Genomic DNA, 57671 nt, shown 5'->3' with positions numbered 1-57671 from the left:
CACGATGCGTACCAAAGATGTCGTAATCAATGAACAAACGCCTGAAGCAGAAATGGAAAGAGAAGATGGCAGTCGAATCACGATGCTTCAAAATCCAAGAGCAAAAGAAAACTACATTATGTTCCGTCGCTTCATCGTAAAGGATATTAGTCTCGTAGAACAAGCGAAACTCTCCACAATTAAAGAAGAGGATATCCCTATTTTTAAATCATTATCACGGACAATGTGTAACACCATATTCGCGGGCCGTGTTAGATCCGCTAAGTCTACATTTATGAAAAGCATGCTTCGTGAGAGAGACAGCAATTTCGTCGTAGCCGTTATGGAGAAGCACTTTGAGCTTGGATTAAGTGAACAGCTTCCTGACAGACTTTGCTTTGAAATACAGGCGAAGGAAGGGGATTTGCACCAGGCCGTTCCGAGACTTCTCAGAATGGAGCATGACTACATCGTCGTTGGTGAAATTCGAAGTCTTGAGACAGAGGGTTATCTGATGGCGTGTGAACGTGGTGAGCGTGGAGCGACCTCGACTTATCACTTAACGGATGTTGAGAATGTCGTTCCTCAGATTACCCGTCACTTACTGGATGAATTTCCGAACCGGAACTTCGAAAATGAGTTAGAGCGTGTGGCAAGAAACATCGACATCATCATCACCATGAGCGCGGAACGGGATCGCCGTCGTAAGAGAGTTGTCGGGGTCACAGAAATCATCTGGGATGCGGATACCCGAAAGCAAACAACAAATGAAATCATCCGTTATAGCAAAGTCACAGGAGAATACTATTACTCTTCTGCTATTTCACCAAAATTGCTCCATTTAATGGCCGAAGAAAACCTAGAAGAAACCAGGAACCTTGTTCGTCTCCTAAAATCGCGGGAGAAAACATCACCTATGAGCGAGTACAACAAGATTGCTGATCAGCTCTTACTCGATATTGTAGGAGACCTGTAATATGGATGAACTTCTACATTGGATATGGACCAATGGGGTGTTCTACACCCTGTATCTCTTGTTGATATTAATCGGTCTTTGGACGACCAAGACTATTATCGAAACTCCATTAAAAGAACGATACAGCCAGTGGCAATATCTGAACAGATTACGAAAAATCCGCTCAACTGAAAAGACAGCAAGCTCAGTTGAGTATGATAACAAGTTTCTAAAGCATTTATATCTCTTAATTAAAACGACTAGCAAGCAGAATACAGAGTTAAACGTTGTCTCCTTCCTGGTCACGACAATTTTGTTATTCATCTTCACGTTTATTATCGTCGTCATGAAATACCAGGATGGGTTTCTAGCATTAACACTTGGTGCTTTGATAAGCGCGATCCCTTATATGATGTTACATATCAAACTGCGTAAACTCCGCTATCTAATGGGAAATGAATTTCTCCCAATTGTTCACGCGTTAACGCAAAACTACAATGCAAACCACTACGATATGTATTACGCACTTAGAGAAACACAAAAGGGGATTGAAGACCCTAACCTTCGAAAAGTGTTGTTGAAGTTGGTATCTGATCTACAGGTTTCTCGTAATGAATCTGAGTTAAGAATGAGTGTTCAAGTCTTCGTATATACAGCGGGAACCAGCTGGGCTAAACGACTCGGTAACATTATCATCAAAGCCTATTTATTTGATGAAAACGTATTGAAGACGCTGCTGATCTTAACGAAGCAGATTGAAGATACAGAAGAAATGTTGGAGCAAGAAAAGTCTAATACTCTCGATACGGTATACAACGGCTACTTTACTCTCATCATTCTCTTTGCCTCACTCGTTCTTGGATTTTATGTATCGGGTGCTCAGGATTGGGTCGCCCTTCAATTTGAAAACAAGTGGAGCTTGCTCACTTTAACCTTGTCGAGCACAGGAGTAGTCTTCTCATTGATTATCTCTTCTATTATTAAACGACCTAAAAACGACTTGTAAGGAGGTGGGATATTGACAGAGTCATTGCTATTTAAATTCATGCCATATGTTTTATATGGGCTCACCTTTATCCTAGCCCTAACGTCAGGAAGACTAGTATATAGTGGTCTTTCCTCACAAACAGAGCGAATTCAAACACGGCTGCGAATCAAACAATCTGTTCGAGACAATCGAGAAAGAGTCATCGAATCCGTAAATCAATCCTCCTTAGAGGATCGACTACGCATCGCAGGGTATCCGCTCGGCATTAATGCTTTCAAATATTATATCTTTTTCACCATCGTCATCCTGTTCTTGCTTGGGAATTACATTTTCGTGCCCCTGATTATAACCGGCACGTACAAGCTCTTTGGAGCGCTGATCGTAACAGGGGTATTCATTGCTCTTCAACCCTGGCATCCATTACTCGTTGGGTATCTCTTGAAGCGAGTAACAGATTTTAAGCAAACGAAAAGGAATGCTGAGGTCTTTATGCTTTATGACTTATTGATGAACGAGCTAGACATGATGGAGCATACGAGAATCAATGCCTACAACGTGTTGCGTAATATTCAACCCTACTTCGAAACAATCAGTACACCGTTCAATAAGCTCCTCACTGGATGGAGTAGTGATGAAGGGCCTAGTAAGGCGCTCGATACTTTTTCAAAAGAACTAGGTACAAAAGAAGCGCGAACGCTTGTTAGTGTCTTAAAGACATTGGATGAAGTAGAACGCTCGACAGCACTCCAATCACTTCGAGGGATGAATGATATGTTTGCCAGAAACCAGATCGAGAACTACAGAAGACGTCGGAAAGTGACGACCGATTTTGCGTCACTTCCTATTAAAATCACACATTTCTTAATCATCCTCAACTTCCTTATCGTTATCGTCGTGATGGTAGATGTGATTATGAGCAAAACAAGCACGTATTAAGCTTCTTATTCAAGGGGGTGGAAAGATGAACACAACATTGTCTACGTTTATGAAAATGGCGGTTACCGTTGTTGTGATCGGCTTGTTGGTGTACGGTGCATTTTATGAAAAAATGGGCGGCGTTTCGGACGGTATAAATACGTATATCGAAAGCAATTAAGTCAATTACTCGGAGGGGGGTCATAAGTGAATAAATCACTTTCTACCTTTATGATGATCGCAGCCATTGCGGTTATATTATCTATTCTTGTCAGCAGTACGTATAACAGCTTATTCAATAAAAATGATGACCACCAAGAAATCATTGAAGACAATTACAATCTAAAAATCAAAACTTAAAACGGGGGAATTAATCATGAATCAAACGCTAAGTACATTTTTAAAATTCGGAGTTACAGCACTAGCAATTGGCATTATGCTTTTCGGAGTCGCTTTTACAATGGTCGATAAGGAAGCAGGGGAGTATGAAGACCAAATCGATTCAGTAACTGCTGACCTACCATCTTCATCAAGTACAACACCTTAAATCGAAATGGTAAGAAACCCTATTTTGTAACAAAGCCATGAAACTACCAAACTATTAGGAGGAATTAATCATGAATCAAACACTAAGTACGTTTTTAAAATTTGGAGTAACGGCACTAGCGATTGGAATTATGTTATTTGGAGTTGCCTTTACAATGGTAGATAAGGAAGCAGGCGAGTATGAAGCTCAAATCGATTCTGTAACCGGAGATCTTCCAGCTTCATCAAGCACGACACCATAAAACGCCATATCTGGGAGGGCTTAGCCCTCCTTTATTAAAAAAGAGGGGGGATTTACCTTGTCTTCTACACTCGGTAAGTGGATGACGCTCATCATCATGGCCAATATTATGTTCGCGCCCATTCTTGCATATATTGATAGTTTACATAGAGAAGCAGTAGAAGTAGTGTTGCAAGAAGGTGCAAAGAAAGCTGCGATCGAAGGACGCTTCACGAATAGCTTAATCACGGATATGAAACAAGAGCTCGTAGATAATTATAATTTCGATAAAGATGAAATCGTGATCAATGCAACAACTTCTCAGAAAAACAGAGATGAGTACATCGAAGCGAGTATCGAGGTTCCGAGAGGTATTATTTTCGTTTTCAATATCTTTAATCCAGGTCCGAATACCATTAAGAAGAACACTAGAGTTATGAGTGAATATATAGGATAGGAGTATTCGATAATGGCACAATCTCTTAAAGTCATGTTCCTCATTCTTGTGTTTGCAGGTATTATGGTAATGCAATTCAATTTAGATTCGGATCGTACTTCTACAAGGCAGCTAAAGAATGCCATGGAACTAGCCGTACATGATGCAGCCCTAGCAATAGATGAATCGGAGTTATCGCAAGGTAAAGTGATTTTTGATGAATGGGAAGCCGTAGAAAACCTTCAAGCTAGTTTAGAATCAAATCTTGAACTGGAATCAGGAGCTGGGTATGTTTACTTTCCTAAAGAAGGTTCCTATTACCAGGAACCATTCTATGTTGAACACTTAGAATTCATTGATGATGACGATGGCGCATTTCCACAAGTCTACTCGAATCCTAAATATGACATTCTTGATACCTTAAATGGTCCTAGCATCATCGCAGTTGTTTCTACAAAGAGCCCCCGATACTTTGCGGGTGAGGGCATAACAATAAGAAAAGCGGTTGTATATGAGTACTTTAATTAATTTATAGATACATTCATACAGCCTTTTTTATTGTTAATATATAAGGTTTGATTTAATTCTCTAGGTTCATTGTCAGTCATATGTATTTTTAAATTATTAACATGGATCTTATAATCGAGGTCACCATTGTTAAAGTTATTTAAATTGACACCCGCGATGTTTTGTTGGAAAATTCTAATTAGTAGTGATATGAACATAGGAGGATAAATCATGAATATTTGGAGTGCATCTAATGGAGAAGATACATATAAATTACCTTTTACTAGTAAAAAGGAAATCGAAGAAGTCGAAAAGCAATTAAATAAAAAATTACCTAATAGTTACAAAAAAATTATTTTAAAGCAGAATGGAGGTTTCCTGGACTATAATGCAGTTATAACTGAAGGTAACGATATTTTAGAGATTGATCATATTTATGGTGCAGGAAGTCCTGGATTATTTGATTCTGATGATTTTATTAATGAATGGCAATTACCAAAAAATATCCTTGTATTTAGCGGGGAAGGAAATTATTGGTTTGCTTTAGATTACAATACAGATATTCCTTCAGTAATATACATTGATCCTGAGGCTGATAATGTTATTAAAGTAGCAAAAGACTTTAAAGGATTCCTCAAAAAGCTTACTAATCACGACTTTTCTGAGGATATACAACAAGAATGGACTATAAAAGAGGCAAATGAGATACTATCAGGAGATAATAGTGAATTAATAGAAGAAGTTTTATTCAGTATACAATACAATCAAGATTTTCAATGGTTATTCCAAAAAATGTTAGACCTCTCGAAAAGTTCAAGTTTATTAGTTAGAGAAGCTTTAGTAAGTATGATTAGAGATAATTCTGATATGTATTTATACGAATCGACTACCTCATCAAAAAAATTACTATTACAGACAATTGAAAACTTATCAAATGATAGAAATGTTGACATTGTAGAGGAAATCAGAGAAATAAAAGATAATCATAATTTGTAAGTTTATACCCTATATAAAAAGAGAGTGGAAATGTAACCGGTTCTGTTTTCGAGTACAAAACTTTAAACCTCATATAAAATGGAGCACCAAATCACATTGGATTTGGTGCTCTTCTTTTTTGGTGGTTTCTAAGAGGTTACACAGCTAAAACTTGTATAGGATATAGCACACTAAATGGACCGCTTACAGAACTTTTTGTTCTTCACAAAATGATGTGTTAAATGAGAGACCATTTAAGCTAACAAATATAGAAGGAAAGTTGAATAAGCACGGTGAAGTATAGGAAGTGTTTCATCAGTTAAAGGGCAGGATTGTTGAAGACTCAGTTTCGAGATAACACTATTATCAATTTTGATAGTTGAGATTGAAATTGAAATGACAAAGGTATGTTGTATTGTGGAATTATACATAAATTAGGAATAGATGTATAATTTAGGTGGTGCAAGCACTCATTTATATACTAATAAATAAATTAGCTATTCCTCTGAAGGCTTTAATACTTAAATTAAAATTAATTACTTGCTAGGGAGTGACTTTTTTTATGTGGAAAGATAGCGAAACTGAATTAGATTATTTAGATTTTGATCATCTGATTGGTTTGGTAGATGAACTTATACTAGATGAATCTCTATTGCCTTCGAGTATAGGAGTATACGGCGATTGGGGGAGTGGTAAATCAAGCTTGATTCGGATGAGCATGAAAAAAGCAGAAGAAGTTGATGGAACGGTTTGTTTAATCTTTAATGGTTGGCTATTTGAAGGTTACGAAGATGCAAAAACAGCCCTAATGGGAACCATACTAGATAAAATTCAAGAGAATCAAGAACTTACCGAAAAAGCTAAGAAGTGTTTAGGTGGGTTATATAAAAGTATAGATAAATTTAAACTAATAAAGAGTGGCATTAAATATACAGGGGATATGTTACTAACTGGAGGAGTCGGGACAATAGTTGATTTGACTGTCAAAAATGTAATTGCAAATACTAAACAAAAAACTTCAAACTTGGCTGATGAAGTTTCAGGACTAGATTTAGAGAAGATAGTGACTTCGATTAGGGATGAACTTGATAACAAAGAAATTCGTCAAGATATCAAAGAATTTCAAAAGAACTTTGCTGAGTTGTTGGAAGAAACTAAAATAAACCGGTTAGTAGTCTTTATTGACGAGCTAGATAGATGTAGTCCAGATACAATATTGGATACCTTAGAAGCTTTAAGGCTATTTTTGTTTACAGGTAGAACTGTATTTATTATTGGTGCAGATGAGAGACATATTTCATATGCAGTGCAAAAGAAATTTGATGAAATCGAGGGCCAGCAAATAAATATTGGTAAGGAGTATTTAGAGAAGATAATCCAATACCCCATAAGGATCCCAAGACTAAGTGATAGAGAGGTTGAATTTTATATAAATTGCCTACTTTTTGAAAAAGAGTTAGAAGATGAAAAATTCACAAAAATAATCCAATTTTTGCAAGATGAAAAGAGTAAAAACTTTTTGGAATTCGATTTGACATATGAATTAATTGCTGAAAAATATCCTGACGAAGCTGAAAAAATTAAGGATAGTTTAATAGTTGCAAGACAATTATCTGATGTGTTGGCTCAAGGTTTAAATGGCAATCCAAGACATTGTAAGCGCTTTTTAAACTCATTAGTTATGCGAGAAAAAATGTCTGAAAAAAAGAGTGTAAATTTAGATAGAAAAATATTAGCGAAAATCATGCTTTTAGAATACTTTAAACCCTCATTATTTAAAAAGATTGCGGAACTTCAAAGTTTAGAGAATGGGAAACCTAACGATTTAAAATTATTAGAACTTAAGGAGATAGATGAAAACAGTCCTTTAAAAGTTTGGAAAGATGATGCATGGGTTCAAAACTGGTGTCAACTAAACCCACCGCTAAAAGACGTTGACTTAAGGGGATATTTTTATTTTTCTAGAGATTCCTTAACTGAAAAAATTAGTTCTTTGAATAAAAAGTTAAGTCCTATTGCACAAGACGTATATAAGAAATTGATTAGCAAGTCCGACATTCAAAGAAACTCAGCGATAGAAAATGCTATAGAATTAAATGATTATGAGGCTACTGAGATACTGCAAAGAATTTTTACCTTTATGATTAGTGAAACTACGATGGATAAAGATTTATTAAGGTCATACTTAGAATTTGGTAGCACAAGAAAAATTTTATATACGCAAGTAATAAATGATCTTGATTCTTTACCTGGAGAAAAAATCACTATTACCTTAGTACCTAGCATTTGTGGTTTTATAAAGAAAACCAAACAACAAAGTGTATTTGAAGATACAAAACAAAAGTGGATTAAAGATAATCCTGCTATTAACAAAGCAATAGAAACCAATTTACGAGAAGGGTGAGGCAATAGATGGGAACTTCGAGTATTTATAATGGTCCCAAAGACAAAAATCCTTTATTACCAGAAGGGTTTGAGGATGAATATGATCCAAATGAACAAGATGAAGTTGATGATCAACAGCCATCATTGGACTATCCTTGGCAGGCTACAAAAAAATCAATATCACAATTCATTAATGGGAATTCACAAAATAAAGGGAGAATCGCAAGAAACTATGTAAAAGCTCTAGGTGGAGCAAATAATGCAGCTGAAAGTGCAAGAGCTGGAAAGAGTTCAACAATTTCATTAGGTAAATTTTTAACAGATATAATTACAGATGGAATTGAAAAAACTCTTAATAGATTAGAAGTTGAGTTTCGTGGAAAGAGTGTTGAATCCTTATTTTCTGAACTAGTGAATGTAATTGCAGTGGATTCAACTACTAAAGAGGATATAGCTGCAAAAAATGCATCTATGGAAGCCCTCTCGGAACTTTATGGTTTTCTTGAACAAAATGAAATGGATATCCGCCAGTTAGAAGAGATGGATGAAAACCTTATTAATAAAGTTATGAAAACCTTTGTAGATAGTTATTTAATTGAGCGTTTATTAAAAGATTTACATAGTAGATTTGAAAAATATGCAGAAGATATATCTACTGCTATTACAAAAGAGAAAGAGGTAAAAGAATACATTAGTGAATCAGTAGCAGTAACATTAGACCAAGTTCGTTTTAATAACTTCGACTATAGAAATAAAAATATTGATCAGATTGTTGAAGGAATCTACAGAGATTGTTATGAAGTACTGGAGGCCTATATATGAGTGAAATTCAGGTAGTAGCTAGGATAGACAATGAAGATGATTTTACCGTCAATAGTCAAGCTATCAACTATGATCTTCATGATAATAAAACATTTACTTATACTTTTTGGAATAATGACTATTGTAATTTTCCAAAATTCTTCTCTAAAGGTGGTTTGGATTTATTTTACATTTCACTAATTGTCTTTGGAATTGACAGAATTATTCCACGAGATAAAGCTGATGATTGTTGGTCAAGAGATTTAAAAGTTTATTTACCAGTTCTTAATATTAACAAATGGAATGAAAATAAAAGTCTCCTTGAAAAGCTTTTGAACTTCTTGAGTGGGGATAACTGGGAATTTGAATTTAGAGAAAGAAGTTATACAGAGTCTGAACTAAAAGTTAAGAATAACATGGAAAGCTCTACAATTGACAAGAATGACATAAGTACAATTTGTATGTTCTCAGGTGGATTAGACTCTTTTATTGGTGGTATTGATCTAATTGAACAAACTGATATACCTGACATCTTATTTGTAAGTCACTATGGAGGGGGGAAAGGGGTTATTGAATATCAAAAAGCTCTAAAAAATAGTATTATTACAGAATATAATTTGAGCCAAGATAATTTCAAATCTTTCTTTGCAATCGCTAAGAATGGTGTTGAAGATACTACTAGGACAAGGTCATTCATGTTTTTTGCTCATGCAATAGTTCTAGCTACTACTATGAATAAAAAGGTTGAGTTAATAATTCCAGAAAACGGTTTGATTTCTTTGAATATACCGTTGACCAAATCGAGATTAGGAAGTAGCAGTACTAGAACAACTCATCCTTATTACATGGAACTATTAAAATGCCTCATAAATAATCTTAATATAGATCTTGATATAAGAAATCCTTACCAATTTAAAACAAAAGGTGAGATGATTCTAGAATGTAAAAACATCGAGTTCTTAAAGAGGAATATTGGAGATACAATGTCTTGCTCTCATCCTGATCAAGGCAGAATGAACGGAGAAACTATTACATCGCATTGTGGTTATTGTTTACCATGTGTAATTAGAAGAGCCTCTATAAAAGAGGCAGAAATTCCAGAAACAAGCTCGTATAGAGATTTAGATTTTACAAGCGGACCAACTGCAAAGACTAGCTATCTATCTTATAAGATAGGTTTACAAAAATTTGATGAAAAGTTTTCGTTTTTGAAAATTCAAAACTCAGGACCTGTTACTTCAAATATAGAAGATTTTATAGGAGTATATAATAGAGGAATGAAGGAATTAAAAGACTTATTGGAGGAGTTTAATGAGTCAATTTTATCATGATAGTCATGTCCACCTTGACCTTTATAAAAATCCGGTAGATATTATATACCAAATTAATAAAAATAAATCGTACACTATAGCAGTTACAAACCTGCCCTTCCTCTATAAAAAGGCAATAACCACCTATCCAAAAACTAAATACATTAGATTTGCGGTTGGTTTTCATCCAGAATTAGTTGGTAAATTCCCCGAGCAAATTCCAGAGTACTATAACTTGATTAATGAAAGCAGATTCATAGGTGAAATCGGTTTAGATTTTACAAAGGAAAACATTATTTACAAGCAATCACAATTGGAAGTATTTACACGAACCGTTGATATTTGCAATAAATTTGGTAATAAAATATTAAGTGTTCATTCAAGAGGAGCAGCTAGTAAAGTTATAGAAATTATTGGTTCAAAGTTTGATGGGCAAGTTATTTTACATTGGTTCAATGGGAACATCTCAGATTTGAAAAAAGCTATTGATAATGGTTATTTTTTTTCAATAAATATGAATATGTTAAGGACTGCAAATGGTCGAAAAATAATTAACAAACTTCCTTTAGAAAGGATTCTTGTTGAAAGTGATGGTCCTTTTACTAAGTCTTTTAAACATAATTACAATGTTTCTTCTATAAAAGAAACTATAATTGAGATTGCCAAAGTTAAATCAATTAACATAGAAGATTTAAATATTATTTTAAAGGACAACTTTAAGAGGTTGCTTAACTAGGAATGTTGTAAGATTCTTTTTAGTAATGATTATGAATTTGATGCAAAATACAAAGGTTAGAATTCATCTTTTATATCACTATCATGGGTTGAATTCCTAACCTTGTTTATTCAAGAAAAGGGAGCGTTAGTCTAGAAGGGATTACGCTTCTTTTTGTTTAATTATGAAAGTGGGCTGGATCTCAGAGATTGCTATTTTAACTACTGAAAGTGAGGATTGAAAATTGAAAAATAGAATTTCCTTATTAGAACAAGTTCGTTCTATTGCGCAATTGGGGTTACGCTATACAAGAGACCCTTACGATATTGAAAGGTATGAAAAGTTACTAGAATTGGCAAGTGAAGAATACTCTGAAATAAGTGATATTAAGGAAAGCATAGTTCTGGAAAGGTTTAAGAATGAACTTGGGCATATCACACCAAAAGTGGGTGTGAATGGTGTCATTTTTTCATCTGACAAGAAAATACTTTTAGAACGTCGAGCGGATGATGGAACGTGGGGAATTATCGGCGGGTGGTGTGATGCGGGGGAGAGTCCCCAAGAATCCCTAAAAAGAGAGTTTCTAGAAGAAACAGGACTAAATATTGAGGTCCAAGATTTAGTAAATATATTTACAAGAAAACCAGAAGATTTTGGGCAGCCTCATACATCCTATCATCCTCTTTTCATATGTGAAACAATTGACAGAAGTCTTCAAACATCAATAGAAAGTTTAGAACTGAGGTTCCATAACCTTTACGAAGTAGAAAACTGGCATGCAGATCATTTTGAAATGGCAAGAGAAGCATATAAGTTTATAGGCAATTATTAATTTCTGTATTCAACTAAAGGGAGCACTTAATAAATAAGCAGCCTAACTGGACCAATACACAAAGGTGGTTTTCATTATGTCTTATCCAAAACATTCTCTATCAGCTGGAGCTGTTGTGTTAAATGACGAAGGAAAGATCTTACTTATTAAAGGTCCAAGAAGAGGGTGGGAATTCCCAGGCGGAATTATTGAAAATGGAGAGACCATCCAGCAGGGAATAATAAGAGAAGTTAAAGAAGAAACCGGAATTGATATTGAATTAAAGAAGTTTTGCGGTATTTATCAGAATCTAGATGCTAGTGTTTGTGCAACATGTTGGCTTGGCAAAGCAATAGGTGGAGAAATCCGTACTAGTAGTGAGAGCTTAGAAGTTGGTTTTTACACCTTAGAAGAAGTGTCAACGATGGTTACCTGGCCAAACTTCTTGGAAAGAATTTTAAAGATTCTTAATGAAGAAGAACACCCATTTTGTGAGGCATTTTAATCGTTTATATTCAATAAAAGGGAGCGTTGATCTAAAAGGGTTGATGGAAGAACCAGGAGGGAATTAATGAAGAAAAAACTATTGATTATGATGCTACTTTTAATAGCTCTATGTGCCTGTTCAACTAACGAATTAGAAAATGTTGAAACAGTAAAAGCGAGCTATTGGATCGGAAATGAAGAATCTCCAGGAGAAGTAGTGTTTGATGAGTACCAAGAGGTAGGAGTATTCATTAATGCTACCACTAATGCAAAAGAATTGGATGACCAAAAGTTTATTAAAACCCCTCCGTTATTGACCTATGAACTTATTGGTGAAGGAAGCAATAATAAATCATTTCATCTATGGATTACTGAAGATGAAGAAGGATTCATACAAAGTCTTGTGCCACAAGATAGTCAAACTTACCGATTGGAAGAAGATACGGTAAAAGACCTAACAAACATATTAAAAAAACAAGAGAACACTTCCCTTCTAACAAACATCGAGTTCGAGGATTAAATTTAATTTGAAGTATTCCTTTAAAGGGAGCAATTCTCTCGTAACAACAGACTATCAGTAAGATGGAATGGAGATTAATTAAGAATAATTGGAAAAATCATTGACTATACCAAGCAATTTAATTATCCTATTAAAGGAAGTTAGTTTCAGAACTTTGGAAGGGGAGATATTTTATGGAATTTACATATGATCGTGACTACTCATCAAATTATAAATTATCTCTCTTTCTATTTAAGAACTAAAGGTATTTTGCCTTTGGTTCTTTTTTTATACTATAAATTAGGAGTGAAAAAATGTACAAACGAATATTGATTAAAATTAGTGGTGGCGCACTTGGAGATGAAAATGGTAATAGTTTTGGCAGTGAGCAATTAAGTCATATAGCAGACGAAATCCTGTCGGTCGTGAATGCGGGTGTAGAGGTATCTATAGTTGTTGGAGGCGGAAACATATTCAGAGGGAATTTAGCTGATACGTGGGGAATCGATAGAGTAGAAGCAGACAACATAGGTACACTGGGGACTATCATTAATAGCTTGATGTTAAGAGGTGTACTAAAGAGTAAAACAAATAAAGATGTACGTGTTATGACATCAGTTCCAGTAACCTCAGTAGCAGAACCCTATATCCGATTGAGGGCAGTACATCATTTAGATAAAGGGTATATCGTGATATTTGGTGGTGGAAATGGACAACCCTTTGTAACGACTGATTATCCTAGCGTGCAACGTGCAATTGAGACGAATAGCGATGCGATTTTCGTTGCTAAGCAAGGCGTTGATGGGGTTTACACAAGTGATCCTAACCTTGATAAAGACGCCAAGATCTACAAGAACTTAAACTATAATGATGTCATAGCACATAATCTTAAGGTTATGGATCAATCTGCCTTACTTCTAGCAAGGGATCATAAATTACCTGTACATATTTTTGATTTTAATGAGTCTGGTACGATGAAAAAGCTTTTAGAAGGTAATCAAATTGGTACTACAGTAACCCACCATGAAACCTTACAATAATACAGTGATATATTGGCATAGAGGTAAATACGCTTGTTAAATATAAGTATTGAAACTGTGACCCAAGAAACTCAGCTAGAAGTTAAGGAATTAATTTTAGAATGTCTCAGCGAGTATTTTACTGAGCTGAACTTGAATCTAAACCAAGATTTGAACAACATAACCAAGACTTATTCTGATTTTAAGGATTTGTTTATCTTAGGGAAAATTAATGATGAAATTGTCTGTACCGGTGCTTTGTATAAAGAGACTGATAGTGTCGCTCGTATTTGCAGAATGGCTGTTAAAAAAGAATATCGTAGAAATGGACTTGCGAAGAAAATTTTAATTCATCTAGAACAAGAAGCAAAAATTTTGGGTTATGAAACCATAGTAATTGAAACAACAGTGGGATGGAGTAAACCTATTGAGTTATATAAGGCTTTTAATTATGAAATTATTAAACAAACAAATAATGAAGTTCATTTCCACAAATCACTCTAACCGTCCGCTTGAAAAATTGAGTTATGTTCCACTATCTCAAAATATTACAAGCCCATTCCCAATAAAATTGCGATAAGTCATCCGATACAAGAAACTATCAACGGAGGTTATTATGTTAAGTTATAAAGATACAACTAAAAGAGTGGTCGATAGTTGCACAGAGACGGCAATTCTTTCTGTAGGAGCAACAGAACAATTTGGACCATATCTACCTATGCACTTAGATACTTTAATTGCCGAAAAATATGCTGAATCATTTGGTGAAGTATTAAATGCTTATGTATTACCAGCAATCCCATTTAATACTTCCGAAGAACATGCAAACTGTAAAGGTACTGTTACAGTGAGCCCGAATGTTCTAACTTCAATGTTAGAAGAGATCATTATAAATCTTACTAAACAGGGTTTTAAAAAGTTTGTCTTATGTAATGGTCATGGCGGTGCATATTGGGAAGCTGCATTTGTTAAACATATGAATTTTAAATACCAAGACATATTATTAATCACTACACATCGGCATTTAGCTTGGGAAGATGCCTTAAAAGAGGCGGGTATTGAAGGATTACAAGAAAGGCATGGGGGATTTTTGTCTGTATGTACGGCTATGTGGTTGTGTCCTGAATTAGTAACGATCGAGTCTATGGGGTCTAATGTCCCTAAAGAAAACAACAAATTTGCTGATTACATCTTTTGGGACAAACTAACGAAGGATGGTTGTTGGGGAGAGTTTAGGGACAATGAATACTCTAATGATCAGCTTGCTAGAATTGGGGAGACCTTCTGGACAACTTTTATATCAAAAAGAGGGGAGAAATTACAAGAGACTCTTGAAGAAGCTTATCGTTTAAAGATGACTTGAATGATTGGATAATAGATCTATACTTTCTTCCACAATCGGGAGCGGTGAACTAAAAAGGTGTACGTTCTTTTAAATTAAACATCTAGTAGCACAACAAATAATATTGACTAAATATGGTAAGTGGCATATAGTTGAATAAAATTCAAAATATTTTGTGATGATGAGGACGATGGTTACTACTACCGGATATCAGAGAGGGAAGAAAATGGTGTGAACTTCCTATCGCAGCGTAGTGACTTACCACCTTTGAACTGTATGGATGAAAAGAATAGTAGTCTATACCGTGTAGCGCGTTAAAGCTTACCGAAGCCATTAGTGTAGTATGTAATGGGAATTTGGGTGGAACCACGAGATAACACACTCGTCCCTCTGTTAGAGGGATAGTGTGTTTTTATTTTGTTGAAAGGAGCAGTTACATGGAAGAGTTGGTCAGTGTTGTTCGATCTATGGACAATGAATTTGGGATAGAACAGTTTGGGATAGACCCTGCTTTTAGTAGGTTCATACCTCAAGTCTACAAAAATAATGTAGATTGGAAAAATCTATTTGAGCCTAAGTTTACAACGTTATTTAATGGATTGATGATTAGAGGGAATCCCACAGTTGAAAATCTATTTCTAGCTGTCTTCCCAACAAATGATGTTTTAGAGCAATTCATTGAGGAAGGGCAATCTGGTGACATGTTATTCATGCATCATCCTCTATTAATGGAATGCGGGGATCCAAATGGTAGGTGGGGAAGAGGTTTTCTTCCAATTGATGAATCTTTGTTAAATAAAATAGTAAGCAAAGCGTTATCAATATATACTTGTCACGCTCCCTTGGATTTCCATAGAAAGCTTGGAACTAGTCGAGCCATTGCGGAAGCATTGAAAGTAGATATAACCGAGCGGTTTATTCATAGTGAAAATCACGGTGATATAGGAATAATAGGAAACATTCATACAACTGATACAGATAGCTTGATTAATGAACTGAAAATAATATTTGATATCCCCTATGTAGACTTTGAAGGGGGAAAAAATAGTGTGAAGAAAGTGGCTATTGTCGCAGGCTGCGGTGATAAAACAAAGTGGATGCAGTACGCTGAAGGTAAAGGAGTAGATGCTTATATTTCTGGAGAAATTCATTGTCATATCGATAATGATTACGGTAGAAGTAGATTTAAAGAGGTTGAAAGCTATGCAAAGCATACCAATTTGTCTTTAATCGGAGTTTCACATTCTGCTTCCGAGTATTTAGTTAAGAAAACCTTATTGTATCAGTGGTTTGAAAAAGAATTCAATTTTAACAGTATAAACCTCATTCCCCAGAGAAAATGGTGGCTCTAAAAAGAGGATTTGGAAGTATTATCTTTCTAAGAAAGTTTTCTTGAAATCTAGTATTGAGCTAAAGGGGGATGTAATGAATCAATATAGAGAACAACTTAACTGTATATCAGCGCATATTACTGAATTGATAAATGACCAAAAGAGTGTAGGTTTAAGTGTTGCTATTGTAAAAGATTCAAAAATTATTTACTCAGAAGGTTTTGGTGCCTCTCAGATTATCCCTCAGCAGCTTCCGATTGATGGTGAAACTAGAATGAGTATCCAGAGTATTTCTAAGAACTTTGTGGCTCTCTCTATTATGCAGCTGGTTGAGGAGAACGTAATTTCTTTGGATGATACGGTAGTGAAATATCTGCCTTACTTCAGAACTAAGGATAAACCCCAGAGTGATACAATTACGATACGTCAAACATTGTCCCACACGGCAGGGTTTCCGTCGAACTTGGGGATAGCCAACATGATCGCTCCAAACGTAAAAGAAATATTTTCAGATACACCAACCGAATTTCAAGAAGCGCTAGATTATTATAATCTTACTGAAGAAGAGATTAAAAGAGTTAGGACGAGAGAAGATGTCACAAGATGGTTTGAAAAGGTTGCGCTGGATTATCCAGTAGGAGCTGGGTGGAATTATTGTACAGATTCCTATGTAATACTAGCAGACTTGATCGAGAAAGTTACGGGTTACGAATGGGAGGCGTATCTTCAAGAAAAAATCCTTTCTCCACTGAATATGAATCGAACAAATAGCGATGCACTCATAGTTGAAAAGGATAAGAACAGCGCCAGGTACTATCTGGGTGAGGAAAAGGTAGAAACGCCATTTCCTATAAATCCAATTTCAGCTCCAATTGGTTACTTGTATTCAACTGCAAATGACTTAGGGAATTATTTGATTTTCCATTTGAATAAAGAATCGCCTATCTTACGTTCAGAGTTAGTTGACGAAATGCAAAACCCTATTCATCTTGTCAGCAATGAATGGAAATTCCGTAGTAATGTAAGAAGCTATGGCCTTGCATGGTTTACAGATACATATAAGGGATACAGAATTGTTGAACATGGCGGTGGTCAATTAGCTGTAAGATCGTTAATAACAATGGTTCCTGAACTTGATTTGGGAGTCGTTGTGTTGTTGAACTTTGATGGGACTATGCATCATGAGATTTGCGATAAAATTATCGATACTTTTATTGATTTCTAATCTTAAATCTCGAATTCAAGTCTTCAACTAAAGGGAGCATTAATGTAAAGCCTAATTATTCTATGAGGAGTGAAGTGCGATGTTTGTAAAAGTGTATGAATATCATATTCACCAAGAAAGCATAGAAGAGTATTTCCGTATTCAACAAAAAGCGGGAGAAATCTATGAAAAGTACATCGACGTTAAAACCACTTACTTACAAAGCAAAGAAGATCCTTCAAAGTGGATGGAAATTGCAAAATACGAAAGTGAAGATGCTTATCGAAAGGGAATGGCACTAATAAATCAGGAAAAGGAGATTCAAGAACTATTTAAGTCCTTCGAAGGCATCCTTTTATCTGAGAAAAATGGGGTTAAAGATGAAGACTTCTTGGACATAAGAGAGTTATCAAGATCTTGATCACAATCGGGAGCTTTGTAGTAAAGGATAGTTTCCCTTGAGCGTACAATTCTTGACTATAAAGTAATGTATTTGGGGGTTGCTTTGCATTGACTGATAGTAAATGGGCTGTTTTAATTAATTTTCTTGCAGCGACAGGTATTCTAATTAGCTTCTTTGTTTATGAACCATATTTATATGTTCGAATAGTAATATTAACCTTTGCCATGACTGAGCCTTTATTACTTCTTTATCGCAATAAATTTAAGAATATTAGGCTCTGGTTTTGGATGTATTGTAGTCTCATCCTATTTGGAGTAGTTTTTTCGCTTACATTAGATAATGAGGTTATTATTACTGAAAATACGCTTTATATCTTTGTCTTCGTAATCATTCTTTTAATTTCTACTTATAAGTCGTTGTTTAAACCAAACAACCTAAATGAAAATTAGTGCTCAACAATAGAGAGCGATAGCTGCACTTTGGCTATCGCTAGTTGTGCTAACAGTGCAGGATTGTTGAACAGTAAGCAATGAACAATAAGGGGGTAAAAAATGGATTGGGACACATTGCCTAATTGGTTTTGGGTAATATATTACTTGTTTTTATTAACAACATTAGGAACAACTATATACAGCGTTGTGAAAAGGAAAATGAAAGGTTTGTCAATTGTAGCCATTCTGTTCACTGTTATAGTTCCAATAATTGGTTTTATAAATAGTATTGGTAGAGCAGAAGGAATAAATGAGTTTGAACATTTAGTTAGTCAATTACAACAAGGTGCTTTATGGTCATATTTCACAAGTATAGGTTATTTGTTTCTGTTATTATGGTGGGTTTTGTTCCTATTCAAAAGCAGAGTAAACTACACTTCTTATTAAATTAACTCGGAGCATATCAGAAATACCTTTAGTCTTTTATTCCGAAGAACAAATCACTTCAATTTGAACAACCACTATTAGCTGAAGGTAAGGGGGGATTAACTTTTATGTACGGCGAAACTGCGGAAATACAAAAAGAAAATGATTTTATTAAGAATGGAAAAGTCACTACTTACTATGAACTTCACCGTCCTAAAGGTAATAATGATAAGACGCCATTAGTGTTACTTGCAGGAGGACCAGGGCTATCATTTACTACACTGACCCCATTATTAAAACTAGCAAAGGATAGACCAGTTCTCGTATATGACCAAATCGGGAGTGGAAAATCCACAAGGTCAAATAATCTAAACTCGTTGACCTTATCCGTATTTATAGACCAGTTCGAGTATTTAATTAAGAGATTAAATATAGAGAATTACCATTTGCTTGGACATTCTTGGGGCTCAATATTAGCTGTTCAAACCGCATTAAAACATCCTAATGAAACAAAAAGTTTAATTTTACATAGTGGAGTAGTAGATTTCCAAAATTGCTTAGAAGAAAGAAAAAAGGTGGAGAAAAGTAGTCCTGAAGGAAATGGGAGAAAAACGAGTACATACAACTCAAATTATTGTAGAGTTCCTTATCCTAACTATTTATTAGAAGCTCTTACAGATAAAGATCATAGAACTAACGAGTTGATTTGGAACTCAAAATTGAATCCTCAAATGTACCATTATGATTCTACAAGTGAATTAGAAAGAATTGGTTGCCCAGTTTTAATTACTAGCGGTAGATATGATGGGATTTCAGTAGGTCAATCTGAAAAGTTTTCTGAGGGGATATCAAATAACAAACATATCGTATTTCAACATTCTTCACATTATGCTCACGTTGAAGAGGAAGAAAAGTTTCTAAAAGAAGTACGGCTCCATCTAATGGAAATAGAAAACCAAAATTAATAGTTATGATTTGATGCTTATTCAATTATATCGGAGCGTTGACCTAAAAAGGATTACTGTTCTTTACCTTAAATACATAACAGTTTTCTTAGATAAGGAGTGAATCAATTTGTTGCGCTTTATCACTATCGATATAAATAAACATAGTGAAGTTGCAATTGGTTTTCGTAAAGACTCCTTTGCAGCTAGTTTTGGGAATGCATCGGGTTTTGGAGATGAAAAGAAATACTTGAATTGGTTAGAGATAATGGTAAAAGACTTTCCAGATGGGTTCGTTTTGGTAGAAAAGGATAATAGACTAATTGGACAACTAGAATTAACTATAAAAGAATACAAAGATAGAAAAATCGGTTATGTAAATCTTTATTACTTAGTTCCAGAGATCCGCGGAAATGGTATAGGGAAGGAACTACACAAATACGCATCCAGCTTTTTTAAAAGTCAAAACCATAATGAGTTTCATTTAAGAGTGTCACCTACTAATACCTCTGCTCTGAAGTTTTATCAAAAACTTGGTATGGAAGAGATAGGACAAGAGTTGGATGGAAAAGTAATTAGGATGAAGGGGTTTTTATAACTCTCTTACTCAAGAAAAGGGAGCGATGATCTAAAAGGATTACGCTCTTCTTTTGTTAATTAATAGAATAGGTATTAGTTCTAATAGTAATGTCTTTATGTAAAAGGAGATATGATGCAAAGAAGCTTAGGTGTTATATTAATTTTATTCTTCAGCTATTTAATTTGGCTTTACTTTGCAATATATGAATCTTCAATTAACAACTGGTGGACAGTAATTGAGATTAAACAGAGGACTGAGGATACTCTCGAATTTGGTGTTTCAAATGCAAAGGTTTTTGCTGGAACGGCTATGTTCACTTTTAGTGGGGTATTAATTTATTTATTGTTAGGAAAGAGAAATTAAGGGAGCTTTGCTTGAACAATCTATTCACAAAAAAACGGTTAGCGGCTACTGCCTCTGACCGTTTTTTGTCTTTTTATTTGTTGTATCGCGTATTAGACTACCATTCAATTGAACATTTGTGGTTTTGAACTTCAAAACAGAACACGTTATTGGAAGTTTCCAAGCTTTTTTCTTACAAGTCTAATTTTTACCCCAAATGGATTTACCACCAGTGTGACCAGTTTTGGCATGTTCCCAGGAGTTTACTAGCTCCATTCTTCCTCTTTTTTCATGATGATGCCAAGTATAACCTCTTGGTGTCTTTCCATTTTGTATATCCTTAATTTGATTAGAAGTGAATTTATTCCTGGTGCTTGAACTACTATTAATCTTACTTTTCAACGCTTTATTTGCATGTGCAAATTGAGTACTGTTAGATGATTTTAATAATCTCTTTGGTAGTGTCATTGAATACTTCTCAACAAAGTTTGGAAACCCTTGGGAAGTGAAAGAAACTTTAGAAACAGGATGTTTTTTCCCTGCTAAATGTCCGTTTCTAATAACAATATTTCTTGTAGAGCTTTTCAAGAACTGTTTAACTACTAATCTTCCCCCAACCCTAGCAACAATTGGAGTAATAACCGGTAATAGAAACCAAAGTTGTAATTGATCGCCTTTAATAACTACATTGATGTCATCGAACTCTTCATCAATTTCTGTTTCTACGATTGAAGAATAAGGAATACTATTATCATAATTTGCATGCTCAATATACTCTTCGACGTAATTACAACCGTCATCTGAAGTTAGTACTTCAACAGAATTAAACTCTGAAGGTTCGCTAACAGAGAAAGTTCTAACAGTTGGGTCAGTTGGTAGTGGAATACCAGGTAATGGTTTTTGATTATCAATTACAGTCGAATCTACTGGGAATGGTTCTTCATCGGGATTAGGCTGATCAGAAACTGGTGGAACGGTTTCCTCAACATAGTCTGGGTCACAGACGAAAACTTCCTCATCATCACTCTCAATAATAATGTACTGACTATAGCTATCGGATTCGGTAGCTGCTTGTGCAAACTCTGGAGCAATGTACGCAAACAAAATAGAAGCAACAATAAATAAGCTAAAAAATTGTTTGAATTTCATGTCGAACCTCACTTTACATTTTTTGTATATCCAAAAATATTATACACACAATTCAGCTAAATGCTAATTTTCAGAAAAATTAATTATTTTAAATAGATATTTCCCTTATATAATTGGCATTTCATATTCTTATTACTCTGTATGTCTATATTAATAGATTTGATTTAAAGTTATTTATTATATTAATCATATTAGGAAAATTTTGGAGTTTGCTATAGCGTTTTTAGGAATTTATAGTAAAATTAAATTAAACTAATCTTACTTTTTAACTAACTTTAGACCCATAAAAAAACCTCTTTATGTAAATATACTTCTGGTTTTATGGTCATAAAGTTTTGCGAAATGACGTAACCCTTTATTATTTTAATGTTTTTCCTGTTACTAATATAAGTTACCTAATAATATTTAAAAGAAAGCCATAAATTATCTTATGTCATTTGAAAATGTCTACTTTATGCGGTAGATAATAAAAAGGAGGAGGCTTATAATTTGTTTTAAAGAGGACAAAAAGAGCGTCAAACAGTTATTTGGTTCTCGAGTACGATATTATCGTCTTTTACAAAAGATTTCTCAGGAAGAACTCGCATTCAATACTGGTATGCATCGAACCTACATAAGTGAATTGGAAAGAGGGTATCGGAATATTACCCTTGTAAACATACATAAAATATCGAAAAGTTTAGATGTAAGAATCGTAGATCTTTTGGATTTCGATAATTAGAAAAAAATAATACATATAAGGATTGCTATGACTTTATTTCTCTATCTGGGCACTTAGAAATAGATGAGCAACTAGTGCAACCGGCCTTAGTATGTTTGACAACTTAGACTGTTAAATATATAAGGCTTTTTTCTGTATAAATTAGAAGTTTTAACCAGTCTGATATGGGTAATATAGTAAAGTTAGATTTTATTTAGCTCATAAGTCCTTATTTCCTTGAATAAACTAACATTCTTTGTTTATTTGTATTAAACTTAACTTTGTAGAATTTTATCGAATCATGTAAGTTATAGAAATAATTTGTCTAAAAAACCTTTAGTTATATCTTGGAATTCTACAATAAATTCAATAATTATATACTATGATAATTACAAATGAAGGATATTTATAGTTAAACAAAAAAATTTAGATAGACTTCCTATCTATTAAGAGGTGTTTCTAATGTTATCTAAAAACTTTATGTCTAATAAAAGCAATGATACTAATACAAAATCTTTTTTCATTAATTTAGATCATCAATATACATTTACCCGTACATACTTTTTACTTGAGCCAAACCTTTATGTTGAGATGGTAACTCTAGCTATGGAGTACAATCGAGTAGAGGGAAGAAATCTTATTACTCAAAATGAAGTATTAAGTTCAGATTCCAGAGAGTTAGATACTAAAGACGTTTCTAAATCTTTTGTGGAAGCTCTTCATGCAGAAGATACAATTAAAGAAGAATACAAATTAACAAAAGAACAAGTAGATATGATACTTAAAAATTATAAAGATAACTTATTTGATGTAAATAAAGAAGTGTTAGATTCACTAAATTAATAGCACTGTATAGTCTTAAATCAAACACAATAACGTTGTAGTCGGTATTACCCAATGGTATAATTTAGTCATCAAGACTTTATTTTTCTTTTTGGAGCGATCTCATTCGAGATCCGCAGGTAAAACGACTATTATAACAGAAGCCTTTGGGCTTGGAATTTGCACACTTTTTGTGTGCAAAAACCTCGCCTAAAGGCTTTTTTTGCGTTTCAAGGGAGGTGATGTGTAAGAAACTTAGTTGAATCTTCAATGTAAGAGCAATTAATGGGTGGAGTTAAAAAACTTAATTGAGAGGATGTTCTGAATGGATTTATTTATTAATGAATTTATGAGCGTGAGCAATTGTCAGATGAGGAGGAATCAACATGTTTAAAGTCACATGTTTTGCTCCAATTACACCAGAGGAATTATGGAAAGGCGTGAAAGGACTGCATTTTACTAAGAAAGAAGAGGGATTTGAATGGTATCTGGATGGCCATGTTTTCCGGATTGAACCATTCAAAAATCAATCTAGGACGAGTATGAAGGGGTATCGCGTTTGTTTTAACGGATCTATTGATGGTGCAATATTTCTTTACGATTTTGCGCTAAGTTGGATTAATCCTTCAATCACAGGGATAGAGTTTTCACTTTCACACTCTACGTTAAAAACGCGTGACTGGATTAAAGATTTTATGTCCCGCTCGTCATTTTCTACTGTTGATTCCAAGGGCATTTTTAAGAAGGGTCCTATTGGCATCGTGGTAGTGAATGACGTGGTAACACTTCAACTTAGAAGTTCTAAGGGAAAACAACTAAATCTATTAGCTAGTTTGAAAGAAATCGAAACAGTTAAGGAAGAGTTGAAGCCTGCTGAACACGATCTGTTTTCATATGTCGAAGAAGGTGTAGCCGTATGACGTTTGATTTCTACACTAAGACTTCCAAGTTTACAGTCGCAGAGAAGAGTGTTTTGAAAAATGGGGAAGTGATTGCTGAGGGAAACGTATTTCTGTTTCAAGTGCTCTTGGGCTTTCCGGCTTATTTAATCGTTCAGGAGAATGAATATACGCCTCCAATTATCCTTAAAACGGATTGTATTCAGTCCGTCTTGCCTTCAAATGAATTCTTTGATGGTGAGCGGGAGCCTCAGAAGTATTTGTTCAGAGTAACATTTTCTCTAGACGATATACCGATTCTTTACAACATGGAGGCCATAGATAGCAATTCAGCTATTACCTTCGTAAAGGAACGGTATAAGAAGAAAAACCTTCAGAACTTATCAGTAAAATACATCGCTAGAGGGGAGAAGATTTCATGAATAAACGTAAATCCTCTCTTTCAATGATTGATAAAGAATCCTCAAAGATTTACAGAAAAATTCTATCTGCTGAGACTGAATTTGAGGTATTTACCATCATTGATCGATTGAAACCAGATGTTGCTAAGAGAGTACTTATGACGTTAATTATGAACAAACAACTAAATCTATAGCTCTACAGTATGTCCCTTCCTAGTGGGGAGTGAAATTTTTGCTCCCCTGGTACTAGGTGGGGAGTGCATATTGAGAGGAATGAGAATTATGACAGTAGCAAGAAGTTGTGAGAATTGTATTTATCAAAGCGGCCGACCTGAATTCGACCTAAAGAGATGCAAGAAATGCTCCAGAACGGAAAAAGCATTATTTGAGCCTATTCGAACTGCAGCTGAAATGATGTCGTCATTCTTAGAGGATGGGACATATCCAACATTAAAACTGTATGAGAACCATTTAAAACAGGTGAAAGATACATTACAAACAAAGCTTCAAGCGTCAGAAGATAGAAGACATGTTTTCAATGATGTAAATCTTGTGGCTAAATTCGTTCCGAAAAAGAGAAGCGAGACCGATCTAATTGGTTTGAATACGTATCTCGATGATCTTGGCTTATTAGCTCATATTGTTGAGGTGGACCATAAAAAGGTTAGAAAAGAGTCGCTTATCTTGGAACAAATAATAGCTTATCAGCTGGAGCCTACTCAATATGTAAAGCCTTCTTTCAATAAATGGGGGAAGGAGTTAAACAAGGTTCCTGAGTTAAAGAGTACAGGTTGGAGCACGGAAGAATTAGCTTTTTCATTCAGTACGTTAGAAGCGAAGCACACCAATTACAAGTATCGTTACGAAAAGCTAAAAGAAGAAATGATAGCTTGTAAAGAATTAAAAGAAAACAAGAAGCTGACGCATCAATATGGTTCGGTTTCATTGATTAATAATGACCCTTTATATGATGTTCGAGCTATGTATGATGAACTGGGTAGTGACCTTCTGATTGAATACGGTAAACCCAATCATGAAAAAGTTCAATATTTCATATCTCGTGGGACAATAACGAAGAATGAAATCGAACAATTTAAAACGGTTAAAGATATCAGCCTTCAATTTGTTGTGATGGATCTAGATACTGAAAGAAGAACACTAGAGACATTTCAAAGAAGAAACATGCAGGCTGCTCAAAATCGCATGAGAGCATAACAATAAAATAAGGGAGGGTAGTCCTCCGCTAGATGAATTGAGATAGCGGGTGGACGCCCCTATCTCTTTTTCTATGCGTTTGGACAAAGATATGAATGAAGCGAAATTAAAGGAATGGGAAGAACGATATTCTAAAGTGAATGTATTTCAGGAATTTGATGAGATCAAAGATTTTTTAAAGGAACAATATCTGGAGGATAACTCACAACAGTGGTCAGTTTCTTTCAGCGGGGGTAAAGATAGTTCATTAGTTCTGACATTGGTATGGCAAATGATCGAGCGGTTACCTGCACACTTATTAAAACGAGAAATTCATATAGTTATGAGTGATGCTGCGGCTGAAACTCCGGTCATGAGTCGATACCAACGAGGGATTATGAAAACAATAGAAAAGAAAACTTTTGAACAAAAGTTAAACCATATCATTAAGGTCCACTTGGTGAAGCCGCCAATCAAAAGCAGATTCTATTTTCGGACCATAGGCAGAGGTACTCCCCCAATATCAGCAAGCTCAAAAGCTCGGCATTGTACCTTCCATCAAAAGGTAAATCCGATTCAGAAGAGGCTAGAGACCATTATTAATAAATCCATACAAGACCAGGATTGTTTTTCATATGATCATTACGCTTTAACCTCTATTTTGGGCGTTAGATTATCAGAGAGCGCATCAAGAGCAACCAGTATGGAAAAACATGCTGTAGGTGACTACTATGCAACTCATGCCACTGATAAACGGATAAGGGTTATGCATCCGATTAAAGACATTGAATTAGACGCACTATGGACCTATCTGCTCGCTCTTCCCAATGGACAATTCCCCTTTGGAGGGAAGGTATCTGAAATGATGAAGATGTACGGGAAGAATGGCCATGAATGCGCAACTACTGACCAAAGCGGAGACGGTTCTTCTTGTGGCAAAATGGGTTCTAGAACGGGATGTTTTACGTGCCCACTTGCTGGAAAGAACGACAAGATGTTGAATGCAATGATCGAAGAGGGCTATACGAATTATCATTATCTTCAAGAGTGGAAGAACTATATGTTAGATATTCGGAACGATGTGCGCTTTCGCCTGCCAACACAACGACAAAAGTTTAATTCTCATCAAAAGAATGCAGAAGATCTTAGAGATGACTTTAATTTGTTCTCTACTGATTGTATTCAAGATCCAAGCGAAAGAAGACGTCATAGATACGAGACGTTTAATAGAGCGACGTTTAACTATGCACCAGGAGCGTTCACGATTGAAGCTCGTAAAAGAATGCTTGAGTTTCTCTTGTGGATTCAAGAACGGATGGGTGAGGAACTCATCGAGGAAGAAGAACTTCAAGCTATCTATCAAGCATGGAGAGAAGATGGATATAACATTCATCCAGGAGACGTATCACCAGCAAGGTATAAGCATGGTGAAAGACTAATCTTGTTACCGGATGGAACAGTGAATAAGAAAGAAACGACTGTAAAGTCTTTCCCGCTGTTTTATGTAAAAGTACAAACTCAATATAACAACTCTGAATTTGTGACTTACATTCAAAACAAAGTTAGGGAGACGCATAAGTCCATACATTATTTATCACGAGCGGTAGATTACAAAGAACACCAACTGGCATTCAATGAGTACACGTTTATCGTCTGTACGCCCTTTGCGAATAATCAGCAGGAAGCTGAACATTATGTCTATTCCTGGCTGGATTGGAAGGAGAGTATAAACTCTGACCAATATGATCCGCCATACGAGGGCTGGGAAGCTTCCGACGATGGAATGTATGTTCCAGTATTGGAAAGCGATCAATTAGCTTACTCAAGGACAGAAACAGCGAATAGATTAATAACTATGATTGATACAAAAGAAGAAAAGCACTTAATTTGGAATACAGAAGCAGAGCTTATTGAGGTCAATAACCTGATTAAAGAAATGAGCTTTGTTGAAGGTATAAAGCGGTATTTGAATAACTTAAAAGAGAAGGAAGAGAAGAATAAGATTAAATTTTCCTTTTCAAATTATACAAAAAATGATTATGGCCAGTTAATTTTGGCTATATAATAAAACAGTCCGGAACTCTTTTATGAGCCGGACTGTTTTATTTGATGTAATTTTAGTGATAGCACCGATGTCCAAAATAAACGTAATCTAATGTTTATTTATAAGCTCATTAGATAATCTCTACAACTAATTGTTTTAGCTTGTTATTTGTAAGTAGCTTTAATTTCTTTTAGAATGGAATTTAAATCTTTACCTGAAATACTATCAGTAAATTCTTCTTTAGCGAGTTCATTCACTACCGTATATTTTTTATTTCCTAATTTCACCTTTTGTTCAATGCTTTTATTTTCTTTTAATTGAGTTTTTAGTTCTGCCTTATTATCTTTGTTTATCATTATTTGAAATGGTTCAACAGCACCATAGTATATATCATCAAAGGTTTGGTCTTTTCCCAAAAACAATAAATATTTTTGATTTATTTCAGGCTCTAAAAACAAAGGATCAGTTTGTACTACTTTTTGCCAATTCCCATCTTCATCTCTAAGTTCAATATTTCCTTCTTTTCGGAAATTAACTTTTATAACTTGGTTTACTACTTCTCCTTCAATAACTTTATTAATTTTAAAATTGTATAGTACACCTTCTGTATAAATCTCACTATCAGGTTCTTGAGGATTTGACGGGTTACGGGCCATATTCCATGTTGAATCTTCCCTGGTAAATTTACCCAATACAATGAGTTCAGAACCTTCGACCATACTATCTATATTTGATACCAGTGGAAAGTCACCAGAAACGTAAACCTTCTCCTGATTTTTCATATATACTGACCCCGCAATTACACCTATTATTACCATAATTAATAATGGTGAAAATTTCTTAAATATCTTCATAAGTTATCAGCATCCTTTTTAATATAGATTATTTATTCCGTTTATATCATCAGTTTTTGGGGTGTAGGTTACTGTTCGGGTTCTCTTTGTATCCATAATAGATTTATTTGATGTATGATCTATTCCCATGGCATGGCCTAATTCATGATTAGCAGTACTTCTTGCTACATTTGTAGTTGTAATGCCACTTTTTCCAGCGTTGAGTTTTCCATAGTAACTTGTAACATGTTTGCTAGAATTATATGTAACATTCATCCAACCATAATAACTTGAACCAGATTCATAGTAAGAATTTAATATTCCACTATTACTACTACTGTATGTAAAATTTACTTTTGATTGTCTACTTTCCCAATCTACAATAGCTTGTCTCCATGCATCTTTTAATACACTATTCCCATTATCTAATCGATCCCCCCATTTGTAAGAAGGGTATGTTGAACTACAAGATGAACATTTGTAGAACTTATAACCTTCATATACATATGCTAACGATGACCCTGCAAAACCAAAAACAAATGCAACAACCAAAGAAAGTGCTAACAACAATTTACTTCGTTTTCTAAACAAATAAATGCCTCCTTGTATTTTGATAATAATGTAAATACGTCAAAAAACTTCTGTATCCTTTAAAAAAAGAAACGTATTAGTAGATTTTGTAAAATAAGGGATAATAGACCTAGTTAATAGGCATAACGAATTGGGTTTTTAAAATTTTTTAGAAGTTATTGATTCCAATATGCCAGTTAATAGTTGGTGTATTGAGGACAAAAAATGAGGAAAAACAATGGGATATGATGAAACGAGCAAGTTTTAATACATAGATTCAATGATTACTCTTATTTCAAGGGAGTTCGATTGGGTAAAGGGTTGGGCTAATGGATGGTTTATGTATTAAAGTAAGATTAATAACTTATTTAAACTATGAACCGATATATTGGGTTTGTACACTACATGGGATGAATGCAATGGTACACCCTAAAATAGATATCAATTCATCTTAAATAAGCTCAGATAACCGAAATAGAGAGACTGGATTAAGAAGCAAAATCCCCAAACTACTGCAGGTATGAACGTTTTACGAGCTAAAATCGAAGCATCTCCTGCATTCCTACGATCTTTAATGCTTAGGTAAAAGATAACTCCTGCTGAATAAATACTTTCAATTAGGTTTATAGAAATGATGAATAATAAGAACAGTGGGACGTATGGCTGGTTTATGTTCAACCAAAGGTACGTCAGAATTCCTCCAAAAGTGAAGAGCCAGAAGAAACCATAGAAATTACGAATCCATAATAACAAATTCAATGCTACGACGAATGCGAGGATATAGATGATCCAATCGAACCTTTCTAAGTTGTGTAAGTAAAAAAAAACAAATGCCATAGCGGATGAAAATACATAGCCGGAAAGGGTAGTGAGAATCCCACCCAACCAGGAGGACTGACCAGTTTCAGCTAACCCCGTTCGATCATGAAATAGTTGTATCGATCTTACTCTACCGCTGGTAAGAAGGGCCATAAACGCATGCCCCGTTTCATGGAGCAATGTGTCTATGCCACCTATGTATTTACCTAGAACAGGTATTCTAGATACAAGAAAAGCCAAACAAATCATTACAATATAAATCATAGTAACCTCCTGGATGTCCGAACTAAATAAATCTAGTATAACTCAACAACATCAATTTCTTGACAGTTGTATGCGAAGATAGCACAAATTAATAGAAATTATTGCCTTAAATGACATTGAATAGTATGATTAAGATGTATTACTTTTAGTTTTTCTTTTTTGGCAATCCTTATGGATTAGCGGTTCAATTATAAAACGTATGCGTCCTTTGGGATGACTCTTTAAAACACTGCCGATCATATGATCTTCTGATTATATGATCAGTGTTTTATTTATGAGACATTCTGAAGGACGCTTTTTTTTGCGTTTTATATAAAAAAACTTCAGAAGAAGGGATGATTTTATTATGGCAGCAACAACATTAGCAGAGGTATTTGGTAAAAGAGATGTAGTGGAGGATTGTAGAAAGTCCGTACAGGCACAACCTTTTTTCTCCCCACCCGCTTCACGTATTTTCGCGGAGGTTATTCTAAGGGATGGATCTCGTCGTATGTATCGAACTCGCGCCAAGAAAATGAAGGAAGCAGAACAAGAAATTCTTGTTTTCGTATCCTCTTTGGAAGAAGCGATTGGCGATACAGTGATGTGGAGAATAAAGGGGGAGAATGAGTACCGTTTAAGTACGCAACATACGGCAGTAAAATCTAAAGGTCTAAATTTAAAGAAAGCGATCTTATCTTTCTTTGATTTAGAAGACTAATCACACGTTTTCTTCATCAGTTCACAGACATGGGTGGAAATACAAAGCTGTTAACTGATGAGACAAAGAGTAAAACTCTTTAAGAGTGGATGTTACACTATCAAACTAACTAATAATCGGAGGATTTTATTATGATGAATCGAGTAATTCTTGTAGGGCGTTTAACTAAGGATCCAGAATTGCGCTATACACCGAGCGGAGTAGCGGTTGCAAACTTCACACTAGCTGTGAATCGTCCATTTACAAATCAGCAAGGAGAACGAGAAGCTGATTTCGTAAACGTGGTCGTCTGGCGTCGACAAGCTGAAAATGCAGCTAACTTTCTGAAGAAAGGAAGTCTAGCAGGTGTTGATGGCCGAGTTCAAACGCGCTCTTATGATAACAACCAGGGACAGAAGGTATTTGTAACAGAGGTTATGGCAGAGAGTGTTCAATTTCTAGAGCCTAAAGGAGCCAACCAAGGCAATGGGAATAATGAACGTAATAGCGGTTCATCAAACGGGTACGGTGGCGGTAATCAAAACCGCAACCAGGGTAGCTCTAATTATGGAGATGACCCGTTCTCAAATGATGGTAAGCCGATTGATATAAGCGATGACGATTTGCCATTTTGAAATCGGTGAATCTTTAAGTTACTAAATTAATGAATTATTAAAGAGTGCTCCATCCATTTGGATAGCACTCTTTTTCTATTTAAAAACAAATTATGAGAGGTTGATATAAATGGCTAAAGTAAAGAGTGAAGTAAAAGTTCAGTTAGCTGGGGGTTGTGTTTATATACACTGGAACGTCGATGACGAAGATGGATACGGTGTTGATATCACTGGTGAAAACGGTATTGGTGGAGATCTAGTAGACCTTGGTGGGTGGTCTTTTGGTCTAAGTGAAGAAATGGAGCGACTTTCTCATCGCTGGTTCGCTTATGTTTCCGAATTGATTCAAGAGAAAGGACCAATGCTAGAGCAAAAAGGCGAGCATGTAATCCCTGAACTACTAGACTATATCTCACCGAACCTTACTGAAGAGGAAAATGACCTTTCACTTATTCGAATTCTGGTTGAAAAAGAATCCCGAAAAGAGCGGACGGTGGATAACACATTGCGTGACATAAAACCTTCCGTAGAAACTATGCATGCATTTGACGAGGACTCTTTTATACGTGTAAGGGAAGAAATAGAAACGAAGATGAGCGCCTTGTTGCCATTCTACGTCATGCTGCAAGAGAGTGTGGATGACGATGAAATCGAGATATATATGCACACTGATAACTGCGAACATCTTGGAGAAAAAGAGTATGCTTTTTTGCAGGCTCTCGGTATTTCAGAAGATGGTTCGCTAGGTGCTATATGCGAACTGCTTTCTATTAAAATTCAATTCGATGGTGTGGATTTAGCATGAATGAAGCTGAAGCTCACCTGATTGAATGCGTAGATTGTCAGAGAGTTTTTCGATTTGAATACGATGAATCAAACGACAGTATTAAAGTCGGGGAGATCAACTTGTTAGTCATAAAGTGCCCTTCTTGTGAGACATGGGAAGCTGTATCAAACCAGTGTTTTGAAACGTTCAAAATTCACGGATTGGTAATAGAGAGCACTAAATTGCTAAACATTTAAAAAGAAAAATAGGAACTTATTAGTTTAGGAGATGAAGAGAATGGGCTACCTGCTCTCTTTTTATTATGTTTAGGGAGGAATAGTGAATGTCGAATATCGGTAACAAGCTTCGCAGTGGTTTTTTTAAGACACCGGACTTGCAGGGAGATTTCTTATCAAAATTGATTGATACAAAAGGTGATTGCAGCTTCCTCGATCCTACTTGTGGGGAGGGGGAGATTCTTCGACAACTTGCTGATGCTAGTGAGTCTGAAGATTGTTCAATCACGACCTACGGAGTGGAATTGGATAAAGCACGTGCTCAGAAAGCAGAGCACCTTCTTGATCAATGTATCAATGCTCCGATCGAGAGCATGGTGATTTCAAATGATGCTGTTTCATTATTATATCTGAATCCTCCATATGACTTTTCAATGAAGGCATTGGGTGATGATGGAGCGGAACGTAAGGAGTGGACCGAGTTAGTACGCAATGTTCGCTATCTGAAAGAGAAAGGCTTGATGATCTATACCATTCCAAGCTACCGCTTTGCAGATAAGAAAATTGCTAGGTACTTAGCTACTCACTTCTACAACGTGGGAATTGTTCGCTTCTCTGATGAAGATTATCACGACTTTCAGCAGTGCATCTTTATCGGTAATAAAAAAAGCGGGAAGCATAATGGGTTTAACCAAAAGCTTTTTGACTTCCTCACGATGATGGACAAAGAAGAGTTTGTACAAACCAAAGTGACACCTATCAATTTAATGGTAGGGAGAAATCAATGGGAAGTCCCAACAGGTGTAACTGAACTAAAGACTTTCTATACGAAGTTAGAGAGCAAAGAAAACTTCTATGAAGGAATCGCTTCCTCCAAAGGTTTTGCTGCTTTTAGAGAACGTTCGAAACCTAAACAACTTGTAATTGGTGGAGACCCTTGCTTACCAATCAACCAGGGGCAAATGGCATTATTGCTTGCTTCAGGAGCTGTGAATGGTGAAGTTGGAGAAGGAGAACATTACCATCTTGTCCAGGGGCTTGAAATCGTCTCAAAGGAAAACGAGGAAGAGGTCCGGCACCACGATAGCGGGAGTAAGACTATCATCACAAAGTCTAGGACCAAAAGAAGCGTAAGTGTAAAAGTCATTACACCTAGTGGGTTGGTTCGTAAATTGGTCTAATTACATCATTATTCAAAACTACCAATATGCAATCGGAGAGAAAAAACAGTAAACCATTAATGGAGGGGTATATATGTCAACACTACAAGAAGACTTAGCAAATAGCACTATGATCCAAAAGATTGAATTCACTCACGAACGTCGATTTAAGCTCCTATGTACGTTTCTTGAAAACTACGATTATAAATGCATTGGAGAATATATTGAGTCATCGAATGGGTGGACCTTCTTTACGATGGAGACAGAAGATGAGCGATTTATTCGTGTGAGCTTCTTGAGAAGCAAATCTCTCCTTGGAGTTAATCTCATTGTTACTGGAAATCCTTCAAGGCGACTCGAAGCTCTCATTAGAAAAGAAGTCGAAGAGGTTGTTCAAATAATAAACGCTTTATAGAGAGACATGGAGAAGAGAAAGCTCAGTAGAGCATTCTCTTCTTTTTTTATTAATAAATGAAGGGATGAAGATTAATGGAACACCAAATTAGCTTATTTGGGTTAGAGAACAAAGAAAAGGCGAAAGACATTCGTACGGAACAACAGCAACATAAAAAGGTTGCCTACGATGTAGGAGTTAAGATCGGAGGATCTCGTAAGGATGAAGCTGCATTAAGAAAAGCCTTTCTCGATGGCCGAACACTATCATCCTTAAAAGAACTAGAAGAACGCAGTCCTTTACTCGCTTCATCGATGGTAAACCGAGAAGAGCTCTTCAGAGAATTCACTTTAGAAAATGAAAAAGCCAAAGGAACGGAAGCGGTCGTTGCTAGAGTTAAACAATTGGTCATTCAACGAATTGATAAAATGCCAGCTGTTGATTCTGCAGAAGGAAGAGAAGTTTATATGCTAGCTTGTGAAAATTTCCAATCTCTAATCGAACCAATACTCACATTAGATAGCTTCTTAGACACGTACTACGCTATTCGTAAGAGATTGAAATACGAAAAAATGGATTGTACTTATATCCAGGAGAAAATAAGGGTAGCAAATGAATCGTTAAACATGCTAACCGAAGGTATTGATGATTGGAAAATTGCGAACGATACACTCTCTAAGTACTCAATGCTATTGAATGAGATCCAAGAAGCTAAAAGACTTCCGCTCAACTGTCTTGGTAAGAAATTTATTAACTTCTTCACCAATGCCAAAAGCGGAAATAATACGATCAACACAGTACAAAACAGTGTTAGTAGCTGGGACGACTTACTAAAGAAAAAAGGTGCCAATACCGGTAAAAAGAAATCCGTGAAGTTATGGGAACGTGAAGTTGCAGAACGACCTGACAGGATCGGTGGAATTGAGTCTGAGGTAAGAACACCTGAAGACTTACAACGAAAACACGGGTTTCGTTCAATAGAATTCGGTCACTACGTTGCCGACGAGAAAGCTACTGAACATCTTGTTCGTAGTTCTGAAGGGTTCTATGACCTTTGTGACGCCTTAGAGCTCAACCATTATTACGCTGTCTCGCTCAATGCACAGCTAAGTATCTCATTTGGTGCTCGTGGTCGAGGCCGCGCTTTAGGACACTTTGAACCGGGAGCAAAAGTCATTAATTTGACTCGTGATAAAGGTTGCAACGGCGTGTTGGCCCATGAGTTTTTCCACGCGTTGGACAACTACCTTTTTGATCACTCTCATTCTCATAAGAATGGGAAGATTGGTTTTGCAACTGAATTAGCAGAGCTAGGAATCATGAATCCTTCTGTTAAAAGTTGTCTCAAAAACCTAATGGATGCGATCAAAGTAGGTAAAAGCAAAGAAGACATACTTAACAAAAATAAAGAGGGAGATACCTGGCGTATAACTTCAAGCATGTCCAAAGTATACGAACGGATGAATGGTGATCTGTTTCTTGTTATGAATCATTACAAGGAACTGTTAGACCAGTCACTGGCACGTCGCATAGAGATGAACAATTACTTAAACATCAATAGTGAGAGAGACAAAGAAAAGACTCTAAAGAAAATTAGAAGAGATCTTAATAAATATGCTCAAGCAGTCGCATGGTTACATCAACACCGAACAGGGAAGCGGGTAGATTCCATTCCTTGTCCTTCCGATAAAAGTGAATTCTTCACGAACGCAGTGAAGTTAGATCGCGGTAAGGTGAAATATTATGCAACTGATGTTGAACTAGCTGCTCGTTCATTTGAGGCATTTATAGAAGATACGCTTGAGAGTATGAATAGAAAGAATGATTACCTTGTGTATCATACTTCTCATAGTCTTGCTTATCCCTCTGGCGAACAGCGTAAAGAGATCAACGAAGCTTTCAGAGCATTATTTAGGTCTCTAAAGACAATAGCGTTGTTCTAACATATAAAACTTAATGTAGAAAGGAAACTGTATAATGGCATATTACGAAGGTCTAAAATATCCACCCGAGTTTGAAGAAGGGGATGTAATAGATACCTTAGTGGGTTACTCGCAGACTATTATTAAATTAGTAGAGATTGAGAAAAAACCTTATAGTACATTTGCGACTTATCATTACTTAGTAAGAAGTAACTTATCAGATAAAGAATACATTAAGGGATATAAAGAAAATATGCCGCGCAGCCTTGTAACAGATGAAAAGGCTCTGGAGAGAATAAAGGCGTAAGCAGGTTCTAAAATAATAGTATTAACAAGTAGTTCAGTTTAAGAGCACACAAAGTTATTGTGCTCCTAAAGCTGAACTATTTTTTTATGAATTTTATTAATCTCGATTACAGCAGGTTCGAAGTCCATTTCCAATCTTAAAAAATCATGATATAATATTTGTACAAATTAGCAGATGGGAAGAACCCAAAACAAAACCACCGTTTGAACGGCGTGTTTGTTTTGGGTTCTTTTTTTTATTTATTAACATGCGCAGCATAAATCAGTATTTGATTTTGGCCTCGCTTGAAGAAATGGAGGGCAAGCCACATGCTTGATAGTCTAATTGATTTTTTTAATAGTTTATCTGTTGGAGAATTGCTGTTTATCTTGGTGGCGAGCACGGTTGTTTTCTTTATTCTGATTAATTTGGATGAATCAGAAAGATGAGGTTGCTATAAAGGAATTCGTATATACGGTATTGGTGATGCGAATTCTAATTGAATTGGTAAGAATATGAAAATGTATTGAATTCAAATGTTTATTAAAGTGGGGGAATCAAATTGAACGATATGTGGATTACACCAGAACAGATTAAATATAGGAAAGACAGAAATAGAAAGATTGGCTACGCACTAATACCTGTAGGTGCAATATTAGTAGGAGCAGTCGTAGCATTTGCTTCACAACTAGCGTAATTATATGGCCAGAGAGAGATAGAATTCTGATCTGCAATCTGCTACTATTGAGGGTAGACTAAAAGGAATATCTTTCTATTAAATGAGTTAAAAACCAATTTTCACACACAAAAAAACCCACCAGGTTTTCATTTAATCTCGACAGTTTGGCCGCTGAAAGATTAAATGAAATGAAGCAGGCGGGATTTCACATGTATTTATTTATAGAATGATTCTATCATATACTTTGAATTTTTTACAAGTGAAGTCCTTCTTTTGCACTTTTAGTGGGGAGAAGAAGGAGCAGAAAAATGTACACAGATGAACATATAGAACACCAAAAGCTAGATACAGGTGAATCAACAAAGTATCGGTATTATAGATTAGTTGAATCGGATGTTATAAATGAAGTAACTCGAACGGTTAAGCGCAATCATGGTAAACAGGAGAAAAAGGTCCCTGTAAAACAACCCAAAAAAGAGTATTATAGCGAAGAATCAATTTTGAGGTTTGATCTTGAGAGCCATGCAAAGTTACTGCCTGATATGAATGGCAATAAGACGATCGTAAATAATTATCTTATGCGCTTTTGGGGTCCTAGCTTTGATCCTAAATGTGGTGGAATCGTTTCTTATACATATATCATTCTATTAAGCTATTGTTGGGATAAGGACTATACATGGATTAGCCTTGATACACTTGCTAAACAATTAACCTGCAGCAAGCCAACTGTACGAAAGTACCTTGAGATTCTGGAGAGGGCAGGCTTTGTTATTCGCTTCTGGAGAGAACAGGAAGACGATGACAGAATGAGCGGTACAATTCTTGTTAAAGTGAGACAAACACTCCCGCTCATTTCGAGAGCTCAGTATAATGACCTACCGAAATCACTACGAAAAGAGCACGATCGTTTCCTAAGAAGAATCAAACGAGAAAGTAAGCTTGAGTTTGATTTAAGTCATAACTACCATGAAGTGTACGAGCAACTCCGTAATGAAGTGATTAGTGTTAAGAATCCTACAGGTGTTCTAAAGGAAGAAATAGATCAGCTAGAGGAATACGACGAAGAATATAAATCTGCTAAAAAGAAAATGTCTGTTGCTGAAGAGGATAGTTGGAAAAAAGTTCTTGATGTCATTTCTGAACACATCAGTAAACCTTCCTTTGAAACGTGGTTTGGTAAATCAGTAGCGTATTCAGATGAAAATAACAGGTGGCTTATCATGTTTCCAAATCAATTCGCTTATGAATGGGTCGAATCTAAGTATTCATCAATGATTTATGAAGTAATGAAAGAGCTCGATTTCCAGTGTGCCGATCTTCAGTTTGATATTTACCAAGAATAATGTTGAAAATCCCTCTAATCCATAGAAAAGTAGTTCAGTTAGGTTAAAACTATCCTAAAAAGAACTGCTTTTTTATATATTGAAATAAGTAAAAGGAAAGAAGCGTATCTCATAAATATTAGGAGCTGTGTAAGGAAAGTGGAAGGTATTATTTAGAAATCGTAGTAAATGAGTACCAATTATTGTGAACAATGGGGTGCTATGATGTTTCGTAAAGTATTAGAAGATGTGAACAGTTATATGGAGGTGAATATTTTAACCCTTACTGGTCATGATTTGTATGACTTGATGAAAGAATTTTATGACGTGAGTAAATTATACATGGGCCATGCTAACAATTTAACAGGTATAACAGAACTAATTGTAAACATGTATTTTAATAACTGGGTTATGTCACACCAACTCCCTTATACTCTAGAAAGAAATTTTCCAGTCAGTGGAGAAAACGGGAAGAAGAATGAACTGGACATAGCTCTGTTAAGTGATTCCCTCGATGTTCAATACGGTATTTCTATAAAAAGAGATATTGGTTCAGCAGGTTGGAAAGTGCATGAGAAGTCAAGCGTCATATATAAAGAGATGCTACAGAAGTATAAGCGTAACAACAACTTACTTCAAGATTACTGGAGGTTAGAAAACATTAAACGTGGTGTAAATAGGCATTTTTCAACAATCACAATAATATTTGAAGCGGTGAAAGAGAAAGATATTAATATGATGAAGGAAATAACGGATGATAACCCCTCTTATGGGTATTTAATTTTAAAACATCACTATAAATCTCTCTTTTATGATTTAAAGGAAAAACTTCAAATCACATAAATAATCTACATTAGTAATTATTTTTTTCAGTTATTATAGGATCTGAGTAGAAGAAGTGAGTTTGTAGGAAGTCTTCTACGTAATATGATAAGGAGATTTTAGTTGAATAAATTGTTAGGTATTTCTCTGGTCGTAATGTTAATAGCCAACATAGTACTTACGATAACTGTCATTAATCTTACTTACCAAGCTGAAGAAGTGATTATTGAGTTAAAGGCAGTTGAAGGTCAATTAGAAGATATTAACGATGCACTGAAGCAAATGATAAAAGAAGAAAAATCGTAAGGGTTTAATTTCAATAGTAAGTGTTCTATCTAGGTTTAGAGCTCTGTTTCTTAGTAGCGAAACAAGTGAAATTGTAGTTATGTATACTGTTGGAGGTAAAAATTTTGTTTTTAATGTTTTTAATCATTGCAGCAACCTTTCTGGGATATTTACTACTGCCTTTAAGTGAAATTGGTTTAGTCCTTGCTTTTGGAATAATACTGGGGTGTCTTGTTAGAGGATTATATCTCTTAAAGGAAATACATAAAGAGCTTTTAAGAAAGTAAAATACTTAAAGTAGTTTGTTCTGTTAAAGGGAGCTAATCTAGAAGGATTACGCTCTTTTTTGTTTAAGTTAATAACCAGGCAGTGTAATGAAAATAAGCTAAATAAATTGAGGTGTATATTGAACAATCGTTGGAATGAGTTAATCTATAAAATGTGGTCGCCTATATACGATATAATCTTTAATAGTGGGCAATTCCTTAACGCGAGAAAGAAAGTTTTTAGCAATAATACTTTCAAAAGAAATCAAAAGATACTATTTGTTGGGGTAGGAACTGGGGCAGATTTGGAACTGATTAATCACGAAGAATATGATATTACAGCAATAGATTACTCTGCTGATATGCTTGCAAAGGCAAGAGCGAAATTTAACGGCTCCTCAATCAATTTTTTAAAAATGGACGCTCAGGATTTGAGTTTTAGTGATAATCATTTTGACGTCGTTATAGGAAGTCTTGTGTTATCGGTTGTACCAGATGCAGATAAGAGTTTGAAAGAGATGCTGAGAGTATTAAAACCGAGTGGAGAAATTATTATTTTTGATAAGTTCACCCCTCAAGACAAAGGGCTTTCTCTGTATAAAAAAGCAATAAGACCGTTAATAAAAGTATTTGGCACTGACATAGGAGTTAATTTTGAAGAATTGTGCGGTGGCAATAAAGAAAATTTAACTGTTAAAGAAGACATATCAATAATGTTTAATGGTATGTACAGAAAAATTACCATTAGCAAATTGAATCCTGACGATATTCCGTTATAGGGAGCTTTAACTTCAGTTAGGAAACGCTTGGTATAATGTTAGAGTTAATTAAAATGGTGTTCGAAATAATAGGTGTTAATTTGCTAGGCACAATAGTGCAAAACGATTTAGGGATAGAGGTTGCAATAGTTAATGAAATAATAATTCACCCCCTCAAATCTACAATTTGGGGGGGGGGAATTAGTGGGAAGGATCTGGAGGATTGTCCTTATAATCAGAACATAATAAGGAATTCCCGTGTCCGTGTTCACTTGATTCTAGTTGAATCGTAATGTGCCCTATTCCTTTTTCGCGAAGCTGGTCTTCTACCCGTTTTAATAGGGTTTGACATTCTTGTATCGTAAGGTTTTGGGTAACTACTGCATGGCAGGACAGAGCATTTTGGCCGCTAGTAATACTCCAAATATGAAGGTCATGGATGTCTTCAATTTCACCAATGCTTTGTATGGTTTTTGCAATATTCTCAAAATTTATATTTTTTGGTGCTCCTTCCATAAGGACATGTACAGAATCCTTGGCTACCCGCCAGCCACTAATAAGAACTAATACCGCTACAATCACACTTGCCAATGGGTCTGCCCATCCCCAATTAAAGACCATGATTAAAACAGCGGCTATTATTGCACCAACAGAACCCAACAGGTCGCCTAATACATGTAGAAATGCGGCTCTCAAGTTTAAATTGTGTTCGGTATCACCGCGCATTAAAATCCATGCTACAAAGATATTTACGATCAGCCCGATTATTCCTATGGTTAACATTCCGAAAGAAGCTACTTCAGGTGGTTCTAAAAAACGGTTATATGCTTCATAGAAAATATAAAGTGCAATTAACACTAAAGTAACACCGTTAAATAAAGCAGCTAAAATTTCAAACCTTTTGTATCCATACGTTTTACTGCCGCTGGCTACTTTTTCCCCCATTATAAAGGCTAATACTCCGACTCCTAGGGAGACAGAATCACTGAACATATGTCCAGCATCGGATAATAATGCTAAACTATTAGTTAAGAACCCTCCTATAGCTTCAATTATCATGTAACTTGTAGTAATAATAAAACTGATCCATAACGCTTTTTTGTTAGCTCCATGTGAATGATCGTGGCCATGATCTTGTCCCATACTTTTCCCTCCATTAATACTGAATTAATTTTAAACTTGCTATAGCAAAACCACAATATGAACAATTGCTCATATACACATATTATATTCAGGAAGTTTCAGCGTCAACCTAAAGTGCGTTTAATATAGCGAAACGAATTGTCCTCCAACGGAATTCTCCCCCTATTTTTTAGAAGTATATCTTACATCCATCTCTGTATTCAAATATATCTTTATTCTGCAGTCGTGAATCCTTGTCAAAAGTGTTACTCCAAACCATCCCACTGGATATACATAATCGTTTCTAAACTTTTATATGAAGCGAGCCTTTTTGCTTTAGTTAAGAATAGAAAAGGTGAACTACAGTTTTATTTGGAATAAATTTTTCCTTAGGGAAAAATTTATTCCTTTACAACAAATATGTGCACATTTACAATAAAGGTGTCTTAATAGAAAATAGTATCATTCAGTTAACACTCATGCATGAATGAAAAGGACATATGCTATATATAAAACAAAACTTATGAGGAGGTAGCGGAATGGAGAAAGAAGAGAACATAATAAGTGGAAATAAGGAAGAAATGTCTAATAAAAAAGAACAAAAGAAATATAGTCGTCGTTCGTTTTTAAAGGCGGGAAGCCTTGGAGCGCTTGGTTTTGCTGCAATGAGTTATCTGCCTACCGGATTACAAAATGTAGTTATGGCAAATTCTGGTCATTCAAATGATCAAAAAAGTCAGCCGTTTGTAAATAAAAAAAGCCCATTAGTCATGAAGCATGGTTTTAATCCTATGGAGTTTTTAACGAAATTTGATTATGGAAAAAAGTCTATTTTACCGAATGGTCAAACACAGCGAGAGTATAAAATTGTCGCTGAGGATAAAGAGATAGAGGTGGCTCCAGGAGTATTTTATCCAGCGTGGACCTATAATGGTGCCGTCCCAGGACCAACAATTCGTTGTACAGAAGGAGACCATCTTAAAATCAATTTCGTAAACAAAAGTAGTCACCCTCATACAATCCACTTTCACGGGATTCATCCAGGTAAGATGGATGGCGTATATGAGATCGTGCCTCCAAATGGAACGTTTATGTACGAATTCGATGCTGAACCAATGGGGATGCATGTGTACCATTGTCATGCGATGCCATTAAAGAAACATATTGAAAAAGGATTGTACGGAACATTTATCATTGACCCTAAGGAACCAAGGCCTAAAGCCAAAGAAATGGTCATGGTCATGAATGGCTTCGATACGAATTTCGATGGTGGTAATGAATTTTACACAGTTAATGGCGTTGCCAATTATCATTTAGATCACCCTATTAAAGTAAAAGTAGGTGAGCCACTACGAATCTATCTATCGAATATGACAGAGTTTGATTTAATCAATTCATTCCATCTACATGGTGATGTATTCCGTTATTACTCAACAGGTACTAACTTAGAAAACTATGAACTGACAGATACGATTACACAGTGTCAGGGACAACGTGGAATATTAGAATGGTCATTTAAGTTTCCTGGAAAATTCATGTTCCATGCCCACCAATCTGAATTTGCAGAACTAGGTTGGATGGGTGTATTTGAAGTTGTGGAATAAAAAAATGAATGGAACGGAGGGAAAAAATGACTACTTCTAATAAACGAAAAACCACCAAAACACTTATGCTGGGTCTATTTCCAGTTGTGTTGTTGGCTGCTATTTTATATATCATTGTTAAAGTTGGATTGCCATTCTTTGGAGAGGGTGGACCTCCTGTAGAAGAGCTTACATTCGAGCAAATCACGCTTCAAAATGGACAAATTACTGCAGAAGTAAGGAATACTGGTCATGAGAAGTTAACAGTTGCGCAGGTCCAGGTTAATGAAGCATATGTGAATTACTCTCTAGATGTTGATCCAGTTATTCCTCGTTTAGGGACAGCTACAATTACCATTCCGTATCACTGGGTAGAAGATGAACCTTATGAGGTCGTTGTTGTTTCTTCGATTGGAACGACATTTGTTGGAGAAGTTGGAGTAGCTCAGCTTACACCAAAACCTGATGCAAAAACCTTTGGTATGTTTTCTTTAATTGGAATTTTTGTTGGGGTAATTCCTGTACTACTCGGGCTGTTATGGAGACCATTCCTAGCAAAAGTAACGGATAAATGGTATAAATTCTTCTTAAGTGTTACCGTAGGACTACTGGCATATTTAGCTGTAGATGCATTTGGAGAATCCTTTGAATTAGCAGGTGAAATTTCTGGTGTACTTCAAGGTCTATCGATCATTTTCTTTGGAATCTTTTCAAGCATGTACGTGTTAACGCTTATAAATAACAGTATTGCAGGCCCATCTAAAGAAGGTAGAAAAACTAAGGGAATCGCGGTCGCCTATATGGTAGCGATCGGTATCGGCTTGCATAACCTTGGTGAGGGGCTTGCGATTGGAGCTGCATACACATTAGGCGAAGTTGGACTCGGGGCTTTCTTAATCATTGGATTCATGATTCATAATTTAACTGAAGGATTAGCGATTGTTTCTCCAATATCCAAAAAGAAAGATACACCAAAAAATCTTATCATGCACTTAGTCATTCTAGGATTGGTTGCTGGTGGTCCTGCAATACTCGGTACCTGGATTGGTGGATTCATTTATTCGAAGGTGTTAGCTCTCTTGTTCCTATCGATTGGAATCGGTGCTATTGCTCAAGTTATTTATGAAATCACTAAGATGATGAAAAAGAAAGATGAATCAACGTTTGGCGACATCCCAGGAGGCACCGGGATAATTGTTGGAGTGTTGATCATGTACGTAACAGGTTTGTTTGTCATTGGATAAGGTCATATTAATCTAAAGAGGAGTTGGTTTCATGGTAGGTCCAGGAAGTATAGCCATTATCGTATTTGTTGCTTTGTTGTTATTCGGTGCAGATAAGCTACCTAAGCTAGGCAGAGCAACCGGGGATACGTTGAAAGAATTCAAAAATGCTACAAAAGGAATTATGGATGACGACAAAAGCAAAAAGTAAATACAGTGAACGATTATGAAGAAGGCTGAATTGCAGCCTTCTTTTTTAGATGTATTCGAAGGCAACCTTTCATTAATATGAGTGTTAGTAACGAGATGAAACTAACTAAATTAGTCGAGGAGATTCAAATGATATAAACTAATAAATAATTATTTTAGAGAGTCTTCATCTTCAACTAAAGGGAGCGTTTGCTTAATAAAAAGTAAGCGCTCTATGTAGGTTTAAGGCAGTGATTGTTGAGTAGAAAATTTCAACCTATATTTGTAAACAAACTAGATTGTGGAATAATTTTTAGGTGAATGATAAGGATATAAATTAACTTTGACAGTATAGTTTAAGATTCATCTATTAAAAAATAGCTTCAACACTTGACCCTGTACTATGGTACGGGGTTTATTCTATATATTGAGGTGATGAAATAATGGGATATCAAATAAGCGAATTAGCTAACCTTTGTGACGTCAATAAAGAAACGATACGCTATTACGAGCGCAAGAAATTAATTCCTGAGCCATCTCGTAATGAATCTGGATATCGGTTGTACAACGATTTTTCCGTTAAACGAGTGAAATTTATTAAGCGAATGCAAGAGCTAGGTTTTTCATTAGACGAAATTCACAAATTACTAGGTGTAGTGGATAAAGATGATGTACGGTGCAAAGATATGTATGAATTCGTAGCATTGAAAGAAAAGGAAATTGAGAAAAAAATAAACGACTTGGCACGGATTCAACATCTCCTTATTGATTTAAAGGAACGATGTCCCAGTACAAAGGATCTTCACGAGTGTCCTATTATAGAAACACTAATTATGGAATGATGCGAGGAGTATTTTTATGAAGAGGAATAAGACTTTTATTACCGGCGTAGTAGGGACAATCATTGCCCTTATTTGTTGTACGACTCCAGTATTAGTTATTTTACTAGTTACTGTTGGACTCGGTGCATTAACTGGCTATTTGGATTACGTTTTGATTCCTGCATTAGTTCTATTTATTTTAATAACGTTCTTTTCCTATCGTAAAAGAACTAAAGCTTCCAATGAAAAAGAAAATTGTTGTTTGTAGGTTATGGTGATAAGAGTTCTTGCGAGCTCAAGCTTAAATGAAGAATGAATATGAGGAGGAACTTTGAAATGAATAAAACAGAGATAAAAATCGAAGGCATGACTTGTGATCACTGTGAACGTCATGTATTTAAAACACTAGAAAGTCTTGGTGCTGAAGATATCAATGTCAGTTTTCGCAAAGGCAATGCTTTATTTCATCGTCCAGATTCTTTAAATCACGAAAAGATTAAGGAAGCTCTTGATAAAACGCCTTACAAAGCTGTTGATGTTCTTGATGCCAATACTACAGCAAGCAAATTAGTATCTTCTTCAGAAAAGGAATACGACTTTGTTGTCATCGGATCTGGTGGCGCGGCTTTTTCTGCTGCGATTCAAGCATCAGAAAATGGTTCAAGAGTGGCGATGGTCGAGAAAGGAACGATTGGAGGAACGTGTGTAAACATTGGTTGTGTTCCATCTAAGATGTTGTTAAGAGCTGGTGAACTGAACAGCCATGCTCATCATAACCCTTTCAAAGGTTTAGCACTTCAATCAACCAAGCCAGACTTATCCCAACTTAAAGAACAAAAGGACGAACTTGTTCAGAAGTTGCGTAAAGAGAAATACGAAGAACTTATTGAGGATTACGGATTTGATCTGATAAAAGGCGAAGCACGGTTTAAAAATGCACACACGATCGTGGTGAATAATCAAGAGCTAACCTCAAGGCATTTTCTGATTGCCACAGGAGCGTCACCTGCTGTACCTGATATACCAGGACTGAAAGAAAGTGACTATTTAACAAGCACCTCTGCTTTAAATTTGACAGAAGTTCCAAAGCATCTCGTCGTAATCGGTTCAGGGTATATTGCGCTTGAATTAGGTCAAATGCTTCATGATTTAGGATCAGAAGTGACATTAATGCAACGGAGTGACCGTCTCCTTAAAGAGTATGATCCTGAAATCTCTGAAGCCATTGAAAAATCGCTCACGGAAAAAGGCATTCGCTTGATAAAAAATGTCGAGTACAACAAGGTTGTCCAAAATGGCAGTGAAAAAGAAGTTCATATTCGAGTGAACGGAAAAGATCAAGTTGTGTCTGGGGATCAACTATTGGTTGCGGTTGGTCGTGCTCCTAATACAACTGCAATTCAACTCCAAGAAGCCGGTGTGAAGGTTGGTAAAGCTGGAGAAGTATTAGTCAATGACTTTTTAGAAACAAGTGTCCCTCACATATACGCAGCAGGAGACGTTACCTTAAGTCCTCAATTTGTATATGTTGCTGCCTATCAAGGAAATTTGGTAGCGAAGAATGTGACAGGGGCTCAAAAACGGAAACAAGACTTGACTACCGTTCCAGCAGTGACATTTACGTCTCCTTCCGTAGCATCTGTAGGTCTAACAGAACAACAGGCTAGAGAACAAGGATACAATGTGAAGAATTCTGTATTGCCATTAGAAGCTGTACCAAGAGCATTGGTCAATCATGAAACCACCGGTGTATTCAAACTCGTGATGAATGAGGACAATCAGCAAATTATCGGGGCACACGTTGTAGCAGAAAATGCAGGTGATGTCATTTATGCAGCTACCTTAGCCGTGAAATTCAAACTCACAGCTGAAGACCTTCAGGAAACAATGGCACCATACCTTACAATGGCTGAGGGATTAAAATTAGCTGGTTTAACCTTTGATAAAGACGTTTCCAAACTGTCTTGTTGTGCAGGATAACCGTCATCCATGGATCCACCGTTAGTAAAACGGTGGGTTTTTTCAACCCTGGAAAAGGTACATGGTTTGACTAGTTAGTGATAAGGAAATGGTTTTAATAGCGAGTTAAAATCAAGGAGGTACTTAGATGGAAACATACGATCTCATTGTAATTGGATCCGGTTCCGGAGGATCCATAACAGCAGCAAAGTGTAATAAAGCCGGTTGGAAAGTAGCGATGGTGGATGACCGCCCATTTGGGGGGACTTGTGCTTTGAGAGGCTGTGATCCTAAAAAAGTATTAGTTGGTGCGGCAGAATTATTGGATTGGAATAAAAGGATGCAAGAAAACGGAGTGCAATCAGAGCCCTCTATTGTTTGGAAAGATCTAATGAAGTTTAAAAAGAAATTTACGGATCATGTACCAGATAAAAAAGAAGACGCTTTAACTAAGAATGGAATTGATACCTATCATGAAAAAGCTTCATTTATTAGTGAGAACGAAGTCCAAGTGGGCGAGCACACGATAAAAGGAAATCGGATTTTAATCGCTTCAGGGGCAAAACCAACTCCTCTAAATATTAAAGGAGAGGACTATCTTACGTATAGTGACGAATTCTTAGAATTAGAAGAACTGCCAGAGAAAATTATCTTTGTAGGAGGCGGGTATATTTCATTTGAATTTGCTCATATTGCGGCAAGAGCTGGTTCTGAAGTTCATATCATCCACCGGGGAGAAAAGCCACTAGAGAATTTTGATGCGAATCTTGTTGACTTACTGATGAAAAAATCTATAGATATAGGCATAAAGGTTCATTTAGAAAGTTCTGTTGCATCTATTCGTAAAGAAAAGGATGGCTATATCGTTACATCAAAAAAAGGGGAAGACACATATGAACTAAAAGGAAATCTAGTTGTTCACGGAGCTGGTCGAATCCCTTCATTAGATATGGATCTTGAAAATGGAAATGTTGAATACGATAAGCGTGGAGTTAAAGTAAATCATTATTTACAAAGTGTAAGTAATCCACATGTGTACGCAGCAGGTGATGTCGTTGCGACAGATGGATTACCGCTTACCCCAGTAGCAAGTTTGGAGTCTCATATTGTTGCCTCAAATTTACTAAAGGGAAATCATAAAGAAATTGATTATCCTGTTATGCCTTCCGTTGTGTTTACTGTTCCTAAAATTGCCTCTGTGGGTCTTAGTGAAGAAAAAGCAAAGGAGATGAATCCTGATATTAAGGTTGTTCATAAGGAGGTATCGAATTGGTTTACATATAAACGAACCAATGAATCTCATGCAGCCATCAAACTGTTAATTAACGAAGAAAAGAACCAAATCATGGGTGCTCATCTCATTAGTAATGAAGCAGATGATCTTATTAATCACTTTGCAACAGCCATTCAATTTAAGTTGACAACAAAAGAATTAAAGAAAATGATTTTTGCTTATCCAACGACTGCTTCAGATATTGGGCATATGTTGTGAGTGAAGTGAACAGTTGGAAATATTAAAATCTAGTATGAAAATTGGTTTTCGAAAAACTTTACATGTATCAATTGTACTAATTAGCAAAGGTGTTGAATTACATGATGAATGGAAATGGAATGGGTGAAGGATTTATGGGATTCGGATTTTTTGGAATTCTAATTCTAGTGTTGATTGTTTTGATTGTCGTCTGGATGATGAAATCAGGTAGCAATATATCTCATAACAATTCTGTGGAGACGCTTAATCAACGCTTAGCAAAAGGTGAGATTTCAGAGGAAGAGTATGATCGTTTAAAAAAGAAATTAAACCAATAATATTCATTATTAGGGTTTGACCTATTGATAAAGAATACTGCTCTTATAGAGGGCGTTTTACAAGCATAGAAAAGCTTCTAGATGTTGCTTCCTATGCTTTTTTTTTGACTAAATTAAAGATAGATGATTTTTTATAGGGAGCCATTCGATAAGGTGATTAATACTAATCCACTACTTGTTTTTAATAACGTATAACGTAGAAAGTTATTCTTTAAAAAAAGTAACCTCACAAAATCTACACATTCATTTATTATCCTTAAACAAGAAGAGTTTCTTAAAGAATTAACCTCAGGAGCTTATCAAATAAAATAAATGGTTCATATTTTCTGGTTTACATATTTAATTCATACATAATAAAAGGAGTTATGAAAATGTATGACGTTTTTAATTCTATCAGTCAGCTTGTAAGTGGTCCTCTAACAAATATAGCTTACCAAACAAATTCAATTCCAATCTTATCTGCTTTTGTGTTAGGTGTTCTTGGAGCTGCAGCTCCATGTCAGTTTACAGGTAATATAGGTGCAATAACATTTTATGGAAATCGGTCATTTCAGAAAGGCATTTTATGGGGAGAAGTATTCTTTTTTATTTTGGGTAAGGCGGTTGTATTTTCAAGTCTGGGACTTATTGTCTGGATTATCGGTCAAGAATATCAACATAATCTTGTCAAAGTATTACCATGGGCGAGAAAGTTCTTTGGGCCAATGGTTGTGTTGATTGGTCTGTACCTTTTAGGTGCTTTTAAGATGAAATGGACTTTAAAGCTCGGAAAGGTCCCTGAAAAGTTTTTAAAGAAAGGTAGATGGGGCGCGTTTCTTATGGGCGGAAGTTTTTCACTTGGATTTTGTCCAACTATGTTCTCCTTGTTCTTTCTTTTGCTAATGCCACTTGTTTTATCAAGTTCATATGGAGTCATATTACCAGCTACTTTTGCTATAGGAACTTCGTTGCCCTTTCTTTTTGCAATGTTTTTAATTTGGTATTTTGGTTTAAGTGGAGCTTTGTTAAAGAAGGGTAGAAAATTTGGAGCTGTCCTACAACAAATAGCAGGAGTAGCTCTCATTATAATTGGAATATTGGATGGCGTCACTTACTGGTTATAGTTCAAGATACCAATGAGGTTCAAATGATAAATATTACATGAAATTCCTTACGATTAACTTAATAAAGGAGTGAAAGGGAATGAATTCTATCCAACCATTAAATCGAATTGCAATTGAACTAGGTCCTTTAACTGTTTATTGGTATGGATTGATTATTGCTAGTGGTGCGATATTAGGTCTAGCATTCGTTTTAAAAGAGGCAAGACGTATAGGTATCGATAAAGATCTATTTATCGATCTGATTTTGTATGCTTTGCCGATTTCTATATTATCTGCAAGAATCTATTACGTCCTATTCAGCTGGGACTATTATAAAGAAAACCTCGGAGATATTATTGCGATTTGGGAAGGCGGCATTGCAATCCACGGTGCATTAATTGGTGCAGTCTTAACGGCAGTAGTGTTCGCAAGAAAGAGAAAGGTTTCTTTCTGGAAGATAGCAGATGTAGCAGCACCGGGATTGTTAATTGGACAAGCAATTGGTCGGTGGGGAAACTTCATGAATCAAGAAGCACATGGAGGAGCAGTTTCAAGAACCTTCCTTGAAGGACTAGGATTACCAGATTGGATTGTGAACCAAATGTTAATCGACGGAACATATTACCACCCTACTTTTTTATATGAATCAATTTGGAACGTTGTGGGATTGATCGTTTTATTATTGATTCGGAATAGGTTGTCCTTGAGACGAGGAGAACTTTTTCTGAGTTATCTCATCTGGTATTCATTCGGTAGATTTTTTATTGAAGGAATGAGGACAGATAGCTTAATGTTGACTTCTTCATTTAGAATGGCACAAGCCATTTCGATAGTCCTTATAATAGGCAGTTTCTTTTTCATTTACTATCGTAGGAGATATGTCAAACCATTACCAGCGTACGGAGATTGACTTTTAATAATGGAATCAGTCTTATGTTTACGATGACTATGGGTATGATCAAACTATATGGTTAAATTATTAAAAGCATTCCATTTATGTGAGGTATAACAAAAATGGCTTTTCTTAAACAATCCACCTGGATGGAGAATTTAAAAGTTAATGTGTATGTGGGTTACATATACAAATAATTAAAATTTCACGAATTCCGCACAATAGATATAATTTAATCGAATAAAAAATGAGGGATTAGTATGAAAAAAATTCTCGTTATCGATGACGAGTGGAATATGAGGAATTTAATTAAGATATACCTTACAAGGGAAAAAATGAAAATCGATGAAGCAGGAGATGGTACTGTTGGAGTCGATATGGCTTCCCAATCTTCCTATGACCTGGTCATTTTAGATATTATGATGCCAGATATTGATGGATGGGAGGTCTGTTACAGGATTCGAGAATTTCAAAATGTCCCAATCCTGATGCTGACAGCCAGAACCGATATAACTGATCGTGTTCGAGGCTTAAATTTGGGTGCAGATGACTATTTAACTAAACCGTTTGCTCCTGAGGAATTGGTGGCACGTGTAAATGCACTTTTAAGACGCCATGAAATTGGTCAATCCTCTTCTACTCCTTATTTTATACAAGATGGGTTATCCATTGATAGTGTTAGTAGAGAGGTTAAGGTTAACGAGCAATTAGTTGAGTTCACTCGGAAAGAGTTTGAATTGTTTCATCTTTTAGTTAGTCAACCAAATCAAGTGTATACAAGAGAAATATTATTGAATCAAATTGGATCATTTGATGACTTTCATGATTTACGCACGGTCGATACACATGTTAAAAATATACGCGAGAAACTTCGGAAATCAGATTTTCCATTTAACCCAATAAAAACAATCTGGGGAGTAGGATATAAATTTAATAAAGAAGAGGATCGTTCATGAAGTGGGATAAAATCGTTTTAAAGCTTGGTGGCATCATTATGATCTTATTTTTAGTCGTATTGTTACCATTAGGTTTTGTAGTTAACCAAATATTTTCTGGATTTTATTTTAGTGAAATTCAAGAGGAAACTGAAGTTTTATCCCAACGTTACGCCAGAACAATTACATCAATAGAAAACCCGATGACGCATTCGATGTTTGAATCTCTTGCAGATTTAACGAATAAAGAAGTCATCATTATAAATAAGGAAAAGAAAGAGGTAACGAATTCGGGTGTAAGTGGATTTGCTATTTCTGAGAGAGAATTTAACGAATTATTATCCGGTAATCCGATTACAAAGCAAATTGAGGAAATTACCAATAAACACAAATTTTATGTTTCAGGTCACCCAATTAGCACATCTGGTGATTTTATAGGTGCTGTCTTTGTCCTTACCTCAGTGGATGGTATTTATGATTCTATCTCGGAGGTAAGGAACTTTCTCATTTTATCTGGATTTGGGGCACTATTCCTTGCTCTTGGATTTACATTTATGATTTCCAGAAAAATGTCTGCTCCTCTTTTAAAGATGGAGAAAGCAACGAGGCAATTAACTAGAGGAAATCTAGATGTACGTTTGGAGGTATCTTCGAGGGATGAAATTGGATCGTTATCTCAAGCGATCAATGATCTAGCTCAGGAATTAAATCGTTATCGAACAAATAGAAGAGAGTTCTTCGCTGATATCTCTCACGAATTGCGAACTCCAATTTCATATCTACAGGGATATGCACAGGTATTACGAGAGGGTTACTACCAGAATAATGATGAAAAACAACAGTATCTAAAAATTATTCAGGATGAATCGAAGCGACTAACTCAATTGATTAATGACGTATTTGAACTATCTAAAATGGAAGAAGCTCGTATTGAACTCAATTTTGACTATGTAAATATAAGTGAAATAGCTGAGCAAGTACTTTCAAAGGTACAAAGAGAAGCTCAGATTAAAGGATTAAATACATCCCTTAGGGTAACCAATCATTTACCTCTGATAAAGGCTGATTCAGTAAGGATGGAACAAATATTTATTAATTTACTAAGCAATGCGATACGTTATTCAAATGAAGGATTGATCAAGATGGAAATAGTATATAACCATAAATACCTAAAAGTAGATATTGCAGATAACGGGATCGGTATTCCTAAGGAAGAACTTCCATACATCTTTGAGAGATTTCATCGTGTTGAAAAATCACGCTCAAGGGATTTTGGAGGAACAGGATTAGGATTAGCTATAGTGAAGCAATTAGTTGAGCTTCAAAACGGTTCCATTACTGTTGACAGTCAAATTGGGAATGGAACACGTTTTACATTGTCTTTTCCTATAGAGGAGGAGAACTATGAAAAAAATTGAATGGTTAATGGCCATCATATTAATAGTTGCTGGATTAATCTGTCTAACTATTTCCGGAACAGCTATATTGGGTCCCGAATCGATAAATTCATATTTATTAACGCTGATCCAACTCTGTTTTTGGATGGGAATTCCCATAATTGTAGTAGGGATTTTATATTTTATTCTTTTATCGAAAAAGAAGAAAGGAAAAAATGAATGAAAAGACTGTACCATTTAGTTGCTCTCATGACTTTCTTATTAATAAGCCAAATTCCTGTTAGCGTGTTTGCTCATGGGACTGAGGAAGACCAAACGAGTTTGGCCTTACAAAAAGGTTTAACATACACTCTGGTGATATCATTTATTTTATGTGTGTTATTTTATACGTTATTTTGGTTATCTCAAAAAAAATAAAGCAAATCAACCATAAGAAAAAAGAGGAAAGGATGCAGAGAGACAAATTTCGTAGGGTAGCAAAAGTATACAAGTGGTTGAGTATTTTCTTTTTAGCAATATTTCTGATTACGGGGGCATTAACGCTATTCAACCGTCAATCTTTTGAAAGCACGATAGAATTTCAACATATTCATGGATTGGGTTACACAAATAATGGAGAAGAACTATATGTACCTGCCCACGATGGACTAAGGATCTTTTCCCATGACGAATGGGGAATCCCTGAGGGAGAAAAACATGACTATATGGGATTTTCAATAACTGATGAGGGCTTTTACAGCAGCGGTCATCCGTCGCCTTCATCTAATATGAAGAACCCCTTTGGAATTGTAAAGAGCGATAATATGGGGAGAAATCTTGAAAGGCTAGATTTATATGGTGAAATTGACTTCCATAGCATGACGGCTGGATATTATTCGCATGTTATTTATGTTCAGAACCCTGAACCAAACTCACGAATGGAAGAGACAGGTCTATATTACACATTAGATGATACTAAAACTTGGGAGAAAAGTCAGATGAATGGAGTAAGTGGTCAACCAGCAGCTATGGCTGTACATCCAACTCTGAAGAACATTATAGTTATTAGTACAAATGAAGGGGTGTTTTTATCGAAAGACTATGGAAATACTTTTGAAATATTAATGGATATTGCAGCTACTTCTTTAGCTTTTGCTGAAGAAGGAGACTTATTCGTAGGGACTATTACGGAGGAAGCTTCTTTAATTAAGGTGAATATTAATTCAGGAGGAGAAACGGCCCTTCCTATACCTGGACTAAGTGATGGGGATGCGATTTCCTATGTTGCAATAAACCCGCAAGATTCAAATGAAATTGTATTTACAACTTTCCAGAAAGATATTTTTCTTACTAGGAAAAATGGTGAGCATTGGGAACAAATAGTGACAAAGGGAGTGGCCACTACTAACTAATATAAAACAGTAACGTCATCTAATAATGGCTAAAAGTTTGAGACTACAGATTTTTTCGAATTTGGTCACGAGTGATGATTCATCTTCGACTTTGAGTAAATAAATTAAGATCTGTGTACACTACCACATACATTGATGAAAGTGATTAGTGGAAAAAAATCCTTGAGTTCGATGAGCATTTAGTTGATTTGCTATTGATACCCTGTATTCATATCTAAGTGCCATAGGGGAGCGTAGTTACTGTCTGTGAAGATAGTAAAGGATTAATGTATGGTCATAAATTGAAAATCGAACAAACAAAACAAAGGCCAGAGTTAATGACATAATGCCTCAAGGTAGTGTCTATATGATATGGAAGCAATACCGAAATGAGAATTAAATCCTTTATGTGACTTGTGTTAGTGTCGTTTCATAATATCAATTAAGGAGTGGAAAATATGATGATGGGTTGGGGTGTAATTAGCATGCTTTTATGGATAGTTATTCTAGGTTTTATCATATATGGAATCACAGTACTAGTTAGAAAGCCTTTTGATAAAAAGGAAGATCATTCTCTCCAAATATTAAAGGATCGTTTAGCTAAAGGAGAAATAGATGAAAAAGAATACAATGATAAAAGGGCCATTTTAAAGAGTAGAGATTAAATTATTATGAGTGCTTTATGTCGGTTGTAAGAAATAACATACTGTTAGCCATCTTCACAAATTCAACAAATTTAAAGAGTAGACTTAGGATTATCAAATAAAAGGAGTGAAGATGATGAGACTAAAAAAAGGGTCATTTATATTTTCTTTTGCACTAGCCGCACTTTTAGTAGTCGGACAAGCTGCATTTGCAGAAGGAGCTGAGGATAATGGAGTGGGTTTCTCAGCAAATGGCAATAACATGATGGGCAATATGGATGGAAACGGTATGATGAACATGATGAATGGTAACGGAATGACGAAAATGATGGAAAATGGAAACATGTCTAGCATGATGAATGCTATGAATTCTCCTCAGAGAGAGAAAATGATAGAGGCTTGTGGTAACTTTATGGAATCTCAAGAAGGCAACGTAGAAAAAAGTAATACTTCAAAGTAATACACGATCTTGTTAAGGCCTCGTTTAGAGGCCTTAACTATTTTTGTGAGGATTAACAGTTCAGTTGGGAGCGATGAGTTATGAAGAAATGGGGTCCAATGCTATACGATTGTGCTATGGCTCCTTTAGAGAAAGTTAGGTTTAGGAAAATTAGAGCAACTCTAATCAATAGGGCAACAGGAAGAGTGTTAGAGGTTGGGTCTGGAACTGGAGTGAATTTCCCACTTTATCATAAAGTAACAAGAGTAGATGCAATTGAACCAAATCCCTCGATGAAGAAACGAGCTATAAAAAGGTTGAAACAATCAAAGGTTCCTATACACATGACCAATGGCAATGCTGAGATATTACCTTTTGAAAATAACACGTTTGATACTGCTGTAGCGACACTTGTTTTCTGCACCATTCCGGACCCTCAAAAAGCGATTGATGAAATCCAACGTGTTTGTAGACCTAATTCTACTATACTGCTATTTGAACATGTCAAAATGAATCAATCATTGTTGGGGAAAACACAAGATATTTTGACCCCAGTATGGAAGCGAGTTTGTGATGGATGTCATCTAAATCGCAATACGTTGGAATTACTGAAAGCATCCAATATAGAAGTTGTGAGAGTAGAATCTTACTATAAGGGCCTTTTTTTGGTCATAGAAGGTGTGAATAGAAAAGATACTGATAGCAATCGTAAGAATGGTCATGAACAATTATGAGAAGTGTTCCAGTGAGTCACAGGATAAAACTTATTAAAGTAGTACCTTTGCTTGTAATAGCATTTTTCTTACTTATTGTTGATTCATCCATAGTGGATGCACACTCTTCGTTAGAAAAAACGTCTCCCAAAAATGGAGAGGTATTGGAAGTATCACCTTCAGTAATAGAGATTACGTTTCAAGATCCTGTTATTTTACATTCAGAATCGGTTAAGATCATTGATGGAACCGGATCCGAGGTTCAAATAAAAGAAACCAAACTTAGCTCACAAGATGCTGGAAATATCAATGTTGCTTTAGAAAGTAAACTAGAGCCTGGAAAATATATTGTCAGGATAAACGTCTTAGCATTAGATGGATATTCGATTAAAGAAGAATTCAATTTTTTTATCCAGAAAAGGGCTTCAGTAGAAAAAGACATGGATTTCAAACTAATAAGATCAAGTATTAGAGATGGGGAAATCATTAAGGGGTCCCCAGACCAATTGGAATTATGGTTTAATCATCCTGCAGAAGTGTCCGCATTCGGACTTTTTAATGACCAACAAGAAGTAATTAAAACGAAAATTTCAATGGCTAATTCCGAAGATCCTTCCCATATCATTATTCCATTTTCAGAAGAACTTGATCAAGGAACATACCAGGTTACCTGGTATGCCTCTCCGTCTGAAGTAGACAAGCAGATATTCTCTAACAATAAACAGGGCGCTTTTTATTTTGCAGTCGATGAGTTTTCTTCCTTAAGTCAAGGCGCAGGATTAGAAGATAGAGGCCTCATATGGTCAATACTTGATTTTACTTTTGAATTAAAACAAATAGCATATTGGTTTATTTTTATTGGTTTATCACTGTTATTCGGCTTTAACTGGTTTCATACTGTGGTGACTAAAAATAAGTTTTGGCATTATCAGTCCTTAACGTTAAATATCTTACTTTTTATAGTTAGTGCTTTAGGTATCACTTTAATGGTGATTTATCAAAGGACAGAGTTACCTGAGTTATCCATAGTCGAATTCATTCAACTAAAGTTCACTTGGA

The 57671-nt window shown here is 35.6% G+C and carries 69 protein-coding genes, 1 riboswitch and 1 other annotated feature (2 of these 71 running past the window's edge); of the genes, 64 read left to right on the top strand and 5 right to left on the bottom strand.

The genetic code is table 11. The features are described 5' to 3' along the window. From ACXADT_RS22695 to ACXADT_RS22565, 27 genes are all read left to right on the top strand, one after another. On the top strand, nucleotides 1–955 hold the 3' portion of the coding sequence (locus ACXADT_RS22695; protein ID WP_474835081.1) for an ATPase, T2SS/T4P/T4SS family. It extends 590 nt beyond the left edge of the window; only the last 955 of its 1545 coding nucleotides appear in the window; its start codon lies off the left edge, out of view; the stop codon is at nucleotides 953–955. 1 nt (nucleotide 956) lies between these two features. Then, the gene (locus ACXADT_RS22690) at nucleotides 957–1940 is read left to right on the top strand and encodes a hypothetical protein (protein WP_474835083.1); all 984 of its coding nucleotides are present in this window, start codon (nucleotides 957–959) and stop codon (nucleotides 1938–1940) included. Nucleotides 1941–1952: 12 nt separating this feature from the next. After that, nucleotides 1953–2858, top strand: a complete 906-nt coding sequence (locus tag ACXADT_RS22685; protein WP_474835085.1) for a hypothetical protein — start codon at nucleotides 1953–1955, stop codon at nucleotides 2856–2858. 25 nt (nucleotides 2859–2883) lie between these two features. After that, nucleotides 2884–3018 (top strand): hypothetical protein, encoded by a 135-nt coding sequence (locus tag ACXADT_RS22680; protein ID WP_474835087.1) that lies wholly within the window; start codon nucleotides 2884–2886, stop codon nucleotides 3016–3018. 26 nt (nucleotides 3019–3044) lie between these two features. Beyond that, nucleotides 3045–3197 carry a hypothetical protein gene (locus ACXADT_RS22675; RefSeq protein WP_474835089.1) on the top strand — a complete coding sequence of 51 codons (153 nt, stop codon included), beginning with the start codon at nucleotides 3045–3047 and terminating at the stop codon, nucleotides 3195–3197. A gap of 16 nt (nucleotides 3198–3213) precedes the next feature. Continuing rightward, a complete protein-coding gene (locus ACXADT_RS22670; RefSeq protein WP_474835091.1) occupies nucleotides 3214–3384 on the top strand; it encodes a hypothetical protein in 171 nt (56 codons plus the stop codon). A 70-nt stretch (nucleotides 3385–3454) separates the two neighbouring features. Then, nucleotides 3455–3625 carry a hypothetical protein gene (locus tag ACXADT_RS22665; RefSeq protein ID WP_474835093.1) on the top strand — a complete coding sequence of 57 codons (171 nt, stop codon included), beginning with the start codon at nucleotides 3455–3457 and terminating at the stop codon, nucleotides 3623–3625. Between the two features lie 57 nt (nucleotides 3626–3682). Then, complete coding sequence (locus ACXADT_RS22660; RefSeq protein WP_474835095.1) at nucleotides 3683–4060, top strand: hypothetical protein; 378 nt, start codon at nucleotides 3683–3685, stop codon at nucleotides 4058–4060. A 12-nt stretch (nucleotides 4061–4072) separates the two neighbouring features. Further along, nucleotides 4073–4567 (top strand): peptidase M23, encoded by a 495-nt coding sequence (locus ACXADT_RS22655; protein WP_474835097.1) that lies wholly within the window; start codon nucleotides 4073–4075, stop codon nucleotides 4565–4567. Between the two features lie 210 nt (nucleotides 4568–4777). Then, nucleotides 4778–5542, top strand: coding sequence for an SMI1/KNR4 family protein (locus tag ACXADT_RS22650; protein ID WP_474835099.1), 765 nt, complete (start codon nucleotides 4778–4780; stop codon nucleotides 5540–5542). Between the two features lie 541 nt (nucleotides 5543–6083). Continuing rightward, nucleotides 6084–7925, top strand: coding sequence for a KAP family P-loop NTPase fold protein (locus ACXADT_RS22645; protein WP_474835101.1), 1842 nt, complete (start codon nucleotides 6084–6086; stop codon nucleotides 7923–7925). Nucleotides 7926–7933: 8 nt separating this feature from the next. After that, nucleotides 7934–8728: a Qat anti-phage system associated protein QatB gene (qatB, locus tag ACXADT_RS22640; protein WP_474835103.1), complete on the top strand. Its 795-nt coding sequence runs from the start codon at nucleotides 7934–7936 to the stop codon at nucleotides 8726–8728. Further along, nucleotides 8725–10038 carry a Qat anti-phage system QueC-like protein QatC gene (gene qatC, locus ACXADT_RS22635; protein WP_474835105.1) on the top strand — a complete coding sequence of 438 codons (1314 nt, stop codon included), beginning with the start codon at nucleotides 8725–8727 and terminating at the stop codon, nucleotides 10036–10038. Before qatB ends, qatC begins: the two co-directional genes overlap by 4 nt. Continuing rightward, the gene (gene qatD, locus ACXADT_RS22630) at nucleotides 10019–10753 is read left to right on the top strand and encodes a Qat anti-phage system TatD family nuclease QatD (protein WP_474835107.1); all 735 of its coding nucleotides are present in this window, start codon (nucleotides 10019–10021) and stop codon (nucleotides 10751–10753) included. Before qatC ends, qatD begins: the two co-directional genes overlap by 20 nt. Nucleotides 10754–10976: 223 nt before the next feature. After that, nucleotides 10977–11564: an NUDIX hydrolase N-terminal domain-containing protein gene (locus ACXADT_RS22625; RefSeq protein WP_474835109.1), complete on the top strand. Its 588-nt coding sequence runs from the start codon at nucleotides 10977–10979 to the stop codon at nucleotides 11562–11564. Between the two features lie 76 nt (nucleotides 11565–11640). Continuing rightward, entirely contained in the window at nucleotides 11641–12048 is a 408-nt protein-coding gene (locus ACXADT_RS22620) for an NUDIX hydrolase (RefSeq protein ID WP_474835111.1), read from the top strand. 66 nt (nucleotides 12049–12114) lie between these two features. Beyond that, on the top strand, nucleotides 12115–12549 hold the full coding sequence (locus tag ACXADT_RS22615; RefSeq protein WP_474835113.1) for a YhfM domain-containing protein: 435 nt from the start codon (nucleotides 12115–12117) through the stop codon (nucleotides 12547–12549). Between the two features lie 293 nt (nucleotides 12550–12842). Further along, nucleotides 12843–13568, top strand: coding sequence for a UMP kinase (pyrH, locus tag ACXADT_RS22610; protein ID WP_474835115.1), 726 nt, complete (start codon nucleotides 12843–12845; stop codon nucleotides 13566–13568). 33 nt (nucleotides 13569–13601) lie between these two features. Continuing rightward, nucleotides 13602–14051 (top strand): GNAT family N-acetyltransferase, encoded by a 450-nt coding sequence (locus ACXADT_RS22605; RefSeq protein WP_474835117.1) that lies wholly within the window; start codon nucleotides 13602–13604, stop codon nucleotides 14049–14051. 112 nt (nucleotides 14052–14163) lie between these two features. Next, nucleotides 14164–14910: a creatininase family protein gene (locus ACXADT_RS22600; RefSeq protein WP_474835119.1), complete on the top strand. Its 747-nt coding sequence runs from the start codon at nucleotides 14164–14166 to the stop codon at nucleotides 14908–14910. Between the two features lie 148 nt (nucleotides 14911–15058). Next, nucleotides 15059–15282, top strand: a binding site (T-box leader). A 44-nt stretch (nucleotides 15283–15326) separates the two neighbouring features. Continuing rightward, nucleotides 15327–16241: a Nif3-like dinuclear metal center hexameric protein gene (locus ACXADT_RS22595; RefSeq protein WP_474835121.1), complete on the top strand. Its 915-nt coding sequence runs from the start codon at nucleotides 15327–15329 to the stop codon at nucleotides 16239–16241. 73 nt (nucleotides 16242–16314) lie between these two features. Beyond that, the gene (locus ACXADT_RS22590) at nucleotides 16315–17445 is read left to right on the top strand and encodes a serine hydrolase domain-containing protein (protein ID WP_474835123.1); all 1131 of its coding nucleotides are present in this window, start codon (nucleotides 16315–16317) and stop codon (nucleotides 17443–17445) included. 79 nt (nucleotides 17446–17524) lie between these two features. Then, nucleotides 17525–17845 carry a hypothetical protein gene (locus ACXADT_RS22585; protein WP_474835125.1) on the top strand — a complete coding sequence of 107 codons (321 nt, stop codon included), beginning with the start codon at nucleotides 17525–17527 and terminating at the stop codon, nucleotides 17843–17845. 533 nt (nucleotides 17846–18378) lie between these two features. Beyond that, the gene (locus ACXADT_RS22580; protein ID WP_474835127.1) at nucleotides 18379–18705 is read left to right on the top strand and encodes a hypothetical protein; all 327 of its coding nucleotides are present in this window, start codon (nucleotides 18379–18381) and stop codon (nucleotides 18703–18705) included. Between the two features lie 107 nt (nucleotides 18706–18812). After that, nucleotides 18813–19649: an alpha/beta fold hydrolase gene (locus tag ACXADT_RS22575; RefSeq protein WP_474835129.1), complete on the top strand. Its 837-nt coding sequence runs from the start codon at nucleotides 18813–18815 to the stop codon at nucleotides 19647–19649. A gap of 109 nt (nucleotides 19650–19758) precedes the next feature. Further along, nucleotides 19759–20226 carry a GNAT family N-acetyltransferase gene (locus tag ACXADT_RS22570; protein ID WP_474835901.1) on the top strand — a complete coding sequence of 156 codons (468 nt, stop codon included), beginning with the start codon at nucleotides 19759–19761 and terminating at the stop codon, nucleotides 20224–20226. 114 nt (nucleotides 20227–20340) lie between these two features. Continuing rightward, nucleotides 20341–20571, top strand: coding sequence for a hypothetical protein (locus ACXADT_RS22565; protein ID WP_474834698.1), 231 nt, complete (start codon nucleotides 20341–20343; stop codon nucleotides 20569–20571). Nucleotides 20572–20751: 180 nt separating this feature from the next. Here ACXADT_RS22565 and ACXADT_RS22560 read toward each other — a convergent pair whose 3' ends face one another. Further along, nucleotides 20752–21699 carry an HNH endonuclease gene (locus ACXADT_RS22560; RefSeq protein ID WP_474834700.1) on the bottom strand — a complete coding sequence of 316 codons (948 nt, stop codon included), beginning with the start codon at nucleotides 21697–21699 and terminating at the stop codon, nucleotides 20752–20754. 463 nt (nucleotides 21700–22162) lie between these two features. Between ACXADT_RS22560 and ACXADT_RS22555 the strand changes: the two genes are divergently transcribed. From ACXADT_RS22555 to ACXADT_RS22525, 7 genes are all read left to right on the top strand, one after another. Next, nucleotides 22163–22420 carry a helix-turn-helix domain-containing protein gene (locus tag ACXADT_RS22555; protein WP_474835903.1) on the top strand — a complete coding sequence of 86 codons (258 nt, stop codon included), beginning with the start codon at nucleotides 22163–22165 and terminating at the stop codon, nucleotides 22418–22420. An 11-nt stretch (nucleotides 22421–22431) separates the two neighbouring features. Continuing rightward, nucleotides 22432–22515, top strand: a riboswitch (cyclic di-GMP riboswitch). 346 nt (nucleotides 22516–22861) lie between these two features. Next, nucleotides 22862–23242, top strand: a complete 381-nt coding sequence (locus ACXADT_RS22550; RefSeq protein WP_474834702.1) for a hypothetical protein — start codon at nucleotides 22862–22864, stop codon at nucleotides 23240–23242. A gap of 365 nt (nucleotides 23243–23607) precedes the next feature. Beyond that, nucleotides 23608–24141: a hypothetical protein gene (locus ACXADT_RS22545; protein WP_474834704.1), complete on the top strand. Its 534-nt coding sequence runs from the start codon at nucleotides 23608–23610 to the stop codon at nucleotides 24139–24141. Then, on the top strand, nucleotides 24138–24542 hold the full coding sequence (locus ACXADT_RS22540) for a hypothetical protein (RefSeq protein WP_474834706.1): 405 nt from the start codon (nucleotides 24138–24140) through the stop codon (nucleotides 24540–24542). The genes ACXADT_RS22545 and ACXADT_RS22540 overlap by 4 nt, the downstream gene beginning before the upstream one ends. Next, a complete protein-coding gene (locus tag ACXADT_RS22535) occupies nucleotides 24539–24715 on the top strand; it encodes a hypothetical protein (RefSeq protein WP_474834708.1) in 177 nt (58 codons plus the stop codon). The genes ACXADT_RS22540 and ACXADT_RS22535 overlap by 4 nt, the downstream gene beginning before the upstream one ends. A gap of 88 nt (nucleotides 24716–24803) precedes the next feature. After that, on the top strand, nucleotides 24804–25736 hold the full coding sequence (locus tag ACXADT_RS22530) for a hypothetical protein (protein WP_474835900.1): 933 nt from the start codon (nucleotides 24804–24806) through the stop codon (nucleotides 25734–25736). A gap of 682 nt (nucleotides 25737–26418) precedes the next feature. Then, entirely contained in the window at nucleotides 26419–27780 is a 1362-nt protein-coding gene (locus tag ACXADT_RS22525; RefSeq protein WP_474834712.1) for a hypothetical protein, read from the top strand. Between the two features lie 143 nt (nucleotides 27781–27923). Here the strand turns inward: ACXADT_RS22525 and ACXADT_RS22520 are convergent, their stop codons facing one another. The 3 genes from ACXADT_RS22520 to ACXADT_RS22510 form a co-directional block, all read right to left on the bottom strand. Continuing rightward, nucleotides 27924–28613: a cardiolipin synthase gene (locus tag ACXADT_RS22520; RefSeq protein ID WP_474834714.1), complete on the bottom strand. Its 690-nt coding sequence runs from the start codon at nucleotides 28611–28613 to the stop codon at nucleotides 27924–27926. Between the two features lie 18 nt (nucleotides 28614–28631). Beyond that, on the bottom strand, nucleotides 28632–29183 hold the full coding sequence (locus ACXADT_RS22515; RefSeq protein ID WP_474834716.1) for a matrixin family metalloprotease: 552 nt from the start codon (nucleotides 29181–29183) through the stop codon (nucleotides 28632–28634). Between the two features lie 420 nt (nucleotides 29184–29603). Then, nucleotides 29604–30245, bottom strand: a complete 642-nt coding sequence (locus ACXADT_RS22510) for a M50 family metallopeptidase (protein WP_474834718.1) — start codon at nucleotides 30243–30245, stop codon at nucleotides 29604–29606. A gap of 346 nt (nucleotides 30246–30591) precedes the next feature. On the opposite strand from ACXADT_RS22510, the gene ACXADT_RS22505 reads away from it, so the two are divergent. The 12 genes from ACXADT_RS22505 (at nucleotide 30592) to ACXADT_RS22450 (ending at nucleotide 40455) form a co-directional block, all read left to right on the top strand. Next, nucleotides 30592–30945 carry a DUF6018 family natural product bioysynthesis protein gene (locus tag ACXADT_RS22505; RefSeq protein ID WP_474834720.1) on the top strand — a complete coding sequence of 118 codons (354 nt, stop codon included), beginning with the start codon at nucleotides 30592–30594 and terminating at the stop codon, nucleotides 30943–30945. Between the two features lie 131 nt (nucleotides 30946–31076). Then, nucleotides 31077–31559: a single-stranded DNA-binding protein gene (ssb, locus tag ACXADT_RS22500; protein ID WP_474834722.1), complete on the top strand. Its 483-nt coding sequence runs from the start codon at nucleotides 31077–31079 to the stop codon at nucleotides 31557–31559. 109 nt (nucleotides 31560–31668) lie between these two features. Continuing rightward, nucleotides 31669–32343, top strand: a complete 675-nt coding sequence (locus tag ACXADT_RS22495; RefSeq protein WP_474834724.1) for a hypothetical protein — start codon at nucleotides 31669–31671, stop codon at nucleotides 32341–32343. Nucleotides 32344–32647: 304 nt separating this feature from the next. Beyond that, on the top strand, nucleotides 32648–33721 hold the full coding sequence (locus ACXADT_RS22490) for a DUF6094 domain-containing protein (RefSeq protein ID WP_474834726.1): 1074 nt from the start codon (nucleotides 32648–32650) through the stop codon (nucleotides 33719–33721). 73 nt (nucleotides 33722–33794) lie between these two features. Next, nucleotides 33795–34115, top strand: a complete 321-nt coding sequence (locus ACXADT_RS22485; RefSeq protein ID WP_474834728.1) for a hypothetical protein — start codon at nucleotides 33795–33797, stop codon at nucleotides 34113–34115. Nucleotides 34116–34189: 74 nt separating this feature from the next. Beyond that, nucleotides 34190–36037, top strand: a complete 1848-nt coding sequence (locus tag ACXADT_RS22480; protein WP_474834730.1) for an LPD1 domain-containing protein — start codon at nucleotides 34190–34192, stop codon at nucleotides 36035–36037. 34 nt (nucleotides 36038–36071) lie between these two features. Next, the gene (locus tag ACXADT_RS22475) at nucleotides 36072–36323 is read left to right on the top strand and encodes a hypothetical protein (protein ID WP_474834732.1); all 252 of its coding nucleotides are present in this window, start codon (nucleotides 36072–36074) and stop codon (nucleotides 36321–36323) included. A gap of 541 nt (nucleotides 36324–36864) precedes the next feature. Further along, nucleotides 36865–36999: a hypothetical protein gene (locus ACXADT_RS22470; RefSeq protein ID WP_474834734.1), complete on the top strand. Its 135-nt coding sequence runs from the start codon at nucleotides 36865–36867 to the stop codon at nucleotides 36997–36999. Between the two features lie 290 nt (nucleotides 37000–37289). Then, on the top strand, nucleotides 37290–38324 hold the full coding sequence (locus tag ACXADT_RS22465; RefSeq protein WP_474834736.1) for a helix-turn-helix domain-containing protein: 1035 nt from the start codon (nucleotides 37290–37292) through the stop codon (nucleotides 38322–38324). Nucleotides 38325–38528: 204 nt separating this feature from the next. Continuing rightward, nucleotides 38529–39146, top strand: coding sequence for a hypothetical protein (locus ACXADT_RS22460; protein WP_474834738.1), 618 nt, complete (start codon nucleotides 38529–38531; stop codon nucleotides 39144–39146). A gap of 102 nt (nucleotides 39147–39248) precedes the next feature. Further along, on the top strand, nucleotides 39249–39431 hold the full coding sequence (locus tag ACXADT_RS22455) for a hypothetical protein (protein ID WP_474834740.1): 183 nt from the start codon (nucleotides 39249–39251) through the stop codon (nucleotides 39429–39431). Nucleotides 39432–39816: 385 nt separating this feature from the next. Next, entirely contained in the window at nucleotides 39817–40455 is a 639-nt protein-coding gene (locus ACXADT_RS22450) for a class I SAM-dependent methyltransferase (protein WP_474834742.1), read from the top strand. 180 nt (nucleotides 40456–40635) lie between these two features. Here the strand turns inward: ACXADT_RS22450 and ACXADT_RS22445 are convergent, their stop codons facing one another. Continuing rightward, nucleotides 40636–41577, bottom strand: a complete 942-nt coding sequence (locus ACXADT_RS22445; RefSeq protein ID WP_474834744.1) for a cation diffusion facilitator family transporter — start codon at nucleotides 41575–41577, stop codon at nucleotides 40636–40638. Between the two features lie 518 nt (nucleotides 41578–42095). On the opposite strand from ACXADT_RS22445, the gene ACXADT_RS22440 reads away from it, so the two are divergent. The 18 genes from ACXADT_RS22440 to ACXADT_RS22355 all read left to right on the top strand — a co-directional run. Beyond that, complete coding sequence (locus ACXADT_RS22440; RefSeq protein WP_474834746.1) at nucleotides 42096–43160, top strand: multicopper oxidase domain-containing protein; 1065 nt, start codon at nucleotides 42096–42098, stop codon at nucleotides 43158–43160. A 26-nt stretch (nucleotides 43161–43186) separates the two neighbouring features. Next, the gene (locus ACXADT_RS22435) at nucleotides 43187–44383 is read left to right on the top strand and encodes a ZIP family metal transporter (protein ID WP_474834748.1); all 1197 of its coding nucleotides are present in this window, start codon (nucleotides 43187–43189) and stop codon (nucleotides 44381–44383) included. A gap of 31 nt (nucleotides 44384–44414) precedes the next feature. After that, nucleotides 44415–44573, top strand: a complete 159-nt coding sequence (locus ACXADT_RS22430; protein WP_305913994.1) for a twin-arginine translocase TatA/TatE family subunit — start codon at nucleotides 44415–44417, stop codon at nucleotides 44571–44573. A gap of 421 nt (nucleotides 44574–44994) precedes the next feature. Then, a complete protein-coding gene (gene merR, locus ACXADT_RS22425) occupies nucleotides 44995–45393 on the top strand; it encodes an Hg(II)-responsive transcriptional regulator (protein ID WP_474834751.1) in 399 nt (132 codons plus the stop codon). 16 nt (nucleotides 45394–45409) lie between these two features. Then, nucleotides 45410–45640 carry a mercury resistance system transport protein MerF gene (gene merF / locus ACXADT_RS22420; protein ID WP_474834753.1) on the top strand — a complete coding sequence of 77 codons (231 nt, stop codon included), beginning with the start codon at nucleotides 45410–45412 and terminating at the stop codon, nucleotides 45638–45640. Between the two features lie 68 nt (nucleotides 45641–45708). Further along, complete coding sequence (gene merA, locus ACXADT_RS22415) at nucleotides 45709–47352, top strand: mercury(II) reductase (protein ID WP_474834755.1); 1644 nt, start codon at nucleotides 45709–45711, stop codon at nucleotides 47350–47352. Nucleotides 47353–47479: 127 nt separating this feature from the next. Next, nucleotides 47480–48823, top strand: coding sequence for a dihydrolipoyl dehydrogenase family protein (locus tag ACXADT_RS22410; protein WP_305913990.1), 1344 nt, complete (start codon nucleotides 47480–47482; stop codon nucleotides 48821–48823). 101 nt (nucleotides 48824–48924) lie between these two features. Next, nucleotides 48925–49140: an SHOCT domain-containing protein gene (locus ACXADT_RS22405; RefSeq protein WP_305913989.1), complete on the top strand. Its 216-nt coding sequence runs from the start codon at nucleotides 48925–48927 to the stop codon at nucleotides 49138–49140. A gap of 371 nt (nucleotides 49141–49511) precedes the next feature. Beyond that, on the top strand, nucleotides 49512–50243 hold the full coding sequence (locus tag ACXADT_RS22400; protein ID WP_305913988.1) for an urease accessory protein UreH domain-containing protein: 732 nt from the start codon (nucleotides 49512–49514) through the stop codon (nucleotides 50241–50243). A 79-nt stretch (nucleotides 50244–50322) separates the two neighbouring features. After that, nucleotides 50323–51132 (top strand): prolipoprotein diacylglyceryl transferase, encoded by an 810-nt coding sequence (lgt, locus tag ACXADT_RS22395; RefSeq protein ID WP_474834758.1) that lies wholly within the window; start codon nucleotides 50323–50325, stop codon nucleotides 51130–51132. 242 nt (nucleotides 51133–51374) lie between these two features. Then, on the top strand, nucleotides 51375–52070 hold the full coding sequence (locus tag ACXADT_RS22390; protein WP_474834760.1) for a response regulator transcription factor: 696 nt from the start codon (nucleotides 51375–51377) through the stop codon (nucleotides 52068–52070). Beyond that, a complete protein-coding gene (locus ACXADT_RS22385) occupies nucleotides 52067–53467 on the top strand; it encodes a sensor histidine kinase (RefSeq protein ID WP_474834762.1) in 1401 nt (466 codons plus the stop codon). Before ACXADT_RS22390 ends, ACXADT_RS22385 begins: the two co-directional genes overlap by 4 nt. Next, complete coding sequence (locus ACXADT_RS22380; RefSeq protein WP_474834764.1) at nucleotides 53454–53669, top strand: hypothetical protein; 216 nt, start codon at nucleotides 53454–53456, stop codon at nucleotides 53667–53669. Before ACXADT_RS22385 ends, ACXADT_RS22380 begins: the two co-directional genes overlap by 14 nt. A 148-nt stretch (nucleotides 53670–53817) precedes the next feature. Next, entirely contained in the window at nucleotides 53818–54837 is a 1020-nt protein-coding gene (locus tag ACXADT_RS22375) for a F510_1955 family glycosylhydrolase (RefSeq protein WP_474834766.1), read from the top strand. A gap of 437 nt (nucleotides 54838–55274) precedes the next feature. Then, nucleotides 55275–55481: an SHOCT domain-containing protein gene (locus ACXADT_RS22370; RefSeq protein WP_194219683.1), complete on the top strand. Its 207-nt coding sequence runs from the start codon at nucleotides 55275–55277 to the stop codon at nucleotides 55479–55481. 115 nt (nucleotides 55482–55596) lie between these two features. Continuing rightward, nucleotides 55597–55920: a hypothetical protein gene (locus ACXADT_RS22365; RefSeq protein WP_474834768.1), complete on the top strand. Its 324-nt coding sequence runs from the start codon at nucleotides 55597–55599 to the stop codon at nucleotides 55918–55920. An 80-nt stretch (nucleotides 55921–56000) separates the two neighbouring features. Beyond that, entirely contained in the window at nucleotides 56001–56633 is a 633-nt protein-coding gene (locus ACXADT_RS22360) for a class I SAM-dependent methyltransferase (RefSeq protein ID WP_474834770.1), read from the top strand. An 11-nt stretch (nucleotides 56634–56644) separates the two neighbouring features. Continuing rightward, nucleotides 56645–57671: the 5' portion of a copper resistance protein CopC gene (locus ACXADT_RS22355; protein WP_474834772.1), read on the top strand. It continues 902 nt past the right edge of the window; the window shows 1027 of its 1929 coding nt (coding positions 1–1027); its start codon is at nucleotides 56645–56647; the stop codon falls past the right edge of the window.

Source organism: Anaerobacillus sp. ABR4_321, from assembly GCF_056158505.1.
This window is presented reverse-complemented; position numbering and strand designations above follow the sequence as displayed.

Bases quoted from the DNA above. Each gene is read 5' to 3' on its own strand.
- ACXADT_RS22480 (WP_474834730.1), top strand. From the start codon at position 34,190: ATGGAACACCAAATTAGCTTATTTGGGTTAGAGAACAAAGAAAAGGCG.
- ACXADT_RS22560 (WP_474834700.1), bottom strand. From the start codon at position 21,699: ATGAAATTCAAACAATTTTTTAGCTTATTTATTGTTGCTTCTATTTTG.
- ACXADT_RS22490 (WP_474834726.1), top strand. From the start codon at position 32,648: ATGTCGAATATCGGTAACAAGCTTCGCAGTGGTTTTTTTAAGACACCG.
- ACXADT_RS22655 (WP_474835097.1), top strand. From the start codon at position 4,073: ATGGCACAATCTCTTAAAGTCATGTTCCTCATTCTTGTGTTTGCAGGT.
- ACXADT_RS22410 (WP_305913990.1), top strand. From the start codon at position 47,480: ATGGAAACATACGATCTCATTGTAATTGGATCCGGTTCCGGAGGATCC.
- lgt (WP_474834758.1), top strand. From the start codon at position 50,323: ATGAATTCTATCCAACCATTAAATCGAATTGCAATTGAACTAGGTCCT.
- ACXADT_RS22375 (WP_474834766.1), top strand. From the start codon at position 53,818: ATGTGTGTTATTTTATACGTTATTTTGGTTATCTCAAAAAAAATAAAG.
- ACXADT_RS22520 (WP_474834714.1), bottom strand. From the start codon at position 28,613: ATGAAGATATTTAAGAAATTTTCACCATTATTAATTATGGTAATAATA.
- pyrH (WP_474835115.1), top strand. From the start codon at position 12,843: ATGTACAAACGAATATTGATTAAAATTAGTGGTGGCGCACTTGGAGAT.
- ACXADT_RS22535 (WP_474834708.1), top strand. From the start codon at position 24,539: ATGAATAAACGTAAATCCTCTCTTTCAATGATTGATAAAGAATCCTCA.
- ACXADT_RS22495 (WP_474834724.1), top strand. From the start codon at position 31,669: ATGGCTAAAGTAAAGAGTGAAGTAAAAGTTCAGTTAGCTGGGGGTTGT.
- ACXADT_RS22615 (WP_474835113.1), top strand. From the start codon at position 12,115: ATGAAGAAAAAACTATTGATTATGATGCTACTTTTAATAGCTCTATGT.
- ACXADT_RS22645 (WP_474835101.1), top strand. From the start codon at position 6,084: ATGTGGAAAGATAGCGAAACTGAATTAGATTATTTAGATTTTGATCAT.
- ACXADT_RS22485 (WP_474834728.1), top strand. From the start codon at position 33,795: ATGTCAACACTACAAGAAGACTTAGCAAATAGCACTATGATCCAAAAG.
- ACXADT_RS22385 (WP_474834762.1), top strand. From the start codon at position 52,067: ATGAAGTGGGATAAAATCGTTTTAAAGCTTGGTGGCATCATTATGATC.
- ACXADT_RS22580 (WP_474835127.1), top strand. From the start codon at position 18,379: ATGGATTGGGACACATTGCCTAATTGGTTTTGGGTAATATATTACTTG.
- ACXADT_RS22550 (WP_474834702.1), top strand. From the start codon at position 22,862: ATGTTATCTAAAAACTTTATGTCTAATAAAAGCAATGATACTAATACA.
- ACXADT_RS22690 (WP_474835083.1), top strand. From the start codon at position 957: ATGGATGAACTTCTACATTGGATATGGACCAATGGGGTGTTCTACACC.
- ACXADT_RS22380 (WP_474834764.1), top strand. From the start codon at position 53,454: ATGAAAAAAATTGAATGGTTAATGGCCATCATATTAATAGTTGCTGGA.
- ACXADT_RS22430 (WP_305913994.1), top strand. From the start codon at position 44,415: ATGGTAGGTCCAGGAAGTATAGCCATTATCGTATTTGTTGCTTTGTTG.
- ACXADT_RS22590 (WP_474835123.1), top strand. From the start codon at position 16,315: ATGAATCAATATAGAGAACAACTTAACTGTATATCAGCGCATATTACT.
- ACXADT_RS22530 (WP_474835900.1), top strand. From the start codon at position 24,804: ATGACAGTAGCAAGAAGTTGTGAGAATTGTATTTATCAAAGCGGCCGA.
- ACXADT_RS22505 (WP_474834720.1), top strand. From the start codon at position 30,592: ATGGCAGCAACAACATTAGCAGAGGTATTTGGTAAAAGAGATGTAGTG.
- qatC (WP_474835105.1), top strand. From the start codon at position 8,725: ATGAGTGAAATTCAGGTAGTAGCTAGGATAGACAATGAAGATGATTTT.
- ACXADT_RS22365 (WP_474834768.1), top strand. From the start codon at position 55,597: ATGAGACTAAAAAAAGGGTCATTTATATTTTCTTTTGCACTAGCCGCA.
- ACXADT_RS22510 (WP_474834718.1), bottom strand. From the start codon at position 30,245: ATGATTTATATTGTAATGATTTGTTTGGCTTTTCTTGTATCTAGAATA.
- ACXADT_RS22680 (WP_474835087.1), top strand. From the start codon at position 2,884: ATGAACACAACATTGTCTACGTTTATGAAAATGGCGGTTACCGTTGTT.
- qatB (WP_474835103.1), top strand. From the start codon at position 7,934: ATGGGAACTTCGAGTATTTATAATGGTCCCAAAGACAAAAATCCTTTA.
- ACXADT_RS22435 (WP_474834748.1), top strand. From the start codon at position 43,187: ATGACTACTTCTAATAAACGAAAAACCACCAAAACACTTATGCTGGGT.
- ACXADT_RS22575 (WP_474835129.1), top strand. From the start codon at position 18,813: ATGTACGGCGAAACTGCGGAAATACAAAAAGAAAATGATTTTATTAAG.
- merA (WP_474834755.1), top strand. From the start codon at position 45,709: ATGAATAAAACAGAGATAAAAATCGAAGGCATGACTTGTGATCACTGT.
- ACXADT_RS22445 (WP_474834744.1), bottom strand. From the start codon at position 41,577: ATGGGACAAGATCATGGCCACGATCATTCACATGGAGCTAACAAAAAA.
- ACXADT_RS22360 (WP_474834770.1), top strand. From the start codon at position 56,001: ATGAAGAAATGGGGTCCAATGCTATACGATTGTGCTATGGCTCCTTTA.
- ACXADT_RS22440 (WP_474834746.1), top strand. From the start codon at position 42,096: ATGGAGAAAGAAGAGAACATAATAAGTGGAAATAAGGAAGAAATGTCT.
- ACXADT_RS22620 (WP_474835111.1), top strand. From the start codon at position 11,641: ATGTCTTATCCAAAACATTCTCTATCAGCTGGAGCTGTTGTGTTAAAT.
- ACXADT_RS22565 (WP_474834698.1), top strand. From the start codon at position 20,341: ATGCAAAGAAGCTTAGGTGTTATATTAATTTTATTCTTCAGCTATTTA.
- ACXADT_RS22545 (WP_474834704.1), top strand. From the start codon at position 23,608: ATGTTTAAAGTCACATGTTTTGCTCCAATTACACCAGAGGAATTATGG.
- merR (WP_474834751.1), top strand. From the start codon at position 44,995: ATGGGATATCAAATAAGCGAATTAGCTAACCTTTGTGACGTCAATAAA.
- ACXADT_RS22650 (WP_474835099.1), top strand. From the start codon at position 4,778: ATGAATATTTGGAGTGCATCTAATGGAGAAGATACATATAAATTACCT.
- ACXADT_RS22405 (WP_305913989.1), top strand. From the start codon at position 48,925: ATGATGAATGGAAATGGAATGGGTGAAGGATTTATGGGATTCGGATTT.
- qatD (WP_474835107.1), top strand. From the start codon at position 10,019: ATGAGTCAATTTTATCATGATAGTCATGTCCACCTTGACCTTTATAAA.
- ACXADT_RS22600 (WP_474835119.1), top strand. From the start codon at position 14,164: ATGTTAAGTTATAAAGATACAACTAAAAGAGTGGTCGATAGTTGCACA.
- ACXADT_RS22665 (WP_474835093.1), top strand. From the start codon at position 3,455: ATGAATCAAACACTAAGTACGTTTTTAAAATTTGGAGTAACGGCACTA.
- ACXADT_RS22670 (WP_474835091.1), top strand. From the start codon at position 3,214: ATGAATCAAACGCTAAGTACATTTTTAAAATTCGGAGTTACAGCACTA.
- ACXADT_RS22525 (WP_474834712.1), top strand. From the start codon at position 26,419: ATGGAAAAACATGCTGTAGGTGACTACTATGCAACTCATGCCACTGAT.
- ACXADT_RS22465 (WP_474834736.1), top strand. From the start codon at position 37,290: ATGTACACAGATGAACATATAGAACACCAAAAGCTAGATACAGGTGAA.
- ACXADT_RS22595 (WP_474835121.1), top strand. From the start codon at position 15,327: ATGGAAGAGTTGGTCAGTGTTGTTCGATCTATGGACAATGAATTTGGG.
- ACXADT_RS22370 (WP_194219683.1), top strand. From the start codon at position 55,275: ATGATGATGGGTTGGGGTGTAATTAGCATGCTTTTATGGATAGTTATT.
- ACXADT_RS22390 (WP_474834760.1), top strand. From the start codon at position 51,375: ATGAAAAAAATTCTCGTTATCGATGACGAGTGGAATATGAGGAATTTA.
- ACXADT_RS22475 (WP_474834732.1), top strand. From the start codon at position 36,072: ATGGCATATTACGAAGGTCTAAAATATCCACCCGAGTTTGAAGAAGGG.
- ACXADT_RS22400 (WP_305913988.1), top strand. From the start codon at position 49,512: ATGTATGACGTTTTTAATTCTATCAGTCAGCTTGTAAGTGGTCCTCTA.
- merF (WP_474834753.1), top strand. From the start codon at position 45,410: ATGAAGAGGAATAAGACTTTTATTACCGGCGTAGTAGGGACAATCATT.
- ssb (WP_474834722.1), top strand. From the start codon at position 31,077: ATGATGAATCGAGTAATTCTTGTAGGGCGTTTAACTAAGGATCCAGAA.
- ACXADT_RS22540 (WP_474834706.1), top strand. From the start codon at position 24,138: ATGACGTTTGATTTCTACACTAAGACTTCCAAGTTTACAGTCGCAGAG.
- ACXADT_RS22460 (WP_474834738.1), top strand. From the start codon at position 38,529: ATGTTTCGTAAAGTATTAGAAGATGTGAACAGTTATATGGAGGTGAAT.
- ACXADT_RS22585 (WP_474835125.1), top strand. From the start codon at position 17,525: ATGTTTGTAAAAGTGTATGAATATCATATTCACCAAGAAAGCATAGAA.